Below are 57,671 nucleotides of genomic sequence, written 5' to 3' on the forward strand. Positions count from 1 at the left end.
TGCCGCCGACCGCGTGCGCAGCGAATACGTCGTGAAAATCACCGGCAAGGTGCGTCTGCGCCCGGCCGGTGCGGTGAACAAGAACATGGCGTCCGGCGGCATTGAAGTGCTGGGCTATGAACTGCAAGTGCTGAACGAGTCGGAAACCCCGCCGTTCCCGCTCAACGAATATTCCGACGTTGGCGAGGAAACTCGCCTGCGCTATCGCTTCCTGGACCTGCGTCGCCCGGAAATGGCCGAGAAGCTGCGTCTGCGCTCGCGCATGACCACCAGCATCCGCCGCTTCCTCGACGAGAACGGCTTCCTTGACGTTGAAACGCCGATCCTCACCCGCGCCACCCCGGAAGGCGCGCGTGACTATCTGGTGCCTAGCCGTACCCACCCAGGCAGCTTCTTCGCCTTGCCGCAATCGCCGCAACTGTTCAAGCAGCTGCTGATGGTGGCCGGCTTCGACCGTTACTACCAGATCGCCAAGTGCTTCCGCGACGAAGACCTGCGCGCCGACCGCCAGCCGGAATTCACCCAGATCGACATCGAGACCAGCTTCCTCGATGAAAAAGAGATCATGGGCCTCACCGAACAAATGATCCGCAACCTGTTCAAGGAAGTGCTGGACCTGGAATTCGGCGACTTCCCGCACATGACCTTCGAAGAAGCCATGCGCCGCTACGGTTCCGACAAGCCGGACCTGCGTAACCCGCTGGAGCTGGTGGACGTGGCCGACCAGTTGAAAGAAGTCGACTTCAAGGTGTTCAGCGGCCCGGCCAACGACCCGAAATGCCGTATCGCCGCCCTGCGCGTGCCGGGCGGCGCGAGCATGCCGCGCAAGCAGATCGACGACTACACCAAGTTCGTCGGCATCTACGGTGCCAAGGGCCTGGCTTACATCAAGGTCAACGAGCGCGCCAATGGCGTTGACGGTCTGCAATCGCCGATCGTTAAAAACATCCCGCTGGACAACCTGAACGAAATCCTCGATCGCGTTGGTGCAGTCGATGGCGACATCGTGTTCTTCGGTGCCGACAAGGCCAAGATCGTCAGCGAGGCCCTGGGCGCGCTGCGCATCAAGCTGGGCCACGACCTGAACCTGCTGACCTGCGAATGGGCGCCGATGTGGGTTGTCGACTTCCCGATGTTCGAAGAAAACGACGACGGCAGCTTCAGCGCCTTGCACCACCCGTTCACCGCGCCGAAGTGCTCCCCGGCCGAGCTGGAAGCCAACCCGGCCGGCGCGCTGTCCCGTGCCTACGACATGGTGCTCAACGGCACCGAGTTGGGTGGCGGCTCGATCCGTATCCACCGCAAGGAGATGCAACAAGCGGTATTCCGCCTGCTGGGCATCAACGAAGCGGAACAGGAAGAGAAGTTCGGCTTCCTGCTCGACGCGCTGAAATACGGCGCGCCGCCGCACGGTGGCCTGGCGTTCGGCCTGGACCGTCTGGTGATGCTGATGACCGGCGCCCAGTCGATCCGTGAAGTGATTGCGTTCCCGAAAACCCAGAGCGCCGCGGACGTCATGACACAGGCCCCGGGTGTGGTGGATGCCAAGGCACTGCGCGAACTGCACATCCGCCTGCGCGAGACGCCGAAGGCTGAGTAAGGCTGCTGCGTGAAAGCGCGATAAGGTTGTAAGCAGTCAAAAAGGCGCATCTTCGGATGCGCCTTTGCGTTTAAAAGAGGGAAATCTCGCCGGCGGCGGGATTGATAGGTTTCTAGAGAATTTCGGAGTTGTGTAATGGCTGGCCATTCCAAGTGGGCGAACATCAAGCACCGCAAAGAGCGTCAGGATGCCAAGAAAGGCAAGATTTTCACCAAGTGGATTCGCGAACTGACCGTCGCCGCCCGCCAGGGCGGCGGTGACCCGGGCTCCAACCCGCGCCTGCGCCTGGCGCTGGACAAAGCGCTCGGCGCCAACATGAGCCGCGACATCATCGATCGCGCCGTGGCCCGTGGTGCCGGTGCGGCCGATACCGACGACATGGTCGAATTGACCTACGAAGGCTACGGCCCGGGCGGCGTGGCGGTGATGGTCGAATGCATGACCGACAACCGCAACCGTACCGCCGCAGCGGTGCGCCACGCGTTCAGCAAGTGCGGCGGCAACCTGGGGACCGACGGTTCGGTGGCCTACCTGTTCGAGCGCAAGGGGCAGATCACCTTTGCTCCGGGCACGGATGAAGACGCGCTTATGGAAGCCGCGATGGAGGCGGACGCCGATGACGTCGTCACCAACGAAGATGGCTCCATTGACGTGTTCACCTCGTTCGCCAGCTTCTACTCAGTGCGCAATACCCTGGAAGCCGCAGGCTTCAAGGGCACCGACGCGGAAATCGTGATGCTGCCGACCACCAGCGCCGAACTCGACCTGGACGGTGCGCAGAAGGTGTTGAAGCTGCTGGACATGCTCGAAGACCTGGATGATGTGCAGAATGTGTACTCCAACGCCGACATCCCCGAGTCCGTGGCTGAACAGCTAGTCTAAAAAGCGATGAGGTCAAAATGTGGGAGGGGGCTTGCCCCCGATGAGGGAGTGTCAGCAGGCACATTTGTGACTGACCCACCGCCATCGGGGGCAAGCCCCCTCCCACATTGGATTCTCGCTGTATCGAAAAATGTACTTATTTAACCCGCAGGCGTTATGACTTTAATCCTAGGTATCGACCCCGGTTCGCGCATCACCGGTTTTGGCGTGGTGCAGCAGACCCCGCGCGGCTGCGTGTATGTTGCCTCGGGCTGCATCCGCACGGGCGCGGGCGAACTGGCCGAACGCCTGCAGATCGTCTATCGCGGCGTACGGGAAGTCATCCAGACCTATGGCCCGGTGACCATGGGCATCGAAAAAGTCTTTATGGCCAAGAATGCCGATTCGGCGTTGAAGCTCGGTCAGGCGCGTGGCGCGGCCATCGTGGCGGGGGCCGAGGAGGGCATGGAGATCGCCGAATACACCGCGACCCAGGTCAAGCAGGCCGTCGTGGGTACGGGTGGAGCCAATAAAGAGCAGGTGCAGATGATGGTCATGCACATGCTCAAACTTACCTCGAAACCCCAGATCGACGCCTCCGACGCCCTGGCCATTGCCATTTGCCACGCCCACACCCGCTCCAGCCTGCTGCCCCATGGCCTGGGTGCGGCACGCAGTCGTGGCGGACGCCTGCGTCTCTGATAGCATCAGCGCAATCGTTATTTCCGGTCAGGCCTGCTCTGACCCCCAAGCTTTAAGGATCTGAACCGTGATTGGACGCTTGCGCGGCACCCTGGCTGAGAAACAGCCGCCGCACCTGATTCTGGATGTGAATGGATTGGGTTATGAGCTTGAAGTGCCCATGACCACCTTGTACCGCTTGCCGTCGGTCGGCGAGCCGATAACCTTGCACACGCATTTAGTGGTGCGCGAAGACGCGCAACTGCTCTATGGTTTCATCGGCAAGCGCGACCGCGATTTCTTCCGCGAGCTGATTCGGCTCAATGGCGTCGGGCCCAAATTGGCCCTGGCATTGATGTCGAGCCTGGAAGTGGATGAACTGGTACGCGCCGTTTCAGCCCAGGACACCTCGGCCCTGACCAAGGTGCCGGGTGTGGGCAAGAAAACCGCCGAGCGTTTGCTGGTGGAACTCAAGGACCGTTTCAAGGCCTGGGAAGTGGTGCCGAGCATGTTCGCCCTGGTCCCGAACCAGCCGGATATGCCGGCAGGCCAGGTCGCCAGTGCCGAAAGCGATGCGGTCAGTGCGTTGATCTCCCTGGGCTACAAGCCGCAGGAGGCCAGCAAGGCCGTATCGGCCATCAAGGACAAGAACCTGAGCAGTGAAGACATGATCCGCCGAGCCCTGAAGGGAATGATTTAAGTGATAGAAGCTGATCGTCTGATCGCGGCTACCGGCCCGCGCGACCGTGAAGAAGTCCAGGACCGCGCCATCCGCCCCCTGAGCCTGGCCGACTATATCGGCCAGCCCACCGTGCGCGAACAGATGGAGCTGTTCATCCAGGCCGCACGCGGGCGCAGTGAGTCGCTGGACCACACGCTGATCTTCGGTCCGCCGGGCCTGGGCAAGACCACCCTGGCCAACATCATTGCCCAGGAAATGGGCGTGTCGATCAAGTCCACGTCCGGCCCGGTGCTGGAGCGCCCCGGCGACCTGGCCGCGTTGCTGACCAATCTGGAACCCCACGACGTCCTGTTTATCGACGAGATCCACCGGTTGTCGCCGATTGTCGAAGAAGTGTTGTACCCGGCGATGGAGGACTTCCAGCTCGACATCATGATCGGCGAAGGCCCGGCGGCCCGTTCGATCAAGCTTGACCTGCCGCCGTTCACGCTGGTGGGGGCCACGACCCGCGCGGGCATGTTGACCAACCCGCTGCGAGACCGTTTCGGCATTGTTCAACGTCTGGAGTTCTATAGCACGGCAGACCTTGCGACCATCGTCAGCCGTTCGGCGAACATCCTCGGCTTGCCGCTGGACCCGGAAGGCGCGTTCGAAATCGCCCGGCGTGCCCGCGGTACACCTCGGATCGCCAACCGCTTGCTGCGCCGTGTGCGCGATTTTGCCGAGGTACGCGCCAAGGGGCATATCACCAAGGCGGTCGCGGACCTGGCCTTGAACCTGCTGGATGTGGACGAACATGGCTTCGATCACCAGGATCGGCGTCTGCTCCTGACCATGATCGAGAAGTTCGACGGCGGCCCGGTGGGCGTGGACAGCCTCGCTGCAGCCATCAGTGAAGAGCGTCACACCATTGAAGATGTACTGGAGCCCTACCTGATCCAGCAGGGCTATATCATGCGCACGCCGCGGGGCAGGGTGGTGACGCGTCATGCCTATCTGCACTTTGGGCTAAACATTCCGTCACGATTGGGAGAGATGCCTGTGGTAGACGAATTCCTTGATGCGGTAGACGATTAAAAACTGTAGGAGCGAGCTCGCTCGCGAAAAACGTCAACGATAACGCGGTATGTCTGGTTATACGCGTCGCGCTCAGGGGCTTCGCGAGCAAGCTCGCTCCTACAGGGTATTTGCCATGTGGGGTGATTTATCTGAAGTTTGTGCTGTCCCAGTGTCTGGCGTCGTCATTCAGGCGTTGGAAATGTGTTCAGGTATTGAAAAAACAGTTGTCCAGCCGGATTGGCAACCTGAGGAGTAAGCACTAGAGTATGCGCGCGCAAAACGGGGATCAGTCGTTCGCACATCGCTGTCGCGTTTATTACGAGGACACTGATGCCGGCGGCATCGTTTATTACGTCAATTACCTGAAATTCATGGAACGGGCTCGAACCGAGCGGCTAAGGGAGCTGGGCTTTGCCCAATCCACGCTGGCCGGGGAGGACCTGTTATTCGTCGTGCATTCCAGCGAGGCGCGTTACCACGCACCGGCGCGACTGGACGATGAGTTGCTGGTCAGCGCTGAAGTCATCGAATTGAACCGTGCCAGCCTGCGATTCAAGCAGCAGGTCAGGCGGGCTACGGATGCAACGCTGCTCTGTGAGGGGCAGTTCCTGGTGGCATGTGTACGCACCAACAGTTTGAAACCTCGGGCCATTCCCGAAACTCTACGTGCGGCCTTTGCTGCCGTGAGCGGCGCGGGTAAACAATCAAAGCAGGAGATTTAGCGTGGAACCTACCGTCGTCGACCATTCCTCGATGTGGAGCCTGGTCAGTAATGCCAGTATCGTGGTGCAACTGGTCATGCTGACCCTGGTAGCCGCATCGGTTACCTCTTGGGTCATGATTTTTCAGCGCAGCAACCTGCTGCGTGCCGGTCGACGCGCCCTGGAGAGCTTCGAGGAGCGCTTCTGGTCGGGTATCGACCTGTCCAAGCTGTATCGCCAGGCCGGCAGCAATCCGGACCCGGATTCGGGCGTCGAGCAAATCTTCCGCGCCGGCTTCAAGGAATTCTCGCGCCTGCGCCAGCAGCCGGGCGTTGACCCGGAAGCTGTGATGGAAGGCGTGGCCCGAGCCATGCGCGTGGCCATCTCCCGCGAAGAAGAGAAGCTGGAGCAAAGCCTGCCGTTCCTGGCGACCGTCGGCTCCGTCAGCCCGTACATCGGCCTGTTCGGTACCGTATGGGGCATCATGAACTCCTTCCGGGGTCTGGCCCAGGCGCAGCAGGCGACCCTGGCCACCGTGGCTCCGGGCATTGCCGAAGCCCTGATCGCCACCGCGATCGGCCTGTTCGCCGCTATCCCCGCAGTAATCGCCTACAACCGTTTTGCCGCCACCAGCGAAACCTTGATCGGCCGTTACTACACCTTCGCCGATGAATTCCAGGCGATCCTGCACCGTAAAGTGCACACCAGCGAAGAATAAGCAGGTAATTCCCAATGGCTTTAATCGCTCGAGCTCGCAAAAAGCGCAAGCCGGTCGCCGAGATGAACGTAGTGCCCTACATCGACGTGATGCTGGTGCTGCTGGTTATCTTCATGGTGACCGCGCCGATGCTCAACCAGGGCGTGAAGGTTGATCTGCCCAAGGTTTCCAGTGAAGCCTTGCCGCAGGACAACAACACTCAGGTCCTGACCATTTCGATCAAGGCTGACAAGACCTACTACTGGAACCTTGGCAGCGAAGTCGACACGCAGAAACAGCAGGACAAGGCCCTGACCTTGCCGGCGATGACCGATGCCGTGACCAAGATCATTCGCTCCGGCAACGAAGGCGGCAAGCACACCCAGGTGTTCATCCGCGGCGACAAGTCGGTCGACTACGGTTCCGTCATGGGCGCCATGGGCGGGCTGCAGAAGGCCGGCGTGGGTAACGTTGGCTTGATTACCGAGGCGCCCTGATGCAGCAACAGCGAGAGCCGTCCGCCTCGGAAAGCTTCTTCTGGCCTAGCGTCTGGGCAATTGCCCTGCACGTCCTGGTGTTCGGCATGCTGTTTGTCAGCTTTGCCATGACCCCGGACCTGCCGCCAGCCAAGCCGATCGTGCAGGCGACCCTGTATCAGCTGAAATCGAAAAGTCAGGCCACCACCCAGACCAATCAGAAGATTGCGGGTGAGGCCCAGAAGTCGGCTGCGCGCCAGACCGAAGTCGAGCAGATGGAACAGAAGAAGGTCGAGCAGGAAGCGGTGAAGGCTGCTGCGGAACAAAAGAAAGAAGAGGCGGCTCAAAAGGCCGAGGAATCGAAAAAGGCTGACGAAGCGAAGAAAGCCGACGAGGCGAAAAAGGCTGATGAAGCCAAGAAGTCCGAGAAAGCTGCCGAAGCCAAAAAGGCCGAAGAGAAACAATTGGCTGATATAGCCAAGAAGAAGTCCGAAGAAGAAGCCAAGAAAGCTGCCGAAGAAGAGGCCAAGAAAAAGGCCGCTGAGGAAGCCAAGAAAAAGATCGTCGAAGACGCGAAGAAGAAAGCCGCCGAAGACGCCAAGAAAAAAGCTGAAGCAGACGAGGCGAAGAAGAAAGTCGCCGACGACGCGAAGAAGAAAGCTGCCGCCGACGCCTCCAAGAAAAAGGCCCAGGAAGCAGCCCGTAAATCCGCCGAAGAGAAAAAGGCCCAGGCCCTGGCAGATTTGCTTTCCGACACGCCGCAGCGTCAGCAAGCCTTGGCCGATGAACGTGGCGATGAAGTCGCGGGCAGTTTTGACGACCTGATTCGGGCGCGGGCAGCGGAAGGCTGGACACGTCCACCTTCGGCACGTAAAGGCATGACAGTAGTGCTGCAGATCGGCATGTTGCCGGACGGTACGGTGACTTCGGTCAGCGTGGCCAAGTCCAGTGGTGACGGTTCGTTCGACAGTTCGGCGGTTGCCGCAGTCAAGAATATTGGCCGGTTGACCGAGATGCAGGGAATGAAACCAAGCGACTTCGCTCCCTATCGTTCATTCAAGATGACATTCACACCTGAGGATCTAGCCTTGTGAGAAACCTTCTTCGAGGAATGCTTGTCGTTATTTGCTGTATGGCAGGGATAGCGGCGGCGGATGAAAAGAACATCCTGGTTACCAGCGGCAGCGATCGGGCCACCCCGATCGCGGTAGTACCGTTCGGCTGGCAGGGCGGCAGCGTGCTGCCGGATGACATGGCCCAGATCGTCAGCGACGACCTGCGCAACTCCGGCTACTACGCACCGATTCCAAAAGGCAACATGATCAGCCAGCCCAACCAGGCCAGCGAAGTCGTGTTCCGTGACTGGAAAGCGGTGGGCGCGCAGTACCTGATGGTCGGCAACATCACGCCGGCCGGCGGTCGCCTGCAAATCACCTACACCTTGTTCAACGTGGCCACCGAGCAGCAGGTCCTGACCGGCAATGTCTCCGGCACCGCAGAACAACTGCGTGACATGGCCCACTACATTTCGGACCAGTCGTTTGAAAAGCTCACCGGTATCAAGGGGGCGTTCTCCACGCGCCTGTTGTATGTGACCGCTGAGCGTTTCTCTGTCGACAACACCCGCTACACCCTGCAGCGTTCGGACTACGACGGTGCGCGTGCAGTGACCTTGCTGCAGTCCCGTGAGCCCATTCTGTCGCCGCGCTTCGCGCCGGACGGCAAGCGTATTGCCTACGTATCGTTCGAACAGAAGCGTCCACGTATCTTCGTCCAGCACATTGATACCGGCCGTCGCGAGCAGATCACCAACTTCGAAGGCCTCAACGGTGCACCGGCCTGGTCGCCGGATGGTTCGCGCCTGGCATTTGTGCTGTCCAAGGACGGCAACCCGGATATCTACGTGATGAATATGGCCTCGCGTCAGCTCTCGCGTGTGACCAGCGGCCCGGGTATCAACACCGAACCGTTCTGGGGTAAAGATGGTTCGACCATCTACTTCACCTCTGACCGTGGCGGCAAGCCTCAGGTCTACAAGGCAAATGTAAACGGCGGCGGCGCGGAACGTGTGACCTTTATCGGTAACTACAACGCCAATCCCAAGCTTTCGGCCGATGAAAAGACGTTGGTAATGATTCACCGTCAGGATGGTTTCACTAATTTCCGGGTTGCGGCCCAGGATTTGCAGCGCGGAACCGTGAAAATCCTTACAGATACCAACCTTGATGAGTCAGCCACTGTTGCGCCCAACGGCACCATGGTAATCTACGCCACCCGCCAGCAGGGCCGGGGAGTCTTGATGCTCGTGTCCATCAACGGACGCGTAAGGCTCCCGCTTCCTACCGCACAAGGCGAAGTCAGAGAACCATCCTGGTCCCCTTACCTGAACTGACGCGGCGCTACAAAAAGAAGTACTTAACACACTGGGGTTCATTAGGAGTTTCACGATGGAAATGCTGAAGTTTGGTAAGTTTGCTGCTCTGGCTCTGGCTCTGTCCGTAGCCGTTGGTTGCTCCTCTAAAGGCGGCGACAATGCCGGTGAAGGCGCAGCTGTTGATCCAAACGCTGGTTACGGCGCTAACACTGGTGCAGTCGACGGCTCCCTGAGCGAAGAAGCTGCTCTGCGCGCGATCACCACTTTCTACTTCGAATACGACAGTTCGGACCTGAAGCCAGAAGCCATGCGCGCTCTGGACGTTCACGCCAAGGACCTGAAAGCTAACGGCGCTCGCGTTGTTCTGGAAGGTAACACTGACGCCCGTGGTACTCGTGAGTACAACATGGCTCTGGGCGAGCGTCGTGCGAAAGCCGTTCAGCGCTACCTGGTACTGCAAGGTGTTGCTCCAGGCCAACTGGAACTGGTTTCCTACGGTAAAGAGCGTCCAGTTGCAACTGGCAACGACGAGCAGTCGTGGGCTCAGAACCGTCGCGTCGAACTGCGTAAGTAATTCGTCATGCGAACGTGCCGTCGTGCTCTGACTGTATTGGCTCTCAGCCTCGCACCGCTTGCGGTGTGGGCTGCGGTTCCTGTAACGGATAGCAACTCTGGCTATAACAATAGCGGCAGCAGTTATCCGCCAGCAGGTTATGGCACGAACGGCGCCTATGCTGGGGGCGCGGCTACGGCCGCGCCCTCGGCACAGGGCGAGCTGTTCAACCAGCTGCAACGCATGCAGGATCAATTGGCCCAGCAACAAGGCGCCATTGAAGTTCTGCAGAATCAAGTGAACCAACTTAAGCAAGAAGGCCTGGAGCGTTACCAGGATCTTGACCGACGTATTGGAGCCGGTGTTGCACCTGCCGCTACTCCTGATAATTCTTCTGCCGGTGGCGCGCCCAGTGCCGCTACCGGTGGTGCCGCTGCCGGTGGCGCAGCAGCGGGGGCCGCAGCGGCTGCCCCTGCCGCGAGCAGCGAACCGGGCGATCCGGCGAAGGAAAAACTGTATTACGATGCAGCCTTCGACCTGATCAAGGCCAAGGACTTCGATAAGGCCAGCCAGGCCTTTACCGCGTTCCTGCGCAAGTACCCGAACAGCCAGTATGCGGGCAATGCCCAGTACTGGTTGGGTGAGGTCAACCTGGCAAAAGGTGATTTGCAGGGGGCGGGCCAGGCGTTTGCCAAGGTCAGCCAGCTGTACCCCAAGCATGCCAAGGTGCCTGACTCGCTGTACAAGCTGGCTGACGTAGAACGCCGCCTGGGTCATACCGACAAGGTCAAAGGCATTCTGCAGCAGGTGGTTGCCCAGTATCCGGGCACCTCCGCCGCGCAGTTGGCCCAGCGGGACCTGCAACGCTTGTAAGCAATGCAGCCCGTTTAGAAGAAACCCGCGCCTGGCGCGGGTTTTTTCGTTAGAATCCACGCCCTTTTATGAAACACGCTTCCTGGGGTTGACGCGTTGGCGCAATCCCTTGAAGTGCCTGACGGAGGCGGACAGCCTGTTTAGCTGTTACGCCCGTGGCGACTATGCAAGACACACTACGTATTACCGAAGTTTTTTACTCGTTGCAGGGTGAAACGCGCACTGCCGGCCTGCCCACCGTATTCGTACGGCTCACCGGCTGCCCCTTGCGTTGCCAATACTGTGACAGCGCCTATGCCTTCAGCGGCGGCACCGTACGCACCCTGGATGACATCCTGGAGCAGGTTGCCGGTTACCGGCCGCGCTACGTCTGTGTAACGGGCGGCGAGCCATTGGCGCAGCCCAATGCCATCCCCTTGCTCAAGCAGTTGTGTGATGCCGGTTACGAGGTCTCCCTCGAAACCAGCGGCGCCTTGGACATCTCTGCGGTAGATCCGCGTGTCAGTCGGGTGGTCGATCTAAAAACCCCTGACTCCAAGGAAGCCCATCGCAATCGCTACGAGAACATGGACTTGCTGACGGCCAACGATCAGGTCAAGTTCGTCATTTGCTCTCGCGACGATTATGACTGGGCGACTTCCAAGCTGATCCAGTACGGCCTTGAGCGTCGAGCGGGGGAGGTGCTGTTTTCCCCAAGTCATCACGACCTCAATGCCCGCGATCTTGCGGACTGGGTAGTGGCGGATAACCTGCCGGTACGCCTGCAGTTGCAGTTACACAAATACCTGTGGAATGACGAACCAGGTCGCTGAGACGGCTGTGGGAGGCCTTCAAACCGCACCATTTTTGGCTTCAATGGGTTTTTTCTGATTTATTTCAAATAAGGTGTTGAATAATCCTTAGAAATCAGTATTATACGCGCCACCACACAGCGGGTCGTTAGCTCAGTTGGTAGAGCAGTTGGCTTTTAACCAATTGGTCGTAGGTTCGAATCCCACACGACCCACCATTTTTGGCGGTTTAGAAAATCCGGAAGGCCCACGCAAGTGAGGATTTCCGGGTTTTTTTTTGCCTGTCATTCCGCGTCACCCAATCGATACGCTTTGCGCCGGATTGACTCATCTCCGGGTCAGCCGATACACCATCTTTTGTCTCGCCCCTGTGCCGATCCCTCAAAGTTATTGCTCTTAAAATAGACAAGTTGAAAGAATTAACCAATATTTTTATAGATATTGGTTGTTTGTGTATTTTTCTTCACGTTGTCGACTCAAATACGCAATTCATGCCAAGCTTTCTTTGTTTAGTATTGGATCCAATGTCCAGCGTGGTCAGCGAGGCTGCCCAGGCAACCGACGATCAGTTCTAAAAAGGAGAAGCCGCATGATGCTCAAGGACCCTTCCAGCAAATACCGCCATTTCACCACCGTCGATCTGCCGGACCGCCAATGGCCCAGTGTCGTGCAGGCTGCTGCGCCGACCTGGTGCAGTGTCGATATGCGTGATGGTAACCAGGCGCTGATCGAACCCATGAATGCCGAGCGCAAGCGCCGCTTCTTCGAGCTGCTGGTGAAAGTGGGTTTCAAGGAGATCGAGGTGGGGTTTCCCGCTGCATCCCAGACCGATTTCGATTACGTGCGTGAACTGATCGACAGTGGCGCGATTCCCGACGATGTGACTATCCAGGTGATGACGCAGGCGCGCAGTCATTTGATCGAGCGCACCTTTGAGGCCTTGAAGGGCGCACCGCGAGCGATTGTGCACGTGTACAACGCCACCGCCCCGGTGTTTCGCGAAGTGGTGTTCGGCGTCGACCGCGCCGGCTGCATCGACATCGCCACCCAGGCGACGCGTGAAATCAAGCGTCACATGGACAACAATCCAGATACGCAGTGGACGTTCCAGTATTCTCCCGAAACTTTCTGCTTTACCGAACTGGACTTCGCGCTGGAGGTCTGCGAGGCGGTGACGGATGCTTTTGGGCCGACGCCGTCGAACAAAATGATCCTGAATCTGCCGACCACCGTGGAAGTCTCCACGGCGAACGTCTTCGCCGATCAGATCGAGTGGTTTTGCCGGCATTTCAGCCGGCGCGACAGCGTGGTCATCAGTGTTCACCCGCATAACGATCGCGGTACCGGGGTGGCGACGGCCGAGCAGGCTTGCCTGGCCGGGGCCGAGCGTGTCGAGGGCACCTTGTTCGGCAACGGTGAGCGCACCGGCAACGTGGATATCCTGACGCTGGCAATGAACCTCTACACCAGCGGCATCGACCCGCAACTGGATTTCTCCGACATCATTCATGTGCAGCGTGAGGTTGAGTTCTGCAACCAGCTGCCCACGCACCCGCGCCATCCCTACGCCGGGGAGTTGGTGTTCACGGCGTTCTCGGGCTCGCACCAGGACGCGATCAAAAAAGGTTTCGCGGCGCGCCAGGCCAATCCCGACGGACGCTGGGAGGTGCCGTACCTGCCGATCGATCCGGCCGACATGGGGCGCAGCTATGAGGCGGTGATTCGCGTCAACAGCCAGTCGGGCAAAGGCGGCGTCGCGTACCTGCTGGAACAGCATGGCATTGTCATGCCACGCCGTTTGCAGATGGAATTCAGCAGCCTGGTTCAACAGGAAGCCGACGCTTCGGGCCAGGAAGTCAGCGGCGAGATGATCCTGGCCTGCTTTACCCGGCACTACCTGGATCAGGGCAACCCTTACACCTTGTTGCAGCCCAAGTTGGTCAGCGAAGGCAGCGTGACGTATCTGGAGGGCACGCTGACCGGCGGTGCGAGGGACATCGACTTGAGCGGCGAAGGCAATGGCCCGCTGGCGGCGCTGGTGGACGCATTCGCTCAACGCGGCGTGCACTTCGACATCGCCGATTACCATGAGCATGCCACCCGTGACGGTGCCCAGGCCGAGGCGCTGGCCTATGTGGAGATCCGTGTGAACAACCAGCTGCTGTTTGGTGCCGCCCGCGACGGCAGTATCCTGCTGGCGTCCCTCAAGGCGGTGACGAGTGCGGTCAACCGCGCATCGCGTCTGGGCCTGCTCAGCGTGGTGAGTGCTGCGGTGCCTTCCTGAGATGAATGCGCATACCGCATTGGCGGCGCTCACCGGTAACTTTGGTCACGGTGACATCGTTGCCTCGCATCGACATGAAGAAGGCCAGTTGGTCTATGCCATCAACGGCGTGATGCTGGTATCGGTGGTCGGCACCACGTGGGTGGTGCCTTCCGGACACGCGTTGTGGGTGCCCTCGGGGCAGGAGCATCAGATCCGCATGACTGGCGAGGTGCGCATGCGCACGTTGCTGATCACCCCCGGCGCCCACCGTGCCTTGACCGAGGAGTGCCACGTCATCCGCGTATCGCCACTGCTGCGCGAGTTGATCATCGCTGCGTCCGAGGTGCCTGACAGTGAGTCGGCCGTGGTGCGTCATGTGCAGATTGTCGACCTGATTTTCTCCGAACTCGACAGGGCACAAAGGGTTTTGGCCCATGTACCGATTCCGGACGAGCCGCGCCTCAAATCACTGTGCGCCGACTTTATCGACAACCCTTCCCAGGAGTCGAAGCTGGAGAGCTGGGCGGTGCAACTCAATATGAGTTCGCGCACCCTGGCTCGGCTGTTCCAGAAAGAGTTGGGCATGAGTTATGGCGAGTGGCGCAAGCGCACGCGGCTGCTGCTGAGCATGCAGCGCCTGGCCTGCGGCGTGTCCATTCTGGAAGTGGCGCTGGAGCATGGTTACCAAAGCCCGAGCGCTTTTACCGCGATGTTCAAACGCACCATGGGTTATACGCCGAGCAACTGCCGTCTGGTCTGAGCCGCACCCGGCGTTCACACCCCTCCCACTGGACATGGCCCGCGGCTGCGCAGGGCCATGTTTGCGTCTGCGCGGCCGACGGTTGCTCGGGACTCAACGGTGGTACGCAGGTTGTCCCAATCGAAACGATGGTTGTCTGGAACTCGGGAGATGCGCGACGCGGTGCTCTCTTAATCTGCGTCTCTACTTAGCACTCTGGATTTCTGCGATGGGTTCGCCTTCTTTTTCCGCGCGGCACTGCCGTCTTTCGCTCCTGGGCGTGGCGGTTGTCTGGTTGGCGGGGTGTTCCTCCTGGGTCGCCCATACGCCGGCGCAACCCCACCCGCAGCGCATCGATGCCTTGAGTCGCCTGCCGCAAGGCGTATCGGCCCAGGCGTTACCCGACCGTTGGTGGCAGTTGTACAACGACCCCAGGCTCGATGCGCTGGTGCAGCAAGCGTTGGCGCACAACCGTGACCTGGCGGCGGCGCAGGCCCATGTGCAGGCGATGCTGGCCGGGATCATGCAGGCCGACGCCGAGCGCTGGCCGTCCACGCAGGCCTCGCTGGGCGCCGCTTACGGCAAGACGGCCGACGATCAGACCCTGGCCAAGGCCACCGACAGCCACGCGCCGTCGCAGTGGGCGTTCAATCCTGGCTTCGAGTTGGCTTACCAGGTGGATGTGTGGGGCCAGGTCCAGCGCAGCATCGAGCGGGCGCAGGTGCAGGCGGCGGCGGCCAAGGACGCCGAAGACCTGCTGCGTATCACGGTCGCTGCGCAAACCACTCGCGCCTACGTGAATGCCTGTGCCCTGGGCGCACGCGCCAAGGTGCAGCGCCATTCACTGGAAGTGGTCGGGCACAGCCTGGCACTGACCGATCGCCAGCGTCAGGCAGGCGTGGTCACGGATCTTGAATACAGCCGCATGCAGGCATTGCAGGGCGAAACCCTGGCCTTGCTGCCGATGCTGGAGGCGCGTCGCCAGGCCGCGTTGTATGAACTGGCGATGCTGACTGGCGTGGCGGACCTGGAGCAAGGCTCAGGCGCGGCGACCTGCGAAGCGGTGCCGCAACTCGCCGCCGCGCTGCCGGTGGGGGACGGCTGGCAATTACTGGCGCGCCGCCCGGATATTCGCCAGGCCGAGCGGGCATTGCAGGCGGCCACGTTACAAGTGGATATCGTCCAGGCCGACCTGTATCCGAAGGTGACCTTTGGTGCGTCAGTGTCTTCCTCAGCCAGCAAACCCCATGAACTGGGCGACAGCAGCGCGGTGATGTTCGGCATCGGCCCGCTGATCACCTGGCAGTTCCCCAACTGGCGTGCCAATCGCGCACGGGTCAACCAGGCCCGGGCGCTTGAGCAGGTGCAGGTCGCGCAATTCGAGGCCAGTGTGCTCAACGCCCTCAAGGACGTGCGCCAGGCACTGGCGTTGTACGACGGCGAGCGCCAGCGCCACGCCGCCCTGAGCCAGGCGCTGGAGAGCAGTCAGCACGCCTACAGGCTCGCGCAGTTCAATTACAACGCCGGCTCCATCGACTTTCTCGACGTGCTCGACAGCGAGCGTGAGCTGATCCGCCTGCAAGCCACGCGCGCCGACGCCGATGGCCAGTTGCTGCAGCGCCAGATCAGTCTGTTTCGCGCCCTGGGCGGCGGCTGGCAGTCCGCTTCCAGCCAGGCCCCGACCGCTGCGCTCACCCACGCTTCCGTCAATTCTTCCGGTACCCAGCCATGAATATCGCTGTTGATGAAAAAAACACTGTGCAGGATGAGCAGGAACAGGTGGTCGAGCAACTCATGCACGACCGCAAGCAACGCCGCAAACGCAACCTGATGCTGCTCGGTGGTGCTGTTTTATTGATCGCGGCAGTGGCGTTCGGCGTGTATTGGATGACCATCGGGCGCTACCTGGAACAGACCGATGATGCCTACGTGCGCGCCGACTGGATTCCCATCAGTCCGCGGGTATCGGGCTACGTGGCCCAGGTGTTGGTCGAGGATGACCAGCCCGTCAAGGCCGGGGATGTGCTGGTGCGCATCGAAGACCGTGATTACCAGGCGAGGTTGGCCCAGGCCCGTGCGGAGTTGGCTGAAACGCAAGCCTCGATTGCCGCCCAGCAGGCCAACCTGCAAGTCACCGACAGCCTGATCGCGCAACAAAAGGCCGGTATTGCCCAGGCTGAGGCGCACACGCGCAGTGTGGGAGCGGAGTTGCGCCGCGCCGGTCTGGATCAGCGTCGCTATGAAGGCCTGGTCCGTGAGCATGCCGCCAGCGCCCAGCGCCTGGAAAGCGCAGCCGCCAGTTACACCCAGGCCAGCGCTGCGGTGGAAATTGCCCGGGCGATGCAGCGCCAGCAGGAAACCCGGCTGAATGTCGCCATTACCCGGCGCCAATTGGCCGATGCCTCGCTCCAGCAGCAAATAGCCCGGCGCGGCCAGGCCGAGGCGCAGTTGAAACTGGCGACCAACGCGCTTGAAGACACCTTGATCCGCGCGCCGATCGACGGGGTGGTGGGACAACGCAAGGTGCGCACGCGCCAGTACGTCGCGCCGGGCCTGCCGCTGCTGGCGGTGGTGCCTTTGCACCAGGCCTATGTGGTGGCCAACTACAAGGAAACCCAACTGCGCGACATGCGCGCCGGGCAACCGGTGGACATCAGTGTCGACAGCTATTCGGGACGCAAGCTCACGGGGCATGTGGTGAGTTTTTCGCCGGGCTCGGGAGCGGTGTTCGCACTGCTGCCGTCGGACAACGCCACCGGCAATTTCACCAAGATCGTGCAGCGCTTCCCGGTGAAGATCGTGATCGATCAGCACGATGAAGGTGGCCCGATTCTGCCGGGCATGTCAGTGATTACCACGGTAGATACCCGTCCTGCCGTCCAGGACGCCAAGCATGACTGAGATCGGCGAGAAAACCGTCTCCTTTCGCGCCTGGGTGGCGGTGATCGGCGGGCTGTTCGGCTGTTTCATGGCCGGCATGAACGTACACGTGACCAGCGCCGCGCTGCCTGAAATCGAAGGCTCGCTGGGCGCGACCTTTGAGGAGGGCTCGTGGATTTCCACGGCGTATCTGGTTGCCGAAATCGTCATGATCCCGCTGACCGCCTGGCTGGTGCAGGTGTTTTCCCTGCGCCGGGTGATGCTGGTGGGCTCGTTTGTATTCCTGGTGGCTTCCATCGCGTGTTCCTGGGCGCCCAACCTGGAAGTGATGATCATCATCCGGGTCATCCAGGGCGCCGCCGGCGCGGTGCTGATCCCGTTGTCGTTCCAACTGATCATTACCGAACTGCCGCCGAGCAAGATCGCCATGGGCATGGCGCTGTTCGCCCTGTCCAACAGCGTGGCCCAGGCCGCCGGGCCGTCGATTGGCGGCTGGCTGACTGACGCCTATTCCTGGCGCTGGATTTTCTACCTGCAACTGGCCCCCGGCATTCTGCTGTTGCTGGCGGTGGCGTGGTCCATCGATGCCAAACCGATGCAGTTGAGCCTGCTCAAGCGCGGCGACTGGGGGGGGATTTTGGCCATGATCGTCGGCCTGGGCGGTTTGCAGATCGTGCTCGAAGAGGGCGGGCGCAAGGACTGGTTCGGCTCCGATTTCATCGTGTGGATGTCCTTGGTCGCAGGCATCGCCCTGGTGTATTTCGTGCTGTCACAGCTCTACGGCAGCCGCTCCTTCATCAACCTGCGCTTGCTCAAAAGCTACAACTTCGGCGTGGCGAGCGCGGCGATGTTCATTTTTGGCGGGGCCACGTTCGGCCTGGTCTTTCTGGTACCCAATTACCTGTCCCAGTTGCAGGGCTACAACGCGCGCGAAATCGGCATCAGCCTGATTGCCTACGGGATGGTGCAACTGGTGCTGGCACCGTTCATGCCGCGCCTGATGAAGTGGCTCAACCCCAAGCTGATGGTTGCCAGCGGATTTTTCATCATGGCCCTGGGGTGCTATCTCGGTGCGCATCTGGACGTGGACAGCGCCGCCAACGTGATCATCCCGTCCACCGTGGTACGGGGCATCGGACAGCCATTGATCATGGTGGCGCTGTCGGTGTTGGCCGTGTCCGGGTTGGCCAAGGATGAGGCCGGTTCGGCTTCCGCCTTGTTCTCCATGCTGCGCAACCTGGGTGGGGCCGTGGGCACAGCCGGGTTGACGCAGATCGTTGCGATGCGCGAGCGCTTTCATTCCGAGCGCGTCGGCGAGTCGATCACCCTGTTTTCCCCGTCATTGCAGGAGCGCCTGCGCGCCAGCATGGAGGACAGTGAAGCATTCATCTTCAACCAGCTATTGCCCGCCCAACAGCAAGTGATTGAAAGCCTGATGCATACGGTGCGTCGCGAGGCCTACCTGATGGCCTACAGCGATGCGTTCTACGTGTCCTGTATCGCGTTGATCCTGTGTGGTGTGGCGGCATTGGCATTGCGTCAACAAGCAAAGAATTAAATGCATAAAGTCCGCAATTGATACGCGGTACTTCTCAACGAGCAAGAGGGAACTTGAATGGTGAAAAGGCGAATGGCCTGTTGACAGTTTAGTGACTTGCTAACTTAGCAATGACATACAGTTTGCAAATGCTCAGATCCGGTGAGTAGGCAAACTCACGCCCGACAAAGTTGATGTCTATAACTTTGATCGGGCTTCTGTTGTTGTATGTTTTATAGTTCGGAAATATTTTGTATTATTTATTGAGAAAACACTTGCTGAGCGTAATGAACTTCCTCTAAGTTTCGTCTTGCTTCGGCGGCTGACCGCTCGGTCCGACGAAGTGTCATGCTGTAATTCAACTGAAATACATAGTGTGCTGGCCGGTAATGGCGAGATAAGCCTGCTCATGCCTGAAAAAAGGCAGGCTGGTTTATATCGAACGGTCGGGACCCAACTAAGCCTGATGAGGAGAGCAACATGGAAGATAAAAAGTCGCACTTGAACGCCAAGAAAACCGAACTGGGCAATCATCGGATCTTTGCTGAGATCAATTCATTGCCGGTCTTGCGCGCCTTTATGGAAACCCATGTCTTTGCCGTGTGGGATTTCATGTCTCTGGCCAAGCGTCTGCAACAGGACCTGACCTGTACTCGACTGCCATGGCTCCCACCCTTGGACCCGGCGGCAGCGCACTTGATCAACGAAATCATCCTCGGCGAAGAGTCTGACCAGAACCTGCAGGGCGGTCACTACAGCCACTTCGAACTCTACCTGCACGCTATGCGTGAAGTCGGCGCCAGCACCGACAAGATTGAATTCTTCGTCAAACTGATGCGTGAAGGTGTCGACCTGCAGACCGCGTTGAACCGCTGCGGCGCAGGCCTGGCAGCCTCGGCCTTTGTGACCGACACCATCGAAACCGCCATAAATGCCTCCACGCACTGTGTCGCCGCGGCGTTCCTGCATGGGCGTGAGAGCGTTATTCCGGAGATGTTCCAGCGCATTCTTGATGACTGGGATATCACCGCCGACGACGCCCCGACGTTCCGCTACTACCTGCAACGCCACATTGAAGTCGACTCCGAAGATCACGGCCCGGCGGCGGAAAGCCTGCTCGCGCGCCTGGTCAACGGTGATGCTCAGCGCCAGGAAGAAGTCTACGAGTCGGCCATCGCAGCCGTGCAAAGTCGCCTGGCGCTCTGGGACAACTTGCGGGTGGCCATGCGCGAAAATGTCAGTGAGTGCGTGGCATGAACATAGAAATCATCGAAGCGGACCAGGCCCAATGGTTCGAGGTCAAGTCCGAGCGCGGGATCACGTTGACGGTATTCAAGGACACGTTGGACCCCATCAGTAAAACCGGTATTCGCACGCGTCTGGTGCGTTTTCATCCGGGCGGCGGCACCCGTGAAATCTACACGCATGATTATCACGAAGAAGTGTACTTGATCGAAGGCGATCAAACAGAGTTGGCCAGTAATGAACGTCCCGAGAAGACGTATCGTGATGGCGCTTATTTCTTCAGGGCGGCGCACACCGAGCACGGTCCGTTCAACTCCAAAGACGGCTGCCTGTTGTTTGAAGTGCACTACTACTGATCATCATGAACAAAGGGAACGCTTCATGAGAGCTGAAGAATATCAATCATTTTCCGAAGCGTGGGAGGAGCGTGCAACGATTCGTACGCGCCCGAGGCGTCGTTTGGAAGATGATGAAAAGTTAATATTCCCGATCAGTCGCCAACCGCTGGTAATGGGCGCAACGTTTATCCGCGAATGTGCGCACTTGCAGCACTTTGTGCTTGTTCAAAGCCTGTACAAGTTCATTAATGATGTGGTGATTTTCGAGACGGAAATCGTCGACAAAACCGCCAGGAGCATCGCGAAAGATAACTTCGCCATCCGCTTCCCGTTTGCCTGTCGGTATGACGCGATGACCGTGGTAGTTGATGAGGACTATCACGCATTGGTGGCGATGGATTACATGCAACAGACCATCGAGCTGACCGGGATCGAGCCCATCACCTTGCCTGCGGAAATCGAACTCAGCCGTTCGATTCCCAAAGCCCTGGCGATGGCGCCCGAGCACCTCAAAGCGGCTGTGGAGTTGATCTGCGTCGCGGTGGCTGAAAATACCTTGACCAACGATGTCGCGGCATTTGCCCGGGACGACTCGGTGAAGGCATCGGTCAAGGGGTTGATGGCCGATCATTTGGCGGACGAGGGACGGCACTCCGGCTTTTGGGCCAAGTTGACGCGCATTTACTGGCGCACGGCGAGCGAGGAAGACAAGCGCACGCTCGCCGCGATCATGCCGGTGTTTCTCGCTGAGTACCTGACGAACGAGATCCAGCAGGGGTTCGATTTCGCCTTGATCGAGCAGTTGCCGGTGAGCCCTGCTGTCAAGGCGGCGTTGCGCGAGGAGGTCGAAGGCATGAGTTTTCCGATCACGCCGACGCACCCGCTGGTGGGCAACATCGTCCGATTCTTCAAACACAGCGCCATGCTCGACGCTCCCTGCATGCAGGAAGCGCTCGCCGATTATTTGCGCTAGAGGAGAACTTCAATGAGACATCTTGATATCGTTCTGTGCGGGCGCAGCCATGCGCTCGCCTGCCTTACGCAAGAGTTGCAGCAGATGGGTCATACCACCCTTTTGCTGCCCACTGACAACGCCAATGAGCACGCCCGGTTACCGGTTCCGGACCTGCTGATCGACGACGCCAGCACGACGCGGTTTCCTCAGTATCCCGCGTGTCACCATCTGTCTTTACGGATGCGGTCCGACGATGCCGGCGATGTGTTCGCGCCCTTGCACCTTGAATGCCTGTGGCGTGCGGGGGAGGGCGACTGGATGACGCTGGGACGTCGTGAAGTCGATGCCGACACGGCCGGCAATGGCGCCGACCTGATGCAGGAAGCCATCGCACAAGTGGTGGACATGGCCAGCGTGCACATTGGCCGCTACTCGCGCAGTGCCGACTACCTCGAGACGCCGCGTGAGCCGGTCAAGGCGCTCGACAGCCTGTCGAGCCTGACCCGGCTGGATCGACTGGCCTGGCAGCATCGCCACAATGCGACTGCCAACCTCGGGTTGCTGCAGGAAGCCCGGCAACCCTTCGTCCAGCGCCTGGCCGACAGTCTGCTGGCCAATGCCGAGCGCAGTGCCTTGAAAGTCGATGGGCACGGCATGTCCTATGCGCAACTGCATGCTTACAGCGTGGCCATCCAGGAGCGCTTGCAGCCTTTGCTTCACGCGCAGGGCGGGGGGCTGACCGTGGTCGGCATCTCCTTGCCCAAGGGCTCGGCACTGTACGCAGCGATCCTGGCGGTGATCGGCTGCGGCGCCGTGTACCTGCCGCTCGACCCGAACCATCCTGCCGAGCGTCGTGGGGCGATCCTAAAGCATGCCAATGCCAGCTTGCTGATCCAGGAGACCGACGCCGTCAACCCGCTCGCGGGCCTGGCGACCCTGGACATCAGCCACCTGGATTTCTTCCACCATGGCGCCAAAGGCTACAGCCGCGTGGCCCTGGCGCCGGATCAGAGTCTGCTGCGCGTGCCGTTGGCGGGGGCGGCGCCCTGTGTGGCGATCTATACCTCGGGCACCACCGGGCAACCCAAGGGGGTCTTGCTGAGCGTCGACAACCTGAGCCACTTTTGCGCGTGGTATGCGCGCTATGTGGAGCTGGACCGTCACAGCCGTGCGTTGCAGTTTTCCACGATCAATTTCGATGCCTCGCTGCTGGACATCTTCCCCACGCTGATCCAGGGCGCCGAACTGATCGTCCCCACCGAGGACCAGCGTCGCGATCCCGTCGCGCTGGCCGAGTTGATTGAGCAGGAGCAGGTGACTCACGCCTTCCTGCCACCGGCCTTGCTCAGCATCCTTGCGCTCGAATCGCTGTACGGCCTGCAGCATCTGGTGACGGGGGGCGATGTGTGCGAGCCCCATGTCATCGAGCAACTGGTGGGGCACTGCCAGTTGCATAACATTTACGGCCCGACCGAGACCACGGTGCTTGCCACGTGCCGCACGTTCCAGGCAGGCGACAATAACCGCAACCTCGGCGTGCCGATTGCCAATACCGCGATTTACCTGCTCGATGAGCAGGGGCAGCCGGTCGGGCAAAACGGCAGTGGTGAGATCCATATCGCCGGGCCGGGGGTGGGCCTGGGTTATCTGGACGCCGCGCAAATGACCGCCGAGCGTTACCGCCTGCATGAATTGCCCGACGGGCAACGGTTGCGCCTGTACCGCACCGGCGACCTGGCGCGTTGGACCGAGGACGGCATCCAGATCATCGGACGCCTGGATAACCAGGTGAAGATTCGCGGTTTTCGTGTCGAGCCCGAAGAAATCGAACACTTGCTGCAATCGAGCCAGTTGTTCCGTCAGCTGGCGGTGGTGATCGATCAGCAGCGGCGCATCCTCGCGTTTTTCTCCCAGCCCCACGGCGGTGACGGCCACGCCGCCAGCGAACAGTTGCAGGCTTACGCGCTCAAGCACTTGCCCGACTACATGCGCCCCAGCGCTTACTGCCTGCTGGAACGCCTGCCGGCCACGGCCAACGGCAAAGTCGACCGTAAGGCCTTGAAGAATCTGCCCGTGAACTACAAACCCCAAGGGCCGCGTCAGGCACCGCAGAACCCCACGCAGGAGCAGTTGCTCGGGCTGTGGTCCACCCTGCTGGACATGCCCGGCGCCGACATCTCCGTGGAGGACAGCTTTTTCAATCTCGGCGGCCACTCGATCCTGCTGTCGCAAATGCTCATGGGCATTCGCGAGATGTTCGGCAAAGGGGTTTCGATCAACCGCTTTATCGAACAGCCGACGCTGATCAATCTCGCGAACCTGATCGACCAGGACGTCGAAGCCACCGCCACCGTCAGCCCGCAGGCATTGCGTGACGCGACGCTGCGGCCTGAGCTGGACGTATTGCCGATCAGCCGCCTGGGCAACCTGCATAAAGTCATCGTCACCGGCTCCAACGGGTTTCTGGGTGTGCACATCGTTGAAGCACTGCTGGAACTGGGCAGCACCGAAGTGGCCTGCCTGGTGCGCGAGTCGGGGGGGATGAGCGCTCAGCAGCGTTTCGAACAGGCGTTGATTCAGAACCGCCTCGAGCACCTTGACCTGAGCCGGGTGCGGGTGTTGGCGGCCGATATCAGCCAGCCTCGCCTGGGCCTGTCGGAAGCGGACTACGAGTGGCTGGACCGTGAATACGGCGTGTTGATCTATAACGCGGCCAACGTCAACCACGTGCTCGACTATGAATCGCTGGTCAAGGACAACGTCACGCCCGTGCTGGAATGCCTGCAACTGTGTGAGGGGCGCAGCAAGAAGGTGTTCAATTTCATCTCCACCTTGTCCGCGTCCAGCACGGTGGATGCACAGGGGCGCGTGCTGGAAGAACCACCGGCGTTCACACCGCCGATCTACATTCGCAATGGCTACAACCTGTCCAAGTGGGTGGCCGAGCGCATCTTGTGGAACGCCAGTGAGTCGGGGGTGTGGGTGAACCTCTATCGTCCGGGAAACATTGCCTTCAATACGCGGACCGGGGTGTGCCAGCCCCATCAGAACCGCTTGATGCTGATGCTCAAGGGGTCATTGCAGCTTAAGGAAGTGCCTGAGCTGGCGCTGAACTTCGACCTGATGCCGGTGGACTTCCTGGCTCGCTTCATCGCGTTTCACGCCAGCCGGCATAACCGCTCCAAGGCGGTCTTCAACCTGCACAACCCGCTGCCCTTGAGCTGGGCGCATTACCTGGAGGCGTTTCGCGCCGCTGGTCACGATTTCCAGATGGTCCCGGTGACACAATGGCAGCAGCGCCTGTCGGCGATCGACAGTGACAATGCGTTATTCGGTGTCGTCGGCTTTTACCTCAATGGCTTTGAAGAGGACATCGGCGATATCTCGATGATCGAGTACCACAATGCGCTCTCAGGCATCCGTAGCATGGGTGAAGACTACCCGGCCAAAAACAGTGCGCTGCTGCAAAAAGGCTGCGACTACCTCAAGCAAATCGATTTCATCTAAGCAAAAAAAGGAGCTGTCCCATGCAACATTTTGAACCCGATACCCTGGTACGCAACCCCGTGGGCAACCCTGTGGTCGCCAGCGTCACGGTCAATGGCGACGCGCGCAGCGTGTGGAATATCGTCGGAGACTTTTCCGGTTTCGCCAAATTCATCCCGGCGTTGTCCCACATCGAAATGACCGGCGAGGGCGTGCGCTCGGTACGCAAGAAGCTGTTCAAGGACGGCAATGTGGTGATCGAGCAACTCAACAGCCATGACAACGAAGGCATGACCATGACCTGGTCGCTGATCTACACCTCGCTGAATATCGGCAACCTGTGGGCCGTCATGCAAGTGGAGCCGCAAGGTGCGAATCAAAGCCTGGCGACCTGGACCATCATTGGCCAGCCCTATACCGGCGGCCCGGAGGACGTGCCGGCGTTCGAGGCGTTCCTGCAAGGGTTTGCCGATGATGCGATGAGCAACGTGCAGAAGCTGTTTGCCTGACGCTTCAGGTGTGCCGCCCTGTGAGTACCGTTGGATCAGCGGTATTCGCGGGGCTTTGAACCCGCCGTACTCCCCCCGCAAAATGCCCGCGTACTGCCAGATTAGGCTTTTGAATCCATTCGATATTCTGTAGCCTTGCGCAGCTTCAGCTTTACCCGTGCTTGATGAACACACACTTCGTCCGGCGGCGCCCGAAGGGCTCCAGAGCCGGTGGTACACTCGACTTTCGCGCTACTGCGCCTGCAGGTCTTGCGAACATGACGCACATTTCCGAACGCCTACTGGTTCAAGCCCATCTCGACGCCAAGCAGCCCAAGGCCCTCAGTGCCGATGAGGAAGCGAGCCTGCGTGCCGCCATCGCCGCCGAGCTCAAGGCTCAGGACGCGGTGCTGGTTGCCCACTTTTATTGCGACCCGGTGATTCAGGCGCTGGCCGAAGAGACCGGCGGTTGTGTTTCCGACTCCCTGGAAATGGCGCGCTTCGGCGCCGCGCACCCAGCCAAAACCGTGCTGGTGGCGGGGGTACGGTTCATGGGCGAAACCGCGAAAATCCTGACCCCGGAAAAACGTATCCTGATGCCGACCCTGGAAGCGACCTGCTCCCTGGACCTGGGTTGCCCGGTGGATGAATTCTCCGCGTTCTGTGACCAGCACCCCGAGCGCACGGTGGTGGTCTACGCCAATACCTCGGCGGCGGTCAAAGCCCGCGCCGATTGGGTGGTGACGTCCAGTTGCGCGCTGGAGATCGTCGAAAGCCTGATGGACAACGGCGAGACGATTATCTGGGGCCCGGACAAGCACCTGGGCACCTACATCCAGCGCCAGACCGGCGCCGACATGCTGCTGTGGGACGGTGCCTGCATTGTCCACGAAGAGTTCAAGTCCAAGCAGCTCGAAGACATGAAAGCGCTGTACCCGGACGCGGCGATCCTGGTGCACCCGGAATCGCCGACCTCGGTGATCGAGCTGGCGGACGCCGTCGGTTCCACCAGCCAGTTGATTGCGGCAGCGCAGCGCCTGCCGAACAAGACGTTCATTGTCGCCACCGACCGCGGCATCTTCTACAAGATGCAGCAGCTGTGCCCGGACAAAGTCTTCATCGAAGCGCCTACCGCCGGCAACGGCGCCGCGTGCCGCAGTTGCGCGCACTGCCCGTGGATGGCGATGAATACGCTGGAACGCACGTTGCAGTGCCTGCGCGAGGGCAGTAACGAGATATTCGTCGAGCCGTCGGTGATCCCGCAGGCGGTGCGGCCGCTCAAGCGCATGCTCGACTTCACCCAGGCTGCACGCCTCAAGCTCGCCGGTAACGCCTGATTCAAGACTGCCTGGGTAAAAACTGTGGGAGGGGGCTTGCCCCGATGGCCATAGGTATCTACACAACTCTGTAGCGCTCAACCGTAACCACGATGCGAAGCGAGTCGCTCTTGATCTTGACCTGCTTTTGATCTTGATCTCAGGCGCCCCGTTAAACCACGCTGGCCGAACGCAGGCTTGAATTCGTGGGTAACCCGGCAGGACGCCGGGTTAGCCGCACCGGGCCATGGATGGCCCATTGCGGCGGCCCACGGATTCAAGCCAGAGAGAGGGCACACCGAGCCCAGGCGAGGTGCCGAGTGGTGGGGCAAGAGCGTTTTGCTTACTTTTGCGCTTTTCAAAAGTGAGCCGCTGTAAAAGCGGAACCATTAGCAGCCGTTACCGCAGAAACGGATATGTACTCGGTCTGATCCAACATCCTGGTCGGCCCCGAGGCCGCCATCGGGGGCAAGTCGAATCGTCGCACCGCCCCTCCCACATTTGGACCTCGGAGCGTCAGGTAGATACGCGTTAGCTCCCTCGCCACAGGGGCGGTGTCGCACCAAAATTGTGTAGATACCTATGCCCCGATGGCGGTGTGACAGTCACCCTGTATTTTGACTGATCCACCGCTATCGGGGGCAAGTCGAATCGTCGCACCGCCCCTCCCACATTTTGATCTTCACTTGGCAGGTGGTTACTTCTTTTGCTTGGGGATACGTACCAGTTGCGTGTCCGAATAGATGTCATGCCAGCTGCGCTTTTGCTTGTCGAACAGCGACCAGATAAACCCCAGTCCCACGCACAACCACGACGCAATCGACACCACAAAACGTAGCAACGCCTGCCACAGGCTGATGCGCGTGCCGTCAGCGTTCTGCACGCGTACGCCCCACACCTGCATGCCCAGGGTCTGCCCGGAATGGGTCCAGAACTTGGCGAAAAAACCGAACAGCACAAACAGCAGGATCGTCGACAGCAATGGGTCACCGTCCAGTGCGCCGGACTCGGTGAGTGTGCGCATCTTCGCTTCACCCACGAAGGCGATCCACACCAGCTTGTAGATAAAGGCGGTGACGATCAGCAGGGCGGTGCACAACAGGAAATCATAGAACATCGCTGCCAGGCGGCGGCCCAGGCCAACGGCGGGGAACTCGCCTTGGGGGCGCAACAGGGGCTTGGGCATGGCAGGGCTCTCTGGTGAAAACGTGCAGTTTACGCAATGACGCCCATAAAAAAGCCCCTGATGTCATATCAGGGGCTTTTTGTCGCAGGAAGGATCAGCCTTCTGCTTGTACTTCGTCAGCCTGCAGGCCTTTCTGGCCTTGCACTGACACGAAGGTGACCTTCTGACCTTCCTTCAGGCTCTTGAAGCCGTTGCCCTGGATAGCGCGGAAATGCACGAACAGATCCGGACCGCTTTCTGGAGTGATAAAACCAAACCCTTTCTCGTCGTTGAACCACTTGACGGTACCGCTCTGACGTTCAGCCATTTTCTTCTTTCCTTTGACGCTAAAAATTAATGACAGCCTCTTTCACATGAAAGAGTACTGGGCTGGGTTGCAGGAAAGTAAGAGACGTCGAACGGGTTGTAGCATTACTACTTCAGCTACTGCCCAGGTCCAGGTTCCAAGCGACCCATGCAAACACAGTGGGCAAACTCTACGCCAACTAATATGGAAAAAACAAGCCCTGCCATAAAGCCCGGTTTTGCTCGGGCTGATGACAGTTTGGTGAATAAATTCACGCCGGCTTATTCGATAGGCGTGCTCACTTGTTATAGGGCAATCCCTATAACAAAGACTATCGCTTGTGCACTGTTATATGGCGGCTGCGTTACAGTTTAGTGCACGTAACGCAGCCGCGTTACTTATGGAAACGATCTATCAGCCACGGAAGTAACGTTGCGGTACAAATGGCATTTTACTTACACGTAATGGCACCTTTTTCCCACGCACCAGCGCAGAAACCTCGGTATCCAGTGCGGTAAAGGCGCTGTCCAGGTAACCCATCGCCAACGGTCCGCCCAGCGTGGGACCAAAGCCACCGCTGCACACACTGCCAATCACCGCGCCCTCTGCGTCGACGATTTGCGCGCCTTCACGTACCGGAGTGCGTTCCTGGGGCAGCAGGCCGACGCGTTTGCGGTTCACCCCGGTTTGCTGCTGGGTGAAGATCCGGTCTGCGCCGGGGAAGTCGCCGGCACGCGCGCCATCGGCACGGCGCGCTTTGGAAATCGCCCACAGCAGGCTGGCTTCGATTGGGGTGGTCTCGGTGTTCATGTCATGCCCGTACAGGCACAGGCCGGCCTCAAGGCGCAGGGAGTCGCGCGCACCCAGGCCGATCGCCTGCACTTCGGCTTCGGCCAGCAGGCTGCGGGCCAGGCTCTCGGCATTTTCAGCCGGTACGGAAATTTCGAAACCGTCTTCACCGGTATAGCCGGAGCGGCTGACGTAGCAGTCCACACCCAGCAGGCGCAGGGTGGCGAATTGCATGAACGTCATCTGGGTAACTTGCGGTGCCAGGCGCGCCAGCACCTTTACCGCCGCCGGGCCTTGCAGGGCCAGCAATGCGCGGGCTTCGAACAACGGTTCGATGCTGCACTGGTCGCCGATGTGCTGGCGCAGGTGCGCCAGGTCCTGGTCCTTGCAGGCGGCATTGACCACCAGGAATAGTTCGTCGTTGCCCAGGTTGGCCACCATCAGGTCGTCGAGAATGCCGCCCTGCTCGTTGGTGAACATCGCGTAGCGCTGCATGCCTACCGGCAGGTCGATGATATCTACCGGCACCAGGGTTTCCAGGGCTTTGGCGGCATTGGCACCGGTCAGGCGGATCTGGCCCATGTGCGACACATCGAACAGGCCGGCCTGTTCACGGGTGTGCAGGTGCTCTTTCATGACGCCCAGCGGGTATTGCACCGGCATGTCGTAGCCGGCGAAGGGCACCATGCGCGCGCCCAGTTCGAGGTGCAGGGCGTGCAATGGGGTTTTCAACAGGGTTTCGGTGGACATGTTCAGCTCCTGAAACTTATTTTTCGAGGCTGACTCGGTCAAGTGTGGGAGGGAGCAAGCCCCTCCCAGATTTTTTGACCCCTTTCAGTCAGGCGGGTTACGCGTAGCTCTCGATCGACGGGCACGCACACACCAGGTTGCGATCGCCAAACACGTTGTCGACCCGGCCCACCGGCGGCCAGTACTTGCCTTCGATCAGCGAGGCTACCGGGTACACCGCCTGTTCACGGCTGTACGGGTGCGTCCACTCGCCCACCAGTTCCGCTGCGGTATGCGGGGCGTTCTTGAGGGGGTTGTCGTCCTTGTCCAGGGTGCCGTTTTCCACGGCGCGAATCTCTTCGCGAATGGCGATCATGGCCTCGCAGAAGCGGTCCAGTTCTTCCCTGGATTCACTTTCGGTCGGCTCGATCATCAAGGTGCCGGCCACCGGGAACGACATGGTCGGCGCATGGAAGCCGAAGTCGATCAGGCGCTTGGCCACGTCGTCCACGCTGATGCCGCTGCTGTCCTTGAGCGGGCGCAGATCGAGGATGCATTCGTGCGCGACCAGGCCATTGCTGCCGGTGTACAGCACCGGGTAGTGCTCTTCCAGGCGACGGGAGATGTAGTTGGCATTCAGGATCGCCAACTGCGACGCGCGCTTGAGGCCCGCGCCGCCCATCATGCTGATGTACATCCAGGTGATCGGCAAAATGCTTGCGCTGCCGAACGGTGCGGCACACACCGCGCCCTCCTTGCGCGCCATGGCCGCATGGCCTGGCAGGAAGGGCGTGAGGTGCGACTTGACGCCGATCGGGCCAACGCCCGGGCCGCCACCGCCGTGGGGAATGCAGAAGGTTTTGTGCAGGTTCAGGTGGGAGACGTCGCCGCCGAACTTGCCCGGTGCGCACAGGCCCACCATGGCGTTCATGTTGGCACCGTCGATGTACACCTGACCGCCGTTGTCGTGGATGATCGCGCAGATGTCGCGAATGCCTTCCTCGAACACACCGTGGGTGGACGGGTAGGTGATCATCAGCGCAGCGAGGTGTTCGCGGTGCTCGATGGCCTTGGCGCGCAGGTCCTCGATGTCGACGTTGCCTCGTGCGTCGCAGGCGGTGACCACCACGCGCATGCCGGCCATGTTGGCGGTCGCCGGGTTGGTGCCGTGGGCCGACGATGGGATCAGGCAGATGTCGCGACGCGCTTCGCCACGGCTCTGGTGGTAGGCGCGGATCGCCAGGAGGCCGGCGTATTCACCCTGGGAACCGGCGTTCGGTTGCAGGGAAATGGCGTCGTAACCGGTGGCCGCGCAGAGCATGGCCTCCAGTTCGCTGGTCAGTTGCTGATAGCCGGCGCTTTGTGCAGCCGGGGCGAACGGGTGCAGGGCACCGAATTCGGCCCAGGTCACCGGGATCATTTCGCTGGCGGCGTTGAGTTTCATGGTGCACGAACCCAGCGGGATCATGGTTCGGTCCAGCGCCAGGTCCTTGTCGGCCAGTTTGCGCAGGTAGCGCATCAGCTCGGTTTCCGAATGGTAACGGTTGAACACCGGGTGGCTGAGGATCGGCGACTGGCGCAGCAGGGCGCTCGGCAGGGTGCTTTCGGTGGCGGCAAAGGCGGGCAGGGCCTTGCCGTCGGCGAAGATGGTCCACAGGGCTTCGATATCGGCCTGGGTGGTGGTCTCGTCGATCGACAGGCCAACGCGCTCGTCGTCCACTACACGCAGATTGATGCGCTGGGTGCGCGCCTTGTCGTGCAGGGCGGCAGTGTTTGCGCCGGTGTTGAGGGTGATCGTGTCGAAGAAGTGTTCCTGCTCGACCTTCAGGCCCAGGGCGGTCAGGCCCTTGGCCAGGATCGCGGTCAGTTGGTGAATGCGCTGGGCGATCTGGGTCAGGCCTTCAGGGCCGTGGTAAACGGCGTACATGCTGGCGATGTTGGCCAGCAGCACTTGGGCGGTGCAGATGTTGCTGGTGGCTTTCTCGCGGCGGATATGTTGCTCGCGGGTCTGCATGGCCAGGCGCAGGGCCGGCTTGCCGAAACGGTCCACCGACACACCGACCAGACGGCCCGGCATGTCGCGCTTGAACGCATCCTTGGTGGAGAAGTACGCCGCGTGCGGGCCGCCAAAGCCCAACGGCACGCCGAAGCGTTGCGCGCTGCCGATGGCCACGTCGGCGCCAAACTCGCCCGGCGGGGTCAGCAGGGTCAGGGCCAGCAGGTCGGCGGCCACGGCGACCAGCGCATTGGCGGCGTGGAAGCGCTCGGTCAACTCGCGATAATCGAACACATCACCGTTGCTCGCCGGGTATTGCAGCAGGGCGCCGAAGAATGCGCTGACGTCGCTCAGTTCGCGCTCATCGCCCACTACCACGTCGATGCCCAGCGGCTCGGCGCGGGTGCGCAGAACGTCGAGGGTTTGCGGGTGGCTGTGCACCGAGGCGAAGAACGCGTTGCTGCCTTTGTTCTTGCTCAGGCGCTTGCAGAAGGTCATGGCTTCTGCGGCGGCGGTGGCTTCGTCGAGCAAGGAGGCGTTGGCGATCGGCAGGCCGGTGAGGTCGCTGATCAGGGTCTGGAAGTTCAGCAGCGCTTCCAGGCGGCCCTGGGAAATTTCCGGCTGGTACGGGGTGTAGGCGGTGTACCAGGCCGGGTTTTCCAGGAGGTTACGCAGGATCGGCGACGGCGTATGGCAGTTGTAGTAGCCCTGGCCGATATAAGTCTTGAACAGTTGGTTCTGGCCGGCGATGGCCTTGATCCTGGCCAGGGCCTGGGCTTCGCTCAGGCCGTCTTCCAGGCCGAGCACGCTGGTGCCCTTGATGCTTTCCGGGATCACGCTGGCGCTCAGGGCTTCGAGGGAGTCAAAACCCAGGCTGGAGAGCATGTGCTGCTCGTCTTCCTGGCGCGGGCCGATGTGGCGGGCGATGAATTCGTTGGCGGTGGTCAGATTAACGGTCATGGCGCGCTCCTCAGGCTTCAGCGTTGGCTTTGATCAGGCGGTCGTACGCATCCTGATCCAACAGCTTAGCCACTGCATCGGCGTCGGCTGGTTTAAAGCGGAAGAACCAACCTTCGCCCATCGGGTCTTCGTTGACCAGTTCGGGGCTGCCATCGAGTTTGTCATTCACTTCGAGGACTTCACCGTCCAGGGGCATGTAAACGCCGCTGGCGGCCTTGACCGATTCCACGGTGGACGCTTCGGCGCCCTTGTCGTAGGCCTGCAGCTCAGGCAGTTGCACGAAAACCACATCACCCAGCGCGTTCTGCGCAAAAGCGGTAATGCCCACGGTGACGCTGCCATCGGCTTCGGCGCGCAGCCATTCGTGATCTTCAGTGAAACGCAACTCGCTCATGGAAACTCCTCAGGGCCAGATTCGTCTGGTGGACGGGATTGGGATAATGGGGAGTTGCTTAGCAATATCGCGGCCAAGGTCATTAAAGTGTTACAAAACAATAGGTTATAAAAATGGGTGGTGATGCTGTGGGTTTTGACTGTAGCGATTTCGCTACAGTTCGGCCTGAGAAAAAAAGACTATGTGGATCAAAGCCTTGCATGGCGCGCGAAAAGCAGGGTTGTAGCGATATCGTTACGCTGTAGCGATTTCAGGACAGCGGACGTCGTTCTCAGACCAAAACCTGGAATGCCTTTCAAATGTGGGATGGGGCTTGCCCCCGATAGCAGTGGGTCAGTGAAAGATAAGTTGGCTGACACACCGCAATCGGGGGCAAGCCCCCTCCCACATGGGTTTGTATTCCACATTTAAATCTGCTGACTTTTGGAGCTAGGGCTTGTTTGGAATGCCGTACTTGCGCAAACGATGGGCAATCGCGGTATGGGAGGTTTGCAGGCGGCTGGCCAGTTGGCGGGTCGAGGGGTAGCTGGTGTAGAGCTTTTCCAGCAGGTCGCGCTCGAAGTGTTCCACCGCTTGTTCCAGGCTGTCGATTTCGCCGTCGCTCTGGCGGGCGACGGACGTGCCGGCGATGTCGAGGTCGCCGATGTCCACCAGGCTGCTTTCACAGATGGCGGCGGCGCGGAAGATCACGTTTTGCAACTGGCGCACGTTGCCCGGCCAACGGTTGCCCAGCAGCGCCGGGTAGGTGCCGGGCGCCAGGCGGCAGATGGGGCGCTGGATCTGCGCGCAGGCCTGCTGCATGAAGTAGCGCGCCAGCAGCAGGATGTCCTGGCCGCGTGCGCGCAACGGCGGTACTTCAACGTTGAGTACGTTGAGGCGGTAGAACAGGTCTTCGCGAAAGGTGCCTTCGCTGACCATCTTTTCCAGGTCGCGGTGGGTGGCGCTGAGGATGCGCACATTGACCTTCACTTCACGGTCGCCGCCCACCCGGCGAAAGCTGCCGTCGTTGAGAAAACGCAGCAACTTGGCCTGCAGGTACGGCGACATTTCGCCGATTTCATCGAGGAACACCGTGCCCTGGTTGGCCAACTCCATCAGCCCCGGCTTGCCGCCGCGCTGGGCGCCGGTAAAGGCCCCGGGGGCGTACCCGAACAATTCACTTTCGGCCAGATTCTCCGGCAGTGCGGCGCAGTTCAGTGCCAGGAACGGTGCACTGTGACGGGCGCTGATCGCATGGCAGGCACGCGCCACCAACTCTTTGCCGGTGCCGGTTTCGCCCTGGATCAACAGCGGGGCATCCAGCGCCGCCACGCGTTGCGCGCGCGCCTTCAAGGTGCGGATGACCGGGGATTCGCCCAACAGCGCGTCGAAACCTTCGGCATGGTCGTGGTGCAGCGCCGACAGTTGCTCGCCGATGCGGTTGGGCGGGTAGAGGGTGAGCAGCGCGCCGGCATCGGTGATCGGCGTGGCGTCCAGCAACAGGGTCTGGCCGTTGACGCTGATCTCGCGCAACGGCAGGCGAAAGCCATGTTCCAGCAAGGTGTCCAGCAGCCCTGGGTCACTGAACAGCTCGGCGATGCTTTCCCCGGCCGGTTCCCGCCCGTATAGAGCGATCAACGCCGGGTTGGCCAACAGGATCGTGCCCGCGCTGTCCAGGGCCAGCACCGGGTCGGTCATCGCCGCCAGCAGCGCGTCGAGTTGCAGGTGGCGGCGCTGGCCGGGGAGGATGTCGACCACCGTCACCGCCTGCACGCCCTGCACGCTGAACAACGCATCGCGCAGTTCCTCGAGCACCTCGGCGCTCAAGGTCGGTGCGTCGATATAGACGTTGGGCGGCACCATCTCCACCGCATCCAGGTTGAGGTTGCGCCCACCCAGCAGGGCCAGGACTTCCTGGGTGATGCCGACGCGGTCGATGAAGCTGACGTGGATACGCATGGGGCGATTGCAATTCTGGGGAGCAGAGGCGGCAAGTATGCCTGAGCGGTGATGGAGATCAAAAATGTGGGAGGGGGCTTGCCCCCGATAGCAGTGTGTCAGCCAAAAAACTTTCACTGAGCCACCGCCATCGGGGGCAAGCCCCCTCCCACATTTTTGCATGGTGTTGTGTCAGTGCCTTGGGGTTATTCCAGGTGTTCGGGCTTGACCGGGTCGCCGGATTTCACATCCAACTGATGGCGCACATCTTCGAACATCAAGTCGTACTGCTTGTGCATCGACCCGTTCAGCACGGCCATTTTCGGCATGCCGTATTTCTGCGCGATGTTCATCGCATGCCGGGCAAAGTCGAACGCCTGGTCCTTGGGCAGGAAGAACTCTTCCTTGAGGTCCTTGCCCTGCACCGAACCGTGCAGCTTGAACAACATGCCCTTGCCTTCCTTGGGGTCCTGGCTGACTTCATAGTCGATGCACAGGTTGTAGCTGTAGTCATGCTCGTTGAGTGCGTGACGTTCGACGTGCAAGTGTCCCGGTTCAAAGGTGGCCATAGGCAAATCTCCTCTACTTCACAGATAGGTGATGCCAGGTGTCGCCGTGCTGATGCGGGTGCCGGCGTGGCCCTGGACGATGGCTTCGATGTCCGAGAGTGAACCGATCACCGCGGTTTTGCCAGTCTGGCGGGCGAACTCGCAGGCCGCTTGCACCTTGGGCCCCATGGAGCCGGCGGCGAAGCCGAGTTTTTCCATTTCGTCCGGGTGGGCCTGGCCGATGGCCTTCTGGGTGGGCTTGCCGTAGTCGATAAAGGCGGCGTTGACGTCGGTGGCGATCACCAGCAGGTCGGCGTCCAGTTGCGAAGCCAGCAAGGATGAACACAAGTCTTTATCAATCACGGCTTCAATACCGCGCAGCTTGCCGTCTTCGCCATACATCGTCGGAATGCCGCCGCCGCCGGCGCAGATCACGATGGCGTTTTTTTCCAGCAGCCACTTGATCGGGCGGATTTCAAAGATGCGTTTCGGGCGGGGGCTGGCGACCACACGGCGGTATTTGTCGCCATCCGGGGCAATCGCCCAGCCTTTTTCAGCGGCGAGTTTTTCGGCTTCGGCTTTGGTATACACCGGGCCGATGGGTTTGGTCGGGTTCTGGAACGCCGGGTCCCTGGCGTCCACTTCAACCTGGGTAAGCAGGGTGGCGAACGGCACTTCGAAGTCCAGCAGGTTGCCCAGTTCCTGTTCGATGATGTAGCCGATCATGCCTTCGGTTTCGGCGCCCAGCACGTCCAGCGGGTAGGGCGAGACGCTGGTGTAGGCCGCCGCCTGCAACGACAGCAGGCCGACTTGCGGGCCATTGCCGTGGGCGATCACCAGCTCGTTGCCGGCGTGGATCTTGGCGATCTGCTCGGTGGCGATGCGGATATTGGCGCGTTGGTTGTCCGCGGTCATGGGTTCACCACGGCGCAGGAGGGCGTTGCCGCCCAGGGCTACGACGATGCGCATAATGCAATCCTTCTAGAGCTCGCAATCCTGTGTAGGAGCGAGCTTGCTCGCGAAGGAGGTCAACGATAACGCGCCCATTCTGAATGAACGCGGTGCCCTTGAGTTTTTCGCGAGCAAGCTCGCTCCTACAGTGTGATCGCAGCAGGGTTTAGATATCCGCCAACGCCGACACCAGGATCGCCTTGATGGTGTGCATGCGGTTTTCCGCCTGCTCAAAGGCAATGTTGGCCGGCGATTCGAAGACTTCCTCGGTCACTTCCACGCCATTGGCCAAGTGCGGATAGCGTGCGGCGATGTCCTTGCCGACCTTGGTTTCGCTGTTGTGGAACGCCGGCAGGCAATGCATGAACTTCACCCGTGGGTTGCCCGAGGCCTTCATCATCCTGGCGTTGACCTGGTACGGCAGCAGTTGCTCGATACGCTCGTCCCAGGCTTCCACCGGTTCGCCCATGGACACCCAGATATCGGTGTGGATGAAGTCCACGCCCTTGACCGCTTCGGCCGGGTCTTCGGTGATGGTGATGCGTGCGCCGCTTTCTTCAGCGAAGGCCTGGCACTGCTTGATGAAGTCGTCGTGTGGCCACAGCGCTTTTGGCGCGCCGATGCGCACGTCCATGCCGAGCTTGGCGCCGATCATCAGCAACGAGTTGCCCATGTTGTAGCGCGCATCCCCGAGGTAGGCGTAGCTGATGTCGTGCAGCGGCTTGTCGCTGTGCTCGCGCATGGTCAGGGTGTCGGCGATCATTTGCGTGGGGTGGAATTCGGCGGTGAGGCCGTTGAACACCGGCACGCCGGCGAACTTGGCCAGCTCTTCGACGATTTCCTGCGCAAAGCCACGGTACTCGATGGCGTCGAACATGCGGCCCAGTACGCGGGCGGTGTCCTTCATGCTTTCCTTGTGGCCGATCTGCGACGACACCGGGTCGATGTAGGTGACGTGGGCGCCCTGGTCATGAGCCGCCACTTCGAACGCGCAACGGGTGCGGGTCGAGGTTTTTTCAAAGATCAGCGCGATGTTCTTGCCTTTGAGGTGCGCACGCTCGGTGCCGGTGTACTTGGCGCGCTTGAGGTCGCGGGACAGGTCCAGCAGGTAGTTCAGCTCGCGGGTGGTGTGGTGCATCAGCGACAGCAGGCTGCGGTTGCGCATATTGAAAGCCATGATGAAGTCTCCTTAATAGTCGATAGGGTCGCGGATGATCGGGCAGGTCATGCAGTGGCCGCCGCCACGGCCTCGGCCCAGTTCACCGGCGCTGATGGTGATGACTTCCACCCCGGCCTTGCGCAGCAGGGTATTGGTGTAGGTGTTGCGGTCGTAGCCGATCACCACGCCAGGTTCCACCGCCACCACGTTGTTGCCGTCATCCCACTGCTCGCGTTCGGCGGCGAAGCTGTTGCCGCCGGTCTCGACCACACGCAGGGCCTTGAGGTTGAGCGCTGCGGCGACGGTCTCGAGGAAGTTGGTTTTCTCGCGTTGGATATCGATACCGTGGGGCTTGCTCTCGTCGGGGCGCAGGGTGAAGGGCACGATCTGGTTGACCACTTCAGGGAAAACGGTGACCAGGTCGCGGTCGCAGAAGCTGAATACCGTGTCCAGGTGCATCGCCGCGCGGGATTTGGGCAGGCCGGCGACGATCACCCGTTCCACCGCGTTGTTCTTGAACAGATTGCGCGCCAGTTGGCCAATCGCCTGGTGCGAAGAACGCTCGCCCATGCCGATCAACACCACGCCGTTTCCGATTGGCATTACGTCACCGCCTTCCAGCGTGGCGGCGCCGTGGTCCTGGTCGGGGTCGCCGTACCAGATCTGGAAGTCGGCGTTGGTGAATTCCGGGTGGAATTTATAGATGGCGCTGGCCAGCAGGGTTTCCTGGCGTCGCGCCGGCCAGTACATCGGGTTGAGCGTCACGCCGCCGTAGATCCAGCAGGTGGTGTCGCGGGTGAACTGGGTATTGGGCAGCGGCGGCAGGATGAAACTGGCGTGGCCGAGGAAGTCGCGGAACATCTCGATGGTCCTGCCGCCGAAGCTGCTCGGCAGATCATCGGCCGACACGCCACCGATCAGAAACTCGGTGATCTTGCGCGGCTCCAGGCTGCGCAGCCAGAAACCGACTTCTTCGACCAGGCCCAGGCCAACCGTATTGGCGGTGATCTTGCGCTGCAGAATCCAGTCCAGGGCTTCGGGGATGGCGACGATGTCGGTCAGCAGGTTGTGCATTTCCAGCACATCAATGTCCCGCTCGCGCATCTTGGTGACGAAGTCGAAGTGGTCGCGCTTGGCCTGGGCCACCCAGAGCACGTCATCGAACAGCAGTTCGTCGCAGTTGTTGGGGGTCAGCCGCTGATGGGCCAGGCCTGGGGAGCACACCATGACTTTGCGCAGTTTGCCGGCTTCGGAATGGACGCCGTATTTCACTTTTTCCGTGGTCATTACAGATCCTCCAGTGAACAACAATTACAGGGTCAGGAAGCCGTCGTAGAGCCCATAGGCCGCCACCAGGGCGCCAATGACCACTGCGGTGAAAATCAGCTTCTCGACGTTGGTGAATATCGGTTTGCCCAGTTCACGCTTGGCCTTGGCGAACAGGATCGCGCCGGGGGCGTAGAGCAGGGCCGAAAGCAGCAGGTATTTGGTGCCGCCGGCGTAGAGCAGCCAGATCGCATAGATCAGGGCGAGGGCGCCGATGAACAGGTCTTTGCGCCGCTCCTTGAAGGCGTTCTCGTAGGTTTCGCCGCGTACCGCCAGCAGCAGGGCGTAGGCCGCCGACCACAGGTAGGGCACCAGGATCATCGAGGTGGCGAGGTAGATCAGCGACAGGTAAGTGCTGGCGGAAAACAGCGTGATGATCAGGAACAGTTGCACCATCGCGTTGGTCAGCCACAGGGCGTTGACCGGGACGTGGTTGGCGTTTTCGCGGCGCAGAAACGCCGGCATGGTGTGGTCCCTGGCGGCGGCGAACATGATCTCCGCACACAGCAGCACCCATGAGAGCAACGCGCCCAGCAGGGAAATGATCAAGCCGACGCTGATCAGCACCGCGCCCCAGTGGCCCACCACATGCTCCAGCACGGCGGCCATCGACGGGTTCTGCAGCTTGGCCAGTTCCGGCTGGGTCATGATCCCCAGGGACAGCACGTTCACCAGCATCAGGAACAGCAGCACGGTGATAAAACCGATCACGGTAGCCTTGCCGACGTCGCTGCGTTTTTCCGCCCGGGACGAGAAGATGCTGGCTCCCTCGATACCGATGAACACCCACACGGTGACCAGCATCATGTTGCGCACCTGGTTCATCACGCTGCCCAGGTCCGGGTTTTTCACGCCCCAGATGTCGGCGGTGAAAATGTCCAGCTTGAACGCGAACAGCGCGATCAACACGAACAGCACCAGTGGCACCACCTTGGCGACGGTGGTCACCAGATTGATGAACGCCGCTTCCTTGATCCCGCGCAGCACCAGGAAATGCACCGCCCACAGCAACACCGACGCGCCAATCACGGCGGCGAGGGTGTTGCCTTCGCCAAAGATCGGGAAAAAGTAACCGAGGGTGCTGAACAGCAATACGAAGTACCCGACGTTGCCCAGCCAGGCACTGATCCAGTAACCCCAGGCGGACGAGAACCCCATGTAGTCGCCGAAGCCGGCCTTGGCGTAGGCGTAGACACCGCCGTCCAGGTTTGGCTTGCGGTTGGCGAGGGTCTGGAACACGAATGCGAGGGTCAACATGCCGATAGCGGTAATCACCCAGCCAATCAACACCGCGCCGACATCGGCACTGGCGGCCATGTTTTGCGGTAATGAGAAGATCCCACCGCCAATCATCGAGCCCACCACGAGTGCAACCAGTGCGCCAAGCCTTAGTTTTCCGGGTGAATCAGACATTGTGTGACTCCAATGCAGGAGAGAGAGATCACAGAATAATTCCGTGGGCTAATCAAATAGCTGACTCAGATCACTTCATTGGCACATTCCATTGTAAATTAATGACTTGGCATGGAAGTTCGTGGGACGATGAAAATCCCGAAAAAGCGCTTTGCAGAGCGCTTCTTGCGTGTTGATTAATCATTTGGTGTGGCGTGGATGTATGACGCTAGTTCGTATTCGCGAATGTGCAAACTTTTTAATGAAGTTTGACGACTGCGTCATGTCGCGCTTATTTAAATTCTAAATACGCCTGAACTTGCTGTGTTTACATGCCTTTATGTTATGAGTGCGCTGCATGCATTAATTGAATTGATAGTGTGCCCAAGTGTCTGCTGAGAAACTTATTCGAGGAACTTCAATGTCCCAGCCCGCGCAGAAACTTCGGCTCGGTGCCCTGATCGCCCTGGTGGTGGGTTCGATGATCGGCGGTGGGATCTTTTCCCTGCCGCAGAACATGGCCGCGCGCGCTGGCGTGGGCGCTGTGCTGATCGGCTGGGCGATCACCGCGGTCGGCATGCTGACCCTGGCCTTCGTATTCCAGACCTTGGCCAACCGCAAGCCGGAACTGGATTCCGGCGTGTATGCCTACGCCAAGGCCGGGTTTGGCGACTACATGGGGTTTTCGTCCGCCTGGGGTTACTGGATCAGCGCGTGGATGGGCAACGTCGGGTACTTCGTCTTGCTGTTCAGCACCCTCGGCTACTTTTTCCCGGTGTTCGGCCAGGGTAATACGCCGCTGGCCATCGGCTGTGCGTCGGTGCTGCTGTGGGCCGTGCATTTTCTGGTGATGCGCGGGATCAAGGAGGCGGCGTTCATCAACCAGGTCACCACGGTGGCGAAAATTGTGCCGCTGCTGATGTTTATCGTGATTGCCGCCGTGGCATTCAAGGCCGACATCTTCAGCCGCGATATCTGGGGCCTGGGCAACCCGCAAATGGGCAGTGTGACGGAGCAGGTGCGCCACATGATGCTGGTCACGGTGTTTGTGTTCATCGGTATTGAAGGCGCCAGCGTCTACTCGGCGCGGGCCGAGAAACGCGCGGACGTGGGCCGGGCCACGGTGATTGGGTTTCTCGGTGTGCTGGCGCTGCTGGTGCTGGTGAATGTGCTGTCCCTGGGGATCATGAGCCAGCCGGAACTGGCGCAATTGCAAAACCCCTCCCTGGCCGGGGTGCTGGAACATATCGTCGGGCCCTGGGGGGCGATATTGATCAGCCTCGGCCTGGCGGTTTCGTTGCTGGGGGCGCTGCTGTCGTGGGCGTTGCTGTGTGCCGAAATCCTCTACGCCACCGCCCGGGACAAGACCATGCCGGCGTTCCTGAAGAAGGAAAATGCCAACCAGGTGCCGGTCAACGCACTGTGGCTGACCAACGTGATGATCCAGGTTTTCCTGGTCATTACGCTGTTTTCAGCCAGTACCTACACCACCCTGATTTACCTGGCATCGTCGATGATTCTGGTGCCGTACCTGTGGTCGGCGGCCTATGCGGTGCTGTTGAGCGGGCGCGGGGAAACCTACGAAGGCGCCCAGCGTCGGCGCATCAAGGACTTGCTGGTGGGCCTGATTGCCCTGGCTTACGCCGTATGGCTTTTGTATGCCGGTGGCCTGAAATACCTGCTGCTGTCGGCGCTGTTGTATGCCCCCGGTGTGATTCTGTTCGCCCAGGCCAGGCGCGAGCAGGGCCAGGCCTTGTTCACCTCGGTGGAAAAAGGCATTTTCGGGTGTGTACTGGCAGGCGACGCAGTGGCGGCCTACGGGCTGTACAGTGGGGTGTTGTCGTTGTGACATGTCGGAAATTGATAGTGGGTGTACTGGCCCCATCGGGGCATAGGTATCTACACAACTCAGCAGCGCCCAACCGTAACCACGATGCGAAGCGAGCCGCTCTTGATCTGCTTTTGATCCTAGGCGCCCCGTTAAACCACGCTGGCCGAACGCAGGCTTGAATCCGTGGGTAACCCGGCAGGACGCCGGGTTAGCCGCACTGGGCCATGGATGGCCCATTGCGGCGGCCCACGGATTCAAGCCTGCGTTCGGGCACACCGAGCCCAGGCGAGGTGCCGAGTGGTGGGGCAAGAGCGTTTTGCTTACTTTTGCGCTTTTCAAAAGTGAGCCGCTGTAAAAGCGGAACCCTAAGTAGCCGTGACCGCAGAAACGGATATGTACTCGGTCCAATCCAACATCCTGGTCGGCCCAGAGGCCGCCATCGGGGGCAAGCCCCCTCCCACATTTTGATTTGTGAACCCATTCAAAAGTGGGAGGGGGCTTGCCCCCGATGGCGGTCTTCAAATCACCACTGCGCTCGATGCGACCCCAATTCCCCCGCCGGCAAATCCCATTGCAGCGGCGTACCGCTGATCGTCAGCGGCGCCAGCAGTCGATGCGCCGGGCCCCAGGCGGTCTGCTCCACTACCAGACCTTGATCACCCGCATCTTCGGCCCGCAACGCCGGTTGCTCCGGCACTTGCCCCGCATCCACCAATAACTTCGCCGTACGGGCCAGCGACAATCGTGCCGAACCTCCGCGCCCGGACTTCAAGCGTTCGCTCAAGGCTTGGATCGCACTGGCCGCCATCAGATACCCGGTCGCGTGGTCCAGCGCCTGCACCGGCAGCGGCGACGGCTTATCCACCTGCTTCCAGGCCATTCCGGCCTCGGCAATCCCGCTGCTCATCTGCACCAGGCTGTCAAAGCCGCGCCGATTGCGCCACGGGCCGCTCCAGCCGTAGGCATTGAGGCTGACATCGATCAGGCCCGGCGCGATGCGTTGCAGCGCGTCGCTCGCGTAGCCCAGTTGCTCCAGCGCATCGGCGCGGTAGCCGTGGAACAGAATGTCGGCGTTTCTGAGCAACGCTTCGAAGACCTGCCGACCCTCGGCGCTTTTCAGGTCAAGACGCGCGCAGCGCTTGCCCAGGGTCATTTCCGGCACCACGCCGGGTTCGTCCCAGGTGGGCGAGTCGATGCGCAATACGTCCGCGCCCAGGCCCGCGAGAAAACGACTGGCGACCGGGCCGGCCAGGACGCGGGTCAAATCCAGCACCTTGATACCCGCCAGCGGTCGGGCCGTGGTGCCGAGCCAGGGTTGGTTGCCGGCGGTGGCGAAGGCCTGCCGCTGTATCAGTGGCTCGGCATTCACCGCCAAGCCCTGGGGGTGGCCCTGCCAGGCTTGCCAGGTGCGCATTTGCGCCGCGCAACCGCCCTCGTCGACCACCGCCTGTTCCAGTTCGGCGGCGTTCCACTTGGCGACGTTATGCGCCATTTGCGCGCGTTCGGTGACCTTGCCCAGCACCCGTTCGGCCGCTGCGCGGTGATGGGGCGCGTTGGTGTGCAAGCGAATCCAGCCGTCGGCGCTGGCGTAGTCACCGGCTATCGGGTCCCACAGCGGCGGCACTTGCCAGCCCAGTGGGCGAATCGATGAGGAAAACCACAACGAGGCGAGGCGGCGGTCTACGCTGATGCTCGGCAAGCGTGCGGTCTGTTGACGGATAAGCTCGGCAACGGCCTGGCCGGCGGCGCCGATGCTGGCGGCGGCCAGGTCAGTCACGGCAAAGGCCGAGGGCAGGGCGCCGGGCTCGCTCAGGGTCAGTGGTGTAGGCGGCAGATCGAGTGCGGCTTGGATGGGTGTCAGCAGGTCGGTCATCGAAGGCCCTCCATAAGAGAAGGGCCACTATAGAAGATCGTCAGGCCGGTGTGGCAACCCCGGGCACCAATGGCAGTTCGAGACTGGCGACAAAGCCGCCGCCCTGATGATTGGCCAGGATCAGTTGGCCGCCATGGCGTTCGGCGGCGCGACGTGCGATCGCCAGGCCCAGGCCGTGACCCTGCGCGGTCTGGCCGGGTGCGCGGTAGAACGGCTCGCCCAGTTGGTTCAGGTGCTCGGTGTCAACCCCGGGGCCGTGATCGCGCACGCTGATCAGGATCCGTTCGCCGTGCCGCTGCGCGTGCAACTCGATGGCTTGGCCGGCCGGGTTGAAGCGCTGGGCATTGCGCAGCAGGTTGTCCACGGCGCGCTCGATCATGGTCGGCCAGCCCTTGAGGCGCAGGTCGGGTTCAGTCGTCAGTTGTACCTCTTGCTCCGGCGCGCTGAGCTGGGCGTCTTTTTGCAGGGTCTTGAGCAGTGGGTTGAGGTCGATCTCTTCGGCGCTGGCGTTGTCGGCATCCACCCGGGCCAGTACCAGGATCTCACTGATCAAGGCTTCCAGGCGGTCGCATTCGCGGGTCAGGCGCGGCCAGAGTTTTTCCCGATCTTCGGGGCTGGCGCGTTCGGCCAGGGCCAGGGCGATACGCAAGCGGGCCAGGGGCGAGCGCAGTTCGTGGGAGACGTCGCGCAACAGTTGGCGCTGGCTGCCGATCAGGCTTTGCAGGCGGGCGCCCATGCGGTTGAAGTCGGTGGCCAGGACGCCGAATTCATCGCGGCGGTTGGCCAGTTGCGCCAGGCTGTTCTGTTGATATGTGGCCTGGCCCAGGTCATGCACCGCGCCGCGCAGTCGGCTGAGCGGGCGGGTGATCGACAGCGTCACCAACAGGCTGAACAGCGTCAGCACCACCAGGGCAATGGCCAGGGCGCTGAACGGCCATAACAGGCTGCTGCGGTGCCAGGCGTCCAGCTCCGGATGAGGAATGCGATAGATCAGCAGGTAGGTGTCGCCGGTTTTTTCGCTGGTGTATTCGGCGGTCAGGCGGCGCCAGGGCAGGTGGCTGTCCTGGCTGTCATTCTGCCGGGCTTCAAGGGCGGCGGCGCGGCGCGGGAAGGTGCCGCGTACCACCGGCTCGCCGCCCTCGTTGAGCACTTGCACGTCAATGTGGTACTGGCGCTTGCGTTGCTGCAGCAACTCCTGGGCAGCCTCTTCGCCCTGGGCTTCGTAGAGTTGCGTCCACTCTTGGGCCAGATTGTTGAGGCCGGGATGGCGGCTGAGAATCCAGGCGTCCTGATTCAGCATATGCCCAAGCAGGATCGACAACCCCGCAACCAGGGCGATGGCCAACCAGAAACTCGCCAGGATGCGCCAGAACAATGACCGCACGGGAAACCCTCAAGCAGGAAAAGCCCAGCGGCGGGGAGCCACTGGGCTGGGTGCATTAACGCTGGGGCATTATTGCGCTTTTTGCGGCTGTTGCGCTTTCCAGGCCTGGAATTCCTTCCATTCGGCACGACGCTGCTCTTGTTGCTTGACGATCTCGTCGAACTTCTTCTGCTGGTCGGTCTTGAGGATGGCGCGGATATCGGCCTGGGTTTTCTGCTTGCCGGCGGCGATCTCGTCCTGCATGGCTTTCTGGTCGGCGGCCGGCAGTTTGTCCAGGTACTTGCGGGTCAGGTCCTTGCGAGCGTGCCATTGGTCACCCATCAGCTTGCGGATCTGCTCGTGTTGTTCCGGGCTCAAATCCAGCTGGCGGAACGGGCCGCCTTTACCACGCGGGCCGTGTTCACCGTGACCCGGGCCACCCATCATGTGGCCTTCCGGACCGCCCATCGGGCCTGGGCCTGGACCTTCCGGCATCGCGGCCATGGCGACGGTAGGCAGTGCAGCGGCGAACATCAAAGCGATAAGGGTCTTGCGCATGGTGATTCTCCTGTCTCTATTCCGGTGAGTCCGGATGTGAGTAGATTAAGGAGATCAAGGTCAGCGGCGGTCAGGGGAGCGTAAAGCTTGGGTAAAGATAAAACTCTGTAGGAGCGAGGGGGACGCCTAGTTCTTGCTCGCGAAAAACGTCAACGATAACGCTGGCATTCTGATTGAATGCGGTGCCTTTGCGGTCTTCGCGAGCAAGCTCGCTCCTACAGGGGGCGGGCGTGAGTTGTGTTTAGAGGCTGTAGTAGTAACCACGACTACGCAGCGCCACGATCCGCGGTCGGCCGTCCGGGTGCGGGCCGATCTTCTTGCGCAGGTTGCTCACGTGCATGTCCAGGCTGCGATCGTACAGGGTCAACTTGCGGCCCAGGGCGATCTGCGCCAGTTCCTGTTTATCCAGCGGTTCGCCGGGTTGGCGCAGCAAGGCTTCGAGCAGGCGGCTTTCGGAGACCGTCAGGGTAAATTCCTGTTCGTCGATGCTGACCACCCCGCGCACCGGGCTGAAGCACAGGTCGCCCAGCTCCAGTTGGGTCGACACGGCAGCCGGATGACTGCGGCGCAGTACGGCGCGCAGGCGCGCAGTGAGTTCGCGCGGGTCGCATGGCTTGGCCAGGTAATCGTCGGCGCCCAGTTCCAGGCCGAGGATGCGGTCCAGGGGTTCGCCCCGAGCCGACAGCATCAGCACCGGCAACTCCGGGTGGTCGTTGCGCAGTTGCTTGAGCAACTCCAGGCCACTGCCGTCGGGCAGCATCACGTCGAGCACCACCGCCGCCGGAGCGGCTTCGGCCAGGGCCTTGCGGGCGCTGGAGCCGTCATGGCAGGCGCGCACCTGGAAACCTTCCTGGCTCAGCCAACTGACCAGCAGCTCGCAGAGCTCCTGGTCATCATCTATCAGTAACAGCTCGCTCATGACTCACTCAATTTAGCCATTGTCGACGACGACGGTGCCCACCGCTGGCGAAGATGCCACACAGCAGGGCGATCAGTGCGACGCCCGCACCGGTGACAAACCATTGCTGCTGCTCGGTCAACCATCGGGTCAAGGCGCCGTCCTGTGTCTCTTTGAGTTGCTGGGCCAGGCGTTGGTTCTCCTGGCGCAGACGACTCAGTTGCGCGCTTTCGCGGGTGGCTTGCGCGCTTTGCAGCTGCTTGCTCAGCTCTTCGCGCAGCCCTTCGCTTTCTTTCAAACGTTGCTGCAGTTCGGTGACCTGGCTGTGGGTACTCAAGGACAGCGGCGTGGCGCTGCCGCTATTGGAGGTCTCTTCAGCCTGGGCCGTGGCCCCGAGGGTTAACACTGCCAACAGACACAACTGACGTAAGCGCATCGGAACTCCTGATTCCACACGAATATTCAGAACGTTATCGGCAGGTTACCGGGAATAATGAGCCATCAGGCGGGCGCCCAAGCGTTTTGGTCGGGCGCCACCGGGCTCAGGGCAGGACTTGCTTGAACGGCTTGATCACGACATCAGCGTAGACGCCCGCCGCGACATAAGGATCAGCCTTGGCCCACGCCTGGGCATCGGCCAGGGACGCGAACTCGGCAACGATCAGGCTGCCGGTGAAACCCGCGTCGCCCGGGTCGTTGCTGTCGACGGCCGGGTGCGGGCCGGCCAGTACGATGCGGCCTTCGGTTTGCAACTGCTTGAGGCGTTCGACATGGGCGGGGCGCACGCTCAGGCGTTTTTCCAGCGAGTTGGCAACATCGGTGGCAATGATGGCGTAGAGCATGTCAGTCCTCGGTTTTCGGCGTGGTGGCGGCAGTGTCATGCAGATGGCGCGACAGGTAGATACCCTGGCCGACCAGGAACAGCAGGGTCATGGCCAGGCTGCCGAACACCTTGAAGTCGACCCAGTAGTCTTGAAAGGTAAACGCCACGAACAGGTTGGCGGCACCGCAGAAGAGGAAGAACACGATCCAGGCCACGTTCAAGCGTACCCAGATCGGCTCCGGCAAGGTCAGCGCGTGGCCCATGATCCGCTTGATCAGCAGACGATCACCAATGAAGTGGCTGCCGATGAAGACCAGGGCGAACAGCCAGTTGACCACCGGGGCTTTCCACTTGAGGAAGGTTTCACTGTGGAAGGCCAGGGTCAGGCCGCCGAACACCAGGCAGGCGACGAGGGTCAGCCACTGGCTTTTTTCCAGCTTGCGCTGGGAGATGAAGATGGCGCCGTAAACCACGATGGAGCTGATGATCAGCACGGCGGTGGCACTGTAGATGCCGCCGAACGAGAGTTCGTGACCGGCGATGTCGATGACCCTGGGGTCGAGTTTGGTAACGATGAAAAACAGCAACAGCGGGATGAAGTCGATGAATTGTTTCACAGTAAGAGCCAGAAGCTGGATGTGGCGGCATAATAACAAACATCCTTGGTTGCGATAGCGCCAGCTGACTTGAGGTTACACACTCCCGTGAATGTTGATTTGCACTGCCACAGCACGGCCTCCGACGGCGCCCTGGCGCCTGCGGTACTGGTTGCGCGTGCGTTTGAAAAAGGCGTGCGAGTCCTGTCGCTGACCGACCACGACACCCTTGAAGGCCTCGACGAGGCCCGCACGGCGGCCCATGCATTGGGCATGCAACTGGTCAATGGCGTGGAATTGTCCTGCACCTGGGGCGGCGCCACCATTCATGTGCTCGGCTACGGTTTCGAGCAGAACGCCCCGGCCCTGGTGGCCGCTATCGCCCAATTGCACGATGGACGCTGGCTGCGGTCCGAAGAAATAAGCCGCAAGCTCAGCCTCAAAGGCATGCCTGGCGCGCTTGACGGCGCCCGCGCCATCCAGCAGGAGCTGGGCGACAGCGGTAACGCGCCGGCCCGCCCGCACTTTGCCGACTGGATGGTGCGTGAGGGGTTCGTCAAGGACCGCGCCGAGGCCTTCCGTAAATGGTTGGGCGCGGGCAAGCTGGGCGATGTGAAGCAGCACTGGCCGACCCTGGAAGACACCGTCGGCACCCTGCGGGCCGCCGGGGCCTGGGTCAGCCTGGCGCATCCCTGGCATTACGATTTCACCCGCAGCAAGCGCCGCAAGCTGATCGGCGACTATATTGGAGCGGGCGGCCACGCGATCGAAGTGGTCAACGGGCATCAACCTGCCGAGCAGGTTGGTAGCCTGGCGATCCTGGCGCGCGAATTTGGTCTGCTGGTCAGTGCCGGCAGTGATTTTCATGGCCCAGGCGGCTGGTCCGAGATCGGCGAGTATCGCCAGGTCCCGGAAGATCTGCCGCTGTTGTGGGGGCGATTCAAGCATGACCCCATTATTGCCACCGTCTGAACAGGTAGAACACGTGAGTCAATTCTTCCAGATTCATCCGGAAAACCCCCAGGCGCGCCTGATCAAGCAGGCGGTCGAGATCATTCGCGCCGGCGGCGTGGTGATCTATCCAACTGATTCGTCCTACGCCATCGGCTGCCAGATCGGCGACAAGGGCGCGGTCGAGCGGGTCAGACGTCTGCGTGAGCTGGACAAGAATCATAACTTCGCGCTGATTTGCAGCGACTTGTCGCAGTTGGGGCTGTTCGCCAAGGTCGACACGGGCACCTTCCGCTTGCTCAAGGCGCACACGCCGGGGCCCTACACCTTTATTCTCAACGCCACCCGCGAAGTGCCGCGCCTGCTGCTGCACCCGAAGAAGCGCACCATCGGCCTGCGCGTGCCGGAACACCCGATCGCCCTGGCGCTGTTGGCCGAGTTGGGCGAGCCGCTGATGAGCGTGTCGTTGATCATGCCGGGCGATACCGAACCGCTGGAAGACCCGTATGAAATGCGCCAGTTGCTGGAGAAGCAGGTGGATCTGATCATCGATGGTGGCTTCGGGGGCGGCAAGGCGTCTACCGTAATCAACCTGGCCGACGGCGAGCCTGAAGTGATCCGTGTGGGCTGCGGCGACCCTGCGCCGTTTATGGTCGAGGCCTGAATGTCGGTCGTGGAAACCGTCGATCCCCAGGCGGGCGCCCAGCAGGAACTGCCATTTGCCATGGTCTATGGCCAGGCGGTCATGGAAATGCCGCTGGATTTGTACATCCCGCCCGACGCCCTGGAGGTCTTTCTCGAGGCCTTCGAAGGCCCGCTGGACTTGCTGCTGTACCTGATTCGCAAACAGAACATCAACATCCTCGATATTCCCGTGGCGGAAATCACCCGCCAGTACATGGGCTATGTCGAATTGATGCAGTCGGTGCGCCTGGAACTGGCCGCCGAATACCTGGTGATGGCCGCCATGCTCGCCGAGATCAAGTCGCGCATGCTGCTGCCGCGTTCGGAAGCGGTCGAAGCCGAAGAAGATGACCCGCGCGCCGAACTGATTCGTCGCTTGCAGGAATACGAGCGCTTCAAGGCAGCGGCCGAAGGTATCGACGGTTTGAGCCGTGTCGGCCGCGATGTGGTGGTGCCCAAGCTGGACGCGCCCGAGGCACGCGCGCGCAAGCTGTTGCCTGACGTCAGCCTGGAAGAACTGCTGATGTCCATGGCCGAGGTGCTGCGCCGTGGCGACATGTTCGAAAGCCACCAGGTCAGCCGCGAAGCCCTGTCCACCCGCGAGCGTATGAGCGACGTGCTGGAGCGCCTCAAGGGCGGCGGGTTTGTGCCGTTTGTCGAGCTGTTCACCGCAGAAGAAGGGCGCCTGGGCGTGGTGGTGACCTTCATGGCGATCCTGGAGCTGGTCAAGGAGTCCTTGGTCGAGCTGGTCCAGAATGAGCCGTTTGCGGCTATCCATGTGCGGGCGCGAGCCGAATAACGAGCTGAATCGATGAATCTGACTGAACCCCGCGAACTGGCGCCCTTGCTGGAAGCTTTCCTCCTGGCCTCGGGCAAGCCGCAATCCCTGGAGCGCCTGTTCGAACTTTTTGAAGAGGCCGAACGCCCCGAACCGCCTGTATTCAAGAAGGCGCTGGAGATCCTGCGCAAGTCCTGCGACGGTCGTGCCTTTGAGTTGCGTGAAGTGGCGTCGGGGTATCGCCTGCAGATCCGCGAGAAATTTTCCCCGTGGGTGGGACGCCTGTGGGAAGAACGCCCGCAGCGTTATTCACGGGCGATGCTGGAGACCATGGCGTTGATCGCCTATCGCCAGCCGATCACCCGGGGCGAGATCGAAGATGTGCGGGGCGTGGCGGTCAACAGCCATATCGTCAAGACGCTGCTGGAACGCGAGTGGATCCGCATCGTCGGCTACCGTGACGTGCCCGGCAAACCGGCGATGTTCGCCACCACCAAAGTGTTCCTCGACCACTTCAACCTGAAAAACCTCGACGACCTGCCGCCGTTGGCCGAGCTGCGCGAGATGGAAGCCGAGCCGGTGCTGGACTTCGACGACGCGCCGGTGCCCCAGAGCCTGCAGGAGCTGGCCGATGCCAGTGCCGAGCCGGAGGAGCCCAAGGACGAAACCAGTTTCCATACCTTGCTGCTGGAACTGGACGACATGGAGCAGGGAATCAAGACCGACTTTGATGATTTGCTGCGTGATGGCGCCGCTGAGCCGCAAACCGAGGTGAACGTTGAGCCCGAGCCCGACGTCGAAGAAGACATCCTCGGTGTCGCCGATGCCCGCGAAAAACTGCTGGCCGCCGTCGCCGCCCTCGAACAGCCGCCGCTGAGCGACGAGGAAGACGAAGCCCGGGCACTGGCCGAGGCGATCGAAAACGAACGCCGCCAACTCGAAGACTGACAAGATCCAATGTGGGAGGGGGCTTGCCCCCGATTGCAGTGTGTCAGTCAGCACAACCATCACTGATACACCGCAATCGGGGGCAAGCCCCCCACATTTTGATCGCCGTTGTCCGAGAGCAACTATGACTTCGACCAAAGACCCCTGCATCAGCATCTGCAAGTTCAGCGACGACATCTGCGTCGGCTGTGGCCGCAGCAAGCGTGAAATCCGCGCCTGGAAGAAACTCGACAAAGTCGACAAGCGCACGGTGCTGGCCGAAGCCGAACTGCGCTTGCTGGCGTTGGGCGCCACCGGTCGGCGGAAAAGCAAATGACTTGGGTGTTATCGACTACTCTCTGATGCGCAACACGCGCCATGCGCGTATGATTCGCGACCCTTTGCCGACCTATTCGGCCAAAGCCCCGCTTTCAACACTCTTCAGGCCACGCCTGAATCGACCCACCGGGAGGTGCTTAAGATGAACGACAAAGACCAGAACGACAGCCAGGAAATCGGCCCAGCAGGCGAAAAACTGCAAAAGGTGCTGGCGCGTATCGGCGTGGGCTCGCGCCGCGACGTCGAAGCCTGGATCACCCAGAAGCGCATCAAGGTCAACGGCGTCGAGGCCACCCTCGGCCAGCGCGTCGACCTGCATGACGCGATCACCATTGATGGCAAGGTCATCAAGCGCGAAGAAGCCGCCGAATCGGTACGCCGCGTCATCATGTACAACAAGCCCGACGGCGAGATCTGCACCCGTGACGACCCGGAAGGCCGTCCGACCGTGTTCGACAAGATGCCCAAACCCAAGGAAGGCCGCTGGATCAACATCGGTCGCCTGGACATCAACACCACCGGTTTGCTGATGTTCACCACCGATGGTGAATTGGCCAACCGCCTGATGCACCCCTCCTACGAGATGGACCGCGAATACGCCGTGCGTGTACGTGGCGAAGTCGATGACGAGATGATCGAGCGCTTGAAAGCCGGTGTGGTCCTTGAAGACGGCCCGGCCAAGTTCACCGACATCAAGCAGGCGCCGGGTGGCGAAGGGTTCAACCACTGGTACCACTGCGTGGTGATGGAAGGCCGCAACCGTGAAGTCCGTCGCCTGTGGGAATCGCAGGGCCTGGTGGTCAGCCGCCTGAAGCGCGTGCGTTTCGGCCCGGTGTTCCTCAACTCCGACCTGCCGATGGGTCGCTGGCGCGAAATGAGCCAGTACGAAGTCGACATCCTCAGCGCCGAAGTGGGCCTGACGCCGGTCGCGATGCCGCAGATGAATGCCAAGAGCAAAGACAAGCTTGAGCGTATGCAGCGTAAATCGTCGCGCCCTGTGCCGCGTACCGAGCGCGTTGCCCGCACCCTGCGCCCGGCGTTGAATGCACCGGCAACCGGCGGGCGTATTTCCCGCGAGCCGCAGATTGAAGGTGAGCGCCGCCCCACCGCGCCATCGCGTCAGGAAGGCGAGCGTGCTCCACGCACTCCGCGTCCGGCCCCGTCCGGTGGTCGCAGCAACCGTGGTGAAGCCGACCGTCCGGCCGACAACGCCAGCACCAAGCGTCCGGCCAAGCCAGCGGCGAACAAGCGCCCTGGCCCGAAGCTGGTGGCTGACGAGCCGTCGGGCAAGCGCCGTGGCGCCCCGGCCGGTTCCGGTCAGCGTCCGGGTTTTGGTCGCAAGAAGCCGCAGTGATGCCGTAGCCGCTGCATAAAAAACGTCAACCTCAGGGTTGGCGTTTTTTTTGCGCTCTGAATTTGAAATGCTATCAACTGTGGGAGGGGGCTTGCCCCCGATGGCGGTGAATCAGTGACAGATACTGAGGCTGACACACTGCAATCGGGGGCAAGCCCCCTCCCACATGTTGAACTTCATTTGATTCAAAACTGGGTGTTCAGAAGGCAAACGTCCCATCAAATACCGGCTTGTCATCCAGCGCCAACACGCCGCTGGCAAAGATCAGGTCCAGGTGGTGACTGCCTTTCTGCCCGCCGCCCAAGCCCAGATGCAACCCGCAATGGCGTTCTTCAAAGCCCGCATTGCGCGCGTACAAATCCTTCACGCCTTCATTGGTGCCGATGCCCAGTTCTTCCACGCGGCGGTTGGACGGGTTGGCATTGAGGTACTTGTTGAAGTCATCCACCAACCCCGGCACGTCGCTGGCCACGCTGCAGATGGTGGAGTTCTCGATCCACAGTTCCAGGGGTGACTCCAGCACGCCGTATTTACGCGCAAAGGGGATGGTGCTGAGGAACGTCCCGACAAACCGCACTTGCCCGTTGATGGCCTCGCTGTGGGTGGCGATCTCGCCAGGGGCCAGGTCGTGGTTGCCGACGCCGTTGATGTTGGTCCACTTCTTGATGCTGCTCATGGGGGCTTCAAGGCGTGAGCCGTGCTTGTCGGTGAAGCTCAGCACGGTGGCCTCGGACATGCGCCGGATCAAGGTGGCGTTGAGGTCGGCTATGCGCTGCGGTTCGACGCTGAAGGTGTCGTAGAAGTAGTCGCCATAATCCTTGAACAACAGCGACTTCTTCCAATGTTCGGCCATCACGCCCTGCAGTGCGCGGATAAAATCCGGGCCTTCGGCACGGGGGTTGGGCAGGGTCGAGGAATCGTAGAGAAACAGGTACAGGTCGCAGGCTTCGATGGCCTGGGCCAGGGATTCACTGGCGCTCAGGTCCAGGCGCTGTACCTGGAAATTGAAACGGGCGGCGCTGCCGTGGGTGATTGCCTGGGCGATGGCGTCGTAGCGTTCGGTATGGCCCAGCAGCACGGTAGGGCGGCTCAGGCCCTGGAGGGCCGGGTGATGAGCGAGGTAGTAAAGAAAGTGTTCGACGGCGCGGGCCTTGTCCATGACGGGAGTCCTTCGGTGCCTTGGGTAAGGGGGCAGGTGCCGTGCACGGCACCTGCCGTATGCCTGCCGGGTGTTAGAACGGCCACATCGCGGTGCCAAATGGCACAACGGCATCGGCTTGCATCATTTCAACGGCGGCCTCATGGGTCGGCGCTTCAAACCAATCGTCGAGTTGCAGTTCGGTTTCCAGGTCTTTTTCCAGTGCTTGCATGGTGTATCTCCTAGAGGACGTTGTTTGAGAACGGCTTGCCAACGGGCTTCGCGGGCAAGTGCAAAGAACCTAGGAGAGAGTGTTTCAAAATGCAAAATATTTATTGACACGGTTTCATTTGGACTTTTTCTTCGGTTTTTTTGAAGAGATTTTTTATCTAGAAAAAACAGTTGATTGGCTGAACCGATTCTTCAGTCAGGTCTGACCGACAATTTTCCGTAGACCGCCTCTTGAGCGTGGCCGTAAAGACAATGTTCCGCTCTGTAACGCCAGGTTTACGACGATGGTCGCGTAACGCTGGGTAGAAAATCCCTGTAAGGAATACCTGACAGATTGCCGAGTGCGCGTTGGTGGTGCGTGCCGAACCTGTCGAGCGGTGTACAATGCGCCGCGTTTTACTGTGACCCCCCTTTGCGTAACCACGCAAAAGGCCAAGACCCAGGGTTTACCTTCCCTGATCACTCCGCCTGGCCACGAGCCAGACGGGTTCGATTTCGTCACAGATAAAAACAAACAGGTGACGCATGACCGTTAGAAAGACGCTGTACTCCTGGTACCTGCGCTGGGGTTTGAGCGGCGCTGCTTGAGGCGGTAATTCAAGGCAGCAACCTGCATTCAACATTCTCAAACCTTGCGTGAGACTCTTTTCATGAGTGGACCCCATTCCTCTTCAGGCGAGCTGAAACGCGGCCTGAAAAATCGGCATATCCAGTTGATCGCCCTCGGTGGCGCCATCGGCACCGGCCTGTTCCTCGGCTCGGCCGGGGTGCTCAAGTCCGCCGGCCCGTCGATGATCCTGGGCTATGCCATCTGCGGCTTCATCGCCTTCATGATCATGCGCCAACTCGGTGAAATGATCGTCGAAGAGCCGGTCGCCGGCTCCTTCAGCCATTTCGCCCATAAATACTGGGGCGGGTTTGCCGGCTTCCTGTCGGGCTGGAACTGCTGGATCCTGTACATCCTGGTGGGCATGTCGGAGCTGACGGCCGTCGGTAAATACGTGCACTTCTGGTGGCCGCAGATTCCGACCTGGGCCTCGGCGGCGGCCTTCTTCGTGCTGATCAACCTGATCAATCTGGCCAATGTCAAAGTCTTCGGTGAGGCCGAGTTCTGGTTTGCGATCATCAAGGTGGTGGCGATTGTCGGCATGATCGCCCTGGGCAGCTATCTGCTGGTCAGCGGCAGCGGCGGGCCACAGGCGTCGGTGACCAACCTGTGGGAGCACGGCGGCTTCTTCCCCCATGGCGTGGGTGGGTTGGTGATGGCCATGGCGATTATCATGTTCTCCTTCGGCGGCCTGGAAATGCTCGGATTTACCGCTGCCGAAGCCGACCAGCCGCGCACGGTAATCCCCAAGGCCATCAATCAGGTGATCTACCGCATCCTGATTTTCTACATCGGTGCCCTGGTGGTGCTGCTGTCGCTGATCCCGTGGGACAGCCTGCTCGCCACCCTTAACGCCTCCGGCGATCCCTACAGTGGCAGCCCGTTCGTCCAGGTGTTCTCGATGCTGGGCAGTAAAACGGCCGCGCATATCCTCAACTTCGTGGTGTTGACCGCAGCGCTGTCGGTGTACAACAGCGGCACCTACTGCAACAGCCGCATGTTGCTGGGCATGGCCGAGCAGGGCGATGCGCCCAGGGCCCTGGCGAAGATCGACAAGCGCGGCGTACCGGTGCGTTCGATCCTCGCGTCGGCGGCAGTGACCCTGGTGGCGGTGCTGATGAACTACTTCATCCCGCAGCATGCGCTGGAGTTGCTGATGTCCCTGGTGGTGGCCACGTTGGTGATCAACTGGGCGATGATCAGTTATTCCCACTTCAAGTTCCGCCAGCACATGGACCGTACCGGCCAGGTGCCGTTGTTCAAGGCGCTGTGGTATCCCTACGGCAACTTTATCTGCCTGGCGTTCGTGGTGTTTATCCTGGCGATCATGCTGATGATTCCGGGGATCCAGGTGTCGGTGTATGCGATCCCGGTGTGGGTGGCGTTCATGGGGGTGTGCTACTGGATCAAGAACAAGCGCAAGGCGCAAGCGGCCTTGGGCACAGCAGGGACGGTTCTGGAGTAGGACGGTTCCGGTAAATGGAAAACCCGGCCGTGTGCCGGGTTTTTTGTGAGTGCGGGCAGGTTAGACTCCACCCCCCGTTTTTATCGATCCTTGCCCGGAGGCCCTATGCAGCACACCGAGATTGACGGCGGCGCCCTGCAGCGCGACGCGCTGGAAGACCTGATCGAGCAGCACCGCAGCCCTTTGCGCTTGCTCGGCGTCGACCTGAGTGGTGCCGATCTGTCGCGCATGCAATTGGACCACTGGGTGTTTGAGCGGTGCATTCTGACCCAGACGTCCTTCCTCGGTTCGCGCCTGGAAGGCACGCAATGGAAAAGCTGCCGGGCCGGCCACGCCATCTTCGAGGCCGCGAACCTGTTGGAAGCGCAGTTCAGCAGTTGCGACCTGAACAACACGCGCTGGCAGCGCAGCAAGCTGTCCCAGGCGAATTTCACCCAGTGCAAGCTGACCGGCGCCAACTTCACCCATTGCGCGTCCCTCGGCCTGAGCTTCAGCGAAAGCCTGCTCAACAGCGCCTTTTTGTCCGGGTTGTCGTTTGCCCGAACCCTGCTTAACAACCTGGATTTCTCCGATAGCGATTTGTCGGATGCCGACTTTCGCAAGGCAGAGCTGGTGGATTGCAGCCTGGCCCATGCCCGTATCAACGGTGCCAATTTTGCCGGTGCCGACCTGCGCGGTGCAGATTTGAGCGGCTTTCGTCTCAATGATGCCAAACTGTTCAAAGGCGCCGTGATTTCCAAAGCCCAGGCGTCGATGTTGTTGTCTGAGTTGGGCTTGTCCGTTGCCTAGGGTTTTTGATTGATGCTGGTTATTTCCAACAATGTGCACCTGCCTGACGCCGAGATCGAACTGACCCCCATTCGCGCCCAGGGCGCCGGCGGGCAGAACGTCAATAAGGTGTCGAGTGCGGTGCACCTGCGCTTTGACATTCCGGCGTCGTCGTTGCCGCAGTTCTACAAGGAGCGCTTGCTGGCGCTGCGTGACAGCCGTATCACCAGCGAGGGCGTGCTGGTGCTCAAGGCCC

Annotated in this window: 55 protein-coding genes and 1 tRNA gene (2 of these 56 cut by a window edge); 36 read left to right on the forward strand and 20 right to left on the reverse strand. The window is 60.8% G+C overall.

Annotation, left to right across the window (positions count from 1 at the left end; all coding sequences use genetic code 11):
- The 26 genes from aspS to nadA form a co-directional block, all read left to right on the forward strand.
- Positions 1–1,600 carry the 3' portion of an aspartate--tRNA ligase gene (gene aspS / locus BFQ00_RS26115; protein WP_065895080.1) on the forward strand. The gene continues 176 nt to the left of window position 1, outside the view, so only the last 1,600 of its 1,776 coding nucleotides appear in the window; its start codon lies off the left edge, out of view; the stop codon is at positions 1,598–1,600.
- Between the two features lie 135 nt (positions 1,601–1,735).
- Complete coding sequence (locus BFQ00_RS26120; RefSeq protein WP_065887601.1) at positions 1,736–2,482, forward strand: YebC/PmpR family DNA-binding transcriptional regulator; 747 nt, start codon at positions 1,736–1,738, stop codon at positions 2,480–2,482.
- Positions 2,483–2,638: 156 nt separating this feature from the next.
- Positions 2,639–3,163, forward strand: coding sequence for a crossover junction endodeoxyribonuclease RuvC (ruvC, locus tag BFQ00_RS26125; protein WP_019821257.1), 525 nt, complete (start codon positions 2,639–2,641; stop codon positions 3,161–3,163).
- A 67-nt stretch (positions 3,164–3,230) separates the two neighbouring features.
- A complete protein-coding gene (gene ruvA, locus BFQ00_RS26130; protein WP_003175802.1) occupies positions 3,231–3,842 on the forward strand; it encodes a Holliday junction branch migration protein RuvA in 612 nt (203 codons plus the stop codon).
- On the forward strand, positions 3,843–4,901 hold the full coding sequence (gene ruvB / locus BFQ00_RS26135; protein ID WP_053135842.1) for a Holliday junction branch migration DNA helicase RuvB: 1,059 nt from the start codon (positions 3,843–3,845) through the stop codon (positions 4,899–4,901).
- A 49-nt stretch (positions 4,902–4,950) separates the two neighbouring features.
- Complete coding sequence (locus BFQ00_RS29500; RefSeq protein ID WP_130184573.1) at positions 4,951–5,139, forward strand: hypothetical protein; 189 nt, start codon at positions 4,951–4,953, stop codon at positions 5,137–5,139.
- Positions 5,140–5,149: 10 nt separating this feature from the next.
- Complete coding sequence (gene ybgC, locus BFQ00_RS26140; protein ID WP_003175800.1) at positions 5,150–5,605, forward strand: tol-pal system-associated acyl-CoA thioesterase; 456 nt, start codon at positions 5,150–5,152, stop codon at positions 5,603–5,605.
- 1 nt (position 5,606) lies between these two features.
- On the forward strand, positions 5,607–6,302 hold the full coding sequence (tolQ, locus tag BFQ00_RS26145; protein ID WP_034115768.1) for a protein TolQ: 696 nt from the start codon (positions 5,607–5,609) through the stop codon (positions 6,300–6,302).
- A gap of 23 nt (positions 6,303–6,325) precedes the next feature.
- The gene (tolR, locus tag BFQ00_RS26150; protein ID WP_161793227.1) at positions 6,326–6,778 is read left to right on the forward strand and encodes a protein TolR; all 453 of its coding nucleotides are present in this window, start codon (positions 6,326–6,328) and stop codon (positions 6,776–6,778) included.
- Entirely contained in the window at positions 6,778–7,851 is a 1,074-nt protein-coding gene (tolA, locus tag BFQ00_RS26155; RefSeq protein ID WP_065887602.1) for a cell envelope integrity protein TolA, read from the forward strand. The genes tolR and tolA overlap by 1 nt, the downstream gene beginning before the upstream one ends.
- Positions 7,852–7,868: 17 nt before the next feature.
- Positions 7,869–9,149 (forward strand): Tol-Pal system beta propeller repeat protein TolB, encoded by a 1,281-nt coding sequence (gene tolB / locus BFQ00_RS26160; RefSeq protein ID WP_065887603.1) that lies wholly within the window; start codon positions 7,869–7,871, stop codon positions 9,147–9,149.
- A gap of 55 nt (positions 9,150–9,204) precedes the next feature.
- On the forward strand, positions 9,205–9,705 hold the full coding sequence (gene pal, locus BFQ00_RS26165) for a peptidoglycan-associated lipoprotein Pal (protein ID WP_003193861.1): 501 nt from the start codon (positions 9,205–9,207) through the stop codon (positions 9,703–9,705).
- Between the two features lie 6 nt (positions 9,706–9,711).
- Positions 9,712–10,557: a tol-pal system protein YbgF gene (gene ybgF / locus BFQ00_RS26170; RefSeq protein ID WP_065935164.1), complete on the forward strand. Its 846-nt coding sequence runs from the start codon at positions 9,712–9,714 to the stop codon at positions 10,555–10,557.
- Between the two features lie 164 nt (positions 10,558–10,721).
- Positions 10,722–11,369: a 7-carboxy-7-deazaguanine synthase QueE gene (gene queE, locus BFQ00_RS26175; RefSeq protein ID WP_034128580.1), complete on the forward strand. Its 648-nt coding sequence runs from the start codon at positions 10,722–10,724 to the stop codon at positions 11,367–11,369.
- 121 nt (positions 11,370–11,490) lie between these two features.
- A tRNA-Lys gene (locus BFQ00_RS26180) sits at positions 11,491–11,566 on the forward strand.
- A 371-nt stretch (positions 11,567–11,937) separates the two neighbouring features.
- Positions 11,938–13,632 (forward strand): 2-isopropylmalate synthase, encoded by a 1,695-nt coding sequence (gene leuA, locus BFQ00_RS26185; RefSeq protein WP_065887606.1) that lies wholly within the window; start codon positions 11,938–11,940, stop codon positions 13,630–13,632.
- Position 13,633: 1 nt separating this feature from the next.
- Complete coding sequence (locus BFQ00_RS26190; RefSeq protein WP_065887607.1) at positions 13,634–14,374, forward strand: AraC family transcriptional regulator; 741 nt, start codon at positions 13,634–13,636, stop codon at positions 14,372–14,374.
- Between the two features lie 208 nt (positions 14,375–14,582).
- A complete protein-coding gene (locus tag BFQ00_RS26195) occupies positions 14,583–16,085 on the forward strand; it encodes an efflux transporter outer membrane subunit (RefSeq protein WP_065935165.1) in 1,503 nt (500 codons plus the stop codon).
- The gene (locus BFQ00_RS26200; RefSeq protein WP_065935166.1) at positions 16,082–17,254 is read left to right on the forward strand and encodes an HlyD family secretion protein; all 1,173 of its coding nucleotides are present in this window, start codon (positions 16,082–16,084) and stop codon (positions 17,252–17,254) included. The genes BFQ00_RS26195 and BFQ00_RS26200 overlap by 4 nt, the downstream gene beginning before the upstream one ends.
- The gene (locus BFQ00_RS26205) at positions 17,247–18,791 is read left to right on the forward strand and encodes an MDR family MFS transporter (RefSeq protein WP_065935167.1); all 1,545 of its coding nucleotides are present in this window, start codon (positions 17,247–17,249) and stop codon (positions 18,789–18,791) included. Before BFQ00_RS26200 ends, BFQ00_RS26205 begins: the two co-directional genes overlap by 8 nt.
- A gap of 459 nt (positions 18,792–19,250) precedes the next feature.
- Positions 19,251–20,027, forward strand: a complete 777-nt coding sequence (locus BFQ00_RS26210) for a DUF3050 domain-containing protein (RefSeq protein WP_065895072.1) — start codon at positions 19,251–19,253, stop codon at positions 20,025–20,027.
- Positions 20,024–20,371 carry a DUF4437 domain-containing protein gene (locus BFQ00_RS26215; RefSeq protein WP_065935168.1) on the forward strand — a complete coding sequence of 116 codons (348 nt, stop codon included), beginning with the start codon at positions 20,024–20,026 and terminating at the stop codon, positions 20,369–20,371. Before BFQ00_RS26210 ends, BFQ00_RS26215 begins: the two co-directional genes overlap by 4 nt.
- A gap of 25 nt (positions 20,372–20,396) precedes the next feature.
- A complete protein-coding gene (locus tag BFQ00_RS26220) occupies positions 20,397–21,326 on the forward strand; it encodes a diiron oxygenase (RefSeq protein ID WP_065887613.1) in 930 nt (309 codons plus the stop codon).
- A 12-nt stretch (positions 21,327–21,338) separates the two neighbouring features.
- Positions 21,339–24,815, forward strand: coding sequence for an amino acid adenylation domain-containing protein (locus BFQ00_RS26225; RefSeq protein WP_065935169.1), 3,477 nt, complete (start codon positions 21,339–21,341; stop codon positions 24,813–24,815).
- Positions 24,816–24,835: 20 nt separating this feature from the next.
- Entirely contained in the window at positions 24,836–25,303 is a 468-nt protein-coding gene (locus tag BFQ00_RS26230) for an SRPBCC family protein (protein ID WP_065887615.1), read from the forward strand.
- 257 nt (positions 25,304–25,560) lie between these two features.
- On the forward strand, positions 25,561–26,619 hold the full coding sequence (nadA, locus tag BFQ00_RS26235; RefSeq protein WP_065887616.1) for a quinolinate synthase NadA: 1,059 nt from the start codon (positions 25,561–25,563) through the stop codon (positions 26,617–26,619).
- 676 nt (positions 26,620–27,295) lie between these two features.
- On the opposite strand, the gene BFQ00_RS26240 is transcribed toward nadA, so the two are convergent.
- The 11 genes from BFQ00_RS26240 to arcD (BFQ00_RS26290) form a co-directional block, all read right to left on the reverse strand.
- Positions 27,296–27,784, reverse strand: a complete 489-nt coding sequence (locus BFQ00_RS26240; RefSeq protein ID WP_065887617.1) for an RDD family protein — start codon at positions 27,782–27,784, stop codon at positions 27,296–27,298.
- Between the two features lie 94 nt (positions 27,785–27,878).
- A complete protein-coding gene (locus BFQ00_RS26245; RefSeq protein ID WP_007253000.1) occupies positions 27,879–28,091 on the reverse strand; it encodes a cold-shock protein in 213 nt (70 codons plus the stop codon).
- Between the two features lie 393 nt (positions 28,092–28,484).
- On the reverse strand, positions 28,485–29,609 hold the full coding sequence (gene gcvT, locus BFQ00_RS26250) for a glycine cleavage system aminomethyltransferase GcvT (protein ID WP_065935170.1): 1,125 nt from the start codon (positions 29,607–29,609) through the stop codon (positions 28,485–28,487).
- Between the two features lie 97 nt (positions 29,610–29,706).
- Positions 29,707–32,544 carry an aminomethyl-transferring glycine dehydrogenase gene (gcvP, locus tag BFQ00_RS26255; RefSeq protein WP_065935171.1) on the reverse strand — a complete coding sequence of 946 codons (2,838 nt, stop codon included), beginning with the start codon at positions 32,542–32,544 and terminating at the stop codon, positions 29,707–29,709.
- Positions 32,545–32,554: 10 nt separating this feature from the next.
- The gene (gcvH, locus tag BFQ00_RS26260; protein WP_005790845.1) at positions 32,555–32,938 is read right to left on the reverse strand and encodes a glycine cleavage system protein GcvH; all 384 of its coding nucleotides are present in this window, start codon (positions 32,936–32,938) and stop codon (positions 32,555–32,557) included.
- A gap of 429 nt (positions 32,939–33,367) precedes the next feature.
- Positions 33,368–34,876, reverse strand: a complete 1,509-nt coding sequence (locus tag BFQ00_RS26265; protein WP_065935172.1) for a sigma-54-dependent transcriptional regulator — start codon at positions 34,874–34,876, stop codon at positions 33,368–33,370.
- A 185-nt stretch (positions 34,877–35,061) separates the two neighbouring features.
- Complete coding sequence (locus tag BFQ00_RS26270) at positions 35,062–35,424, reverse strand: DUF5064 family protein (RefSeq protein ID WP_065895065.1); 363 nt, start codon at positions 35,422–35,424, stop codon at positions 35,062–35,064.
- A gap of 18 nt (positions 35,425–35,442) precedes the next feature.
- Positions 35,443–36,372, reverse strand: coding sequence for a carbamate kinase (gene arcC, locus BFQ00_RS26275; RefSeq protein ID WP_065887623.1), 930 nt, complete (start codon positions 36,370–36,372; stop codon positions 35,443–35,445).
- A 148-nt stretch (positions 36,373–36,520) separates the two neighbouring features.
- Positions 36,521–37,531 carry an ornithine carbamoyltransferase gene (locus BFQ00_RS26280; RefSeq protein WP_057723821.1) on the reverse strand — a complete coding sequence of 337 codons (1,011 nt, stop codon included), beginning with the start codon at positions 37,529–37,531 and terminating at the stop codon, positions 36,521–36,523.
- A 12-nt stretch (positions 37,532–37,543) separates the two neighbouring features.
- Complete coding sequence (arcA, locus tag BFQ00_RS26285; RefSeq protein ID WP_065935173.1) at positions 37,544–38,800, reverse strand: arginine deiminase; 1,257 nt, start codon at positions 38,798–38,800, stop codon at positions 37,544–37,546.
- 24 nt (positions 38,801–38,824) lie between these two features.
- Entirely contained in the window at positions 38,825–40,252 is a 1,428-nt protein-coding gene (gene arcD / locus BFQ00_RS26290) for an arginine-ornithine antiporter (protein ID WP_065887626.1), read from the reverse strand.
- 400 nt (positions 40,253–40,652) lie between these two features.
- Between arcD (BFQ00_RS26290) and arcD (BFQ00_RS26295) the strand changes: the two genes are divergently transcribed.
- Entirely contained in the window at positions 40,653–42,080 is a 1,428-nt protein-coding gene (arcD, locus tag BFQ00_RS26295) for an arginine-ornithine antiporter (RefSeq protein ID WP_065935174.1), read from the forward strand.
- A 505-nt stretch (positions 42,081–42,585) separates the two neighbouring features.
- On the opposite strand, the gene BFQ00_RS26300 is transcribed toward arcD (BFQ00_RS26295), so the two are convergent.
- From BFQ00_RS26300 to BFQ00_RS26330, 7 genes are all read right to left on the reverse strand, one after another.
- On the reverse strand, positions 42,586–43,935 hold the full coding sequence (locus BFQ00_RS26300; protein ID WP_065935175.1) for a CoA transferase: 1,350 nt from the start codon (positions 43,933–43,935) through the stop codon (positions 42,586–42,588).
- A gap of 40 nt (positions 43,936–43,975) precedes the next feature.
- Entirely contained in the window at positions 43,976–45,319 is a 1,344-nt protein-coding gene (locus BFQ00_RS26305; protein WP_065935176.1) for a sensor histidine kinase, read from the reverse strand.
- A gap of 69 nt (positions 45,320–45,388) precedes the next feature.
- Positions 45,389–45,856 carry an LTXXQ domain protein gene (locus BFQ00_RS26310; protein ID WP_065935177.1) on the reverse strand — a complete coding sequence of 156 codons (468 nt, stop codon included), beginning with the start codon at positions 45,854–45,856 and terminating at the stop codon, positions 45,389–45,391.
- A gap of 241 nt (positions 45,857–46,097) precedes the next feature.
- Entirely contained in the window at positions 46,098–46,775 is a 678-nt protein-coding gene (locus BFQ00_RS26315; protein ID WP_065935178.1) for a response regulator transcription factor, read from the reverse strand.
- A 7-nt stretch (positions 46,776–46,782) separates the two neighbouring features.
- On the reverse strand, positions 46,783–47,190 hold the full coding sequence (locus BFQ00_RS26320) for a translation initiation factor 2 (protein WP_065887632.1): 408 nt from the start codon (positions 47,188–47,190) through the stop codon (positions 46,783–46,785).
- 106 nt (positions 47,191–47,296) lie between these two features.
- Positions 47,297–47,596 (reverse strand): YciI family protein, encoded by a 300-nt coding sequence (locus tag BFQ00_RS26325; protein WP_065887633.1) that lies wholly within the window; start codon positions 47,594–47,596, stop codon positions 47,297–47,299.
- 1 nt (position 47,597) lies between these two features.
- Positions 47,598–48,194, reverse strand: a complete 597-nt coding sequence (locus BFQ00_RS26330; protein WP_065887634.1) for a septation protein A — start codon at positions 48,192–48,194, stop codon at positions 47,598–47,600.
- Positions 48,195–48,281: 87 nt separating this feature from the next.
- On the opposite strand from BFQ00_RS26330, the gene BFQ00_RS26335 reads away from it, so the two are divergent.
- From BFQ00_RS26335 to rluB, 6 genes are all read left to right on the forward strand, one after another.
- Positions 48,282–49,145, forward strand: a complete 864-nt coding sequence (locus tag BFQ00_RS26335; RefSeq protein WP_065895058.1) for a PHP domain-containing protein — start codon at positions 48,282–48,284, stop codon at positions 49,143–49,145.
- 13 nt (positions 49,146–49,158) lie between these two features.
- Entirely contained in the window at positions 49,159–49,788 is a 630-nt protein-coding gene (locus BFQ00_RS26340) for an L-threonylcarbamoyladenylate synthase (RefSeq protein WP_065935179.1), read from the forward strand.
- Between the two features lie 120 nt (positions 49,789–49,908).
- Positions 49,909–50,607 (forward strand): segregation and condensation protein A, encoded by a 699-nt coding sequence (locus tag BFQ00_RS26345; protein WP_170827597.1) that lies wholly within the window; start codon positions 49,909–49,911, stop codon positions 50,605–50,607.
- A gap of 12 nt (positions 50,608–50,619) precedes the next feature.
- Positions 50,620–51,534, forward strand: coding sequence for an SMC-Scp complex subunit ScpB (scpB, locus tag BFQ00_RS26350; RefSeq protein WP_065887638.1), 915 nt, complete (start codon positions 50,620–50,622; stop codon positions 51,532–51,534).
- 124 nt (positions 51,535–51,658) lie between these two features.
- Positions 51,659–51,850, forward strand: a complete 192-nt coding sequence (locus BFQ00_RS26355; RefSeq protein WP_065887639.1) for a DUF1289 domain-containing protein — start codon at positions 51,659–51,661, stop codon at positions 51,848–51,850.
- Positions 51,851–51,994: 144 nt separating this feature from the next.
- Positions 51,995–53,206, forward strand: a complete 1,212-nt coding sequence (gene rluB, locus BFQ00_RS26360) for a 23S rRNA pseudouridine(2605) synthase RluB (protein ID WP_065935180.1) — start codon at positions 51,995–51,997, stop codon at positions 53,204–53,206.
- 199 nt (positions 53,207–53,405) lie between these two features.
- Here the strand turns inward: rluB and BFQ00_RS26365 are convergent, their stop codons facing one another.
- Together BFQ00_RS26365 and BFQ00_RS29735 are read right to left on the reverse strand one after the other, a co-directional pair.
- A complete protein-coding gene (locus tag BFQ00_RS26365; RefSeq protein WP_065887641.1) occupies positions 53,406–54,365 on the reverse strand; it encodes a leucyl aminopeptidase in 960 nt (319 codons plus the stop codon).
- 73 nt (positions 54,366–54,438) lie between these two features.
- A complete protein-coding gene (locus tag BFQ00_RS29735) occupies positions 54,439–54,576 on the reverse strand; it encodes a hypothetical protein (RefSeq protein ID WP_003237751.1) in 138 nt (45 codons plus the stop codon).
- Between the two features lie 649 nt (positions 54,577–55,225).
- Here BFQ00_RS29735 and BFQ00_RS26370 point away from each other — a divergent pair.
- The 3 genes from BFQ00_RS26370 to arfB form a co-directional block, all read left to right on the forward strand.
- Positions 55,226–56,647, forward strand: coding sequence for an amino acid permease (locus BFQ00_RS26370; RefSeq protein WP_065887642.1), 1,422 nt, complete (start codon positions 55,226–55,228; stop codon positions 56,645–56,647).
- A 105-nt stretch (positions 56,648–56,752) separates the two neighbouring features.
- Positions 56,753–57,436 carry a pentapeptide repeat-containing protein gene (locus tag BFQ00_RS26375; protein WP_065896416.1) on the forward strand — a complete coding sequence of 228 codons (684 nt, stop codon included), beginning with the start codon at positions 56,753–56,755 and terminating at the stop codon, positions 57,434–57,436.
- Between the two features lie 12 nt (positions 57,437–57,448).
- On the forward strand, positions 57,449–57,671 hold the 5' portion of the coding sequence (arfB, locus tag BFQ00_RS26380) for an alternative ribosome rescue aminoacyl-tRNA hydrolase ArfB (RefSeq protein WP_065935181.1). 191 nt of this gene lie beyond the right edge of the window; 223 of the gene's 414 nt are visible here — the first part of the coding sequence; the start codon lies at positions 57,449–57,451; its stop codon lies off the right edge, out of view.

This window comes from Pseudomonas sp. 28 E 9 (assembly GCF_900004785.1).
Lineage (GTDB): Bacteria > Pseudomonadota > Gammaproteobacteria > Pseudomonadales > Pseudomonadaceae > Aquipseudomonas > Aquipseudomonas orientalis_A.

Bases quoted from the DNA above. Each gene is read 5' to 3' on its own strand.
- BFQ00_RS26120 (WP_065887601.1), top strand. From the start codon at position 1,736: ATGGCTGGCCATTCCAAGTGGGCGAACATCAAGCACCGCAAAGAGCGT.
- ruvC (WP_019821257.1), top strand. From the start codon at position 2,639: ATGACTTTAATCCTAGGTATCGACCCCGGTTCGCGCATCACCGGTTTT.
- BFQ00_RS29500 (WP_130184573.1), top strand. From the start codon at position 4,951: ATGTCTGGTTATACGCGTCGCGCTCAGGGGCTTCGCGAGCAAGCTCGC.
- ybgC (WP_003175800.1), top strand. From the start codon at position 5,150: ATGCGCGCGCAAAACGGGGATCAGTCGTTCGCACATCGCTGTCGCGTT.
- tolA (WP_065887602.1), top strand. From the start codon at position 6,778: ATGCAGCAACAGCGAGAGCCGTCCGCCTCGGAAAGCTTCTTCTGGCCT.
- tolB (WP_065887603.1), top strand. From the start codon at position 7,869: ATGCTTGTCGTTATTTGCTGTATGGCAGGGATAGCGGCGGCGGATGAA.
- pal (WP_003193861.1), top strand. From the start codon at position 9,205: ATGGAAATGCTGAAGTTTGGTAAGTTTGCTGCTCTGGCTCTGGCTCTG.
- ybgF (WP_065935164.1), top strand. From the start codon at position 9,712: ATGCGAACGTGCCGTCGTGCTCTGACTGTATTGGCTCTCAGCCTCGCA.
- queE (WP_034128580.1), top strand. From the start codon at position 10,722: ATGCAAGACACACTACGTATTACCGAAGTTTTTTACTCGTTGCAGGGT.
- leuA (WP_065887606.1), top strand. From the start codon at position 11,938: ATGATGCTCAAGGACCCTTCCAGCAAATACCGCCATTTCACCACCGTC.
- BFQ00_RS26190 (WP_065887607.1), top strand. From the start codon at position 13,634: ATGAATGCGCATACCGCATTGGCGGCGCTCACCGGTAACTTTGGTCAC.
- BFQ00_RS26195 (WP_065935165.1), top strand. From the start codon at position 14,583: ATGGGTTCGCCTTCTTTTTCCGCGCGGCACTGCCGTCTTTCGCTCCTG.
- BFQ00_RS26200 (WP_065935166.1), top strand. From the start codon at position 16,082: ATGAATATCGCTGTTGATGAAAAAAACACTGTGCAGGATGAGCAGGAA.
- BFQ00_RS26205 (WP_065935167.1), top strand. From the start codon at position 17,247: ATGACTGAGATCGGCGAGAAAACCGTCTCCTTTCGCGCCTGGGTGGCG.
- BFQ00_RS26210 (WP_065895072.1), top strand. From the start codon at position 19,251: ATGGAAGATAAAAAGTCGCACTTGAACGCCAAGAAAACCGAACTGGGC.
- BFQ00_RS26215 (WP_065935168.1), top strand. From the start codon at position 20,024: ATGAACATAGAAATCATCGAAGCGGACCAGGCCCAATGGTTCGAGGTC.
- BFQ00_RS26220 (WP_065887613.1), top strand. From the start codon at position 20,397: ATGAGAGCTGAAGAATATCAATCATTTTCCGAAGCGTGGGAGGAGCGT.
- BFQ00_RS26225 (WP_065935169.1), top strand. From the start codon at position 21,339: ATGAGACATCTTGATATCGTTCTGTGCGGGCGCAGCCATGCGCTCGCC.
- BFQ00_RS26230 (WP_065887615.1), top strand. From the start codon at position 24,836: ATGCAACATTTTGAACCCGATACCCTGGTACGCAACCCCGTGGGCAAC.
- nadA (WP_065887616.1), top strand. From the start codon at position 25,561: ATGACGCACATTTCCGAACGCCTACTGGTTCAAGCCCATCTCGACGCC.
- BFQ00_RS26240 (WP_065887617.1), bottom strand. From the start codon at position 27,784: ATGCCCAAGCCCCTGTTGCGCCCCCAAGGCGAGTTCCCCGCCGTTGGC.
- BFQ00_RS26245 (WP_007253000.1), bottom strand. From the start codon at position 28,091: ATGGCTGAACGTCAGAGCGGTACCGTCAAGTGGTTCAACGACGAGAAA.
- gcvT (WP_065935170.1), bottom strand. From the start codon at position 29,609: ATGTCCACCGAAACCCTGTTGAAAACCCCATTGCACGCCCTGCACCTC.
- gcvP (WP_065935171.1), bottom strand. From the start codon at position 32,544: ATGACCGTTAATCTGACCACCGCCAACGAATTCATCGCCCGCCACATC.
- gcvH (WP_005790845.1), bottom strand. From the start codon at position 32,938: ATGAGCGAGTTGCGTTTCACTGAAGATCACGAATGGCTGCGCGCCGAA.
- BFQ00_RS26265 (WP_065935172.1), bottom strand. From the start codon at position 34,876: ATGCGTATCCACGTCAGCTTCATCGACCGCGTCGGCATCACCCAGGAA.
- BFQ00_RS26270 (WP_065895065.1), bottom strand. From the start codon at position 35,424: ATGGCCACCTTTGAACCGGGACACTTGCACGTCGAACGTCACGCACTC.
- arcC (WP_065887623.1), bottom strand. From the start codon at position 36,372: ATGCGCATCGTCGTAGCCCTGGGCGGCAACGCCCTCCTGCGCCGTGGT.
- BFQ00_RS26280 (WP_057723821.1), bottom strand. From the start codon at position 37,531: ATGGCTTTCAATATGCGCAACCGCAGCCTGCTGTCGCTGATGCACCAC.
- arcA (WP_065935173.1), bottom strand. From the start codon at position 38,800: ATGACCACGGAAAAAGTGAAATACGGCGTCCATTCCGAAGCCGGCAAA.
- arcD (WP_065887626.1), bottom strand. From the start codon at position 40,252: ATGTCTGATTCACCCGGAAAACTAAGGCTTGGCGCACTGGTTGCACTC.
- arcD (WP_065935174.1), top strand. From the start codon at position 40,653: ATGTCCCAGCCCGCGCAGAAACTTCGGCTCGGTGCCCTGATCGCCCTG.
- BFQ00_RS26300 (WP_065935175.1), bottom strand. From the start codon at position 43,935: ATGACCGACCTGCTGACACCCATCCAAGCCGCACTCGATCTGCCGCCT.
- BFQ00_RS26310 (WP_065935177.1), bottom strand. From the start codon at position 45,856: ATGCGCAAGACCCTTATCGCTTTGATGTTCGCCGCTGCACTGCCTACC.
- BFQ00_RS26315 (WP_065935178.1), bottom strand. From the start codon at position 46,775: ATGAGCGAGCTGTTACTGATAGATGATGACCAGGAGCTCTGCGAGCTG.
- BFQ00_RS26320 (WP_065887632.1), bottom strand. From the start codon at position 47,190: ATGCGCTTACGTCAGTTGTGTCTGTTGGCAGTGTTAACCCTCGGGGCC.
- BFQ00_RS26325 (WP_065887633.1), bottom strand. From the start codon at position 47,596: ATGCTCTACGCCATCATTGCCACCGATGTTGCCAACTCGCTGGAAAAA.
- scpB (WP_065887638.1), top strand. From the start codon at position 50,620: ATGAATCTGACTGAACCCCGCGAACTGGCGCCCTTGCTGGAAGCTTTC.
- BFQ00_RS26355 (WP_065887639.1), top strand. From the start codon at position 51,659: ATGACTTCGACCAAAGACCCCTGCATCAGCATCTGCAAGTTCAGCGAC.
- rluB (WP_065935180.1), top strand. From the start codon at position 51,995: ATGAACGACAAAGACCAGAACGACAGCCAGGAAATCGGCCCAGCAGGC.
- BFQ00_RS26365 (WP_065887641.1), bottom strand. From the start codon at position 54,365: ATGGACAAGGCCCGCGCCGTCGAACACTTTCTTTACTACCTCGCTCAT.
- BFQ00_RS29735 (WP_003237751.1), bottom strand. From the start codon at position 54,576: ATGCAAGCACTGGAAAAAGACCTGGAAACCGAACTGCAACTCGACGAT.
- BFQ00_RS26370 (WP_065887642.1), top strand. From the start codon at position 55,226: ATGAGTGGACCCCATTCCTCTTCAGGCGAGCTGAAACGCGGCCTGAAA.
- BFQ00_RS26375 (WP_065896416.1), top strand. From the start codon at position 56,753: ATGCAGCACACCGAGATTGACGGCGGCGCCCTGCAGCGCGACGCGCTG.